Source organism: Parabacteroides faecalis, from assembly GCF_022809355.1.
GTDB classification, from domain to species: Bacteria; Bacteroidota; Bacteroidia; order Bacteroidales; family Tannerellaceae; genus Parabacteroides; species Parabacteroides faecalis.
The window spans coordinates 1-57295 of record NZ_JAKZMM010000027.1 but is presented as its reverse complement, the minus strand read 5'-3'; the positions used below and the strand labels follow the sequence as shown (position 1 = coordinate 57295).

The window sequence follows — 57295 nt, the reverse complement described above, 5'->3', positions numbered from 1 at the left end:
GAATTATAGGGAAGATTAGCGCACTTACAATCCTACAATACATCAACTATAAAAACAACAAACCCATTGGCAAAGTTAAATATGCGCTAATTTAATTCCGCCAACGGGTTATTATTGTATTTTCCGCCGTTTTTTCCTGCCGCGCTGGGATGGAGGCGCAGCACGCTGCGCCTCTACTCACATTTCCCAAACTCAACGGAGAATTATATTTTCCGTGTAATCCGTGAAATCTGTGCCAAATAAATTGTCAATTCTCAATTCTCAACGGTTTCCTTTTATCCATGGAACTTGCCCCGCGACAGTAGAGGCGCAGCGTGCTTCGCCTCATAACGACATTTCACACAACCCAATAAAATTCAACAATATACCGAACATATTTATTGTATTTCCCGCCGTTTTATCCTGTCGCGGTAGGATGGAGGCGCAGCACGCTGCGCCTCTACTCACATGGGATGTCCAACAAATAAATTCCATGAAATCCGGACTGAATGAATTTTCAATTCTCAACGGTTTCCTTTTATCCATGGAACTTACCTTGCTACTGTAGAGGCGCAGCGTGCTGCGCCTCATAACGACATTCCACACAATCCGATAATAATCAATAATATACCGAACATATTTATTGTGTTATTTGTCGTTTTTTCCTGTTGCGGTGGGATGGAGGCGCAGCACGCTGCGCCTCTACTCGCTTTTCTCAAACTCAACGGGGAATTATTTTTTCCGTGTAATCCATGAAATCCGTGCCAATTGAATTCTCAATTCTCAACGACGTTTCACACAATCCAATAATAATCAACAATATAACGAATATATTTATTGTGTTTTCCGCCGTTTTTTCCTGCCGCGCTGGGATGGAGGCGCAGCACGCTGCGCCTCTACTCGCTTTTCTCAAACTCAACGGGGAATTATATTTTCCGTGTAATCCGTGAAATCTGCGCCAAATAAATTGTCAATTGTCAATTCTCAATTTTCAATTGATGAAGTTGTCAATTGACAAAAAACTGTTCATACAAAAAACTGGCGCCTCCGGTGAGGATGAGAGCTAACCCGGAGATACCGAGCCAGGGCGTTTCGGCAGATCGCCCCCGTCGGGCGGGGGCTCTTGCAACAACGAGAGGATCCCGCCCAGGGCTGCCATAGCCAGTTGAGTCTCGTTCTTCCACAGGGCCAGGAGGATGATTAGATACAGGCTGAGCAACAGCCACGTCTTCCTGACTGGGTTCAGACGTGGGTTCGTCTTTTTTCTTCTTCGGAAAGATGGTGCGAAGGATGACACACAGGACTTTAAGGATGATTTCAACGTATTTCATTTTTTAGGATTTAAGAGGATTCGACGATGATGACTCCCGAAAGAGCTCGGGACCCTTTTTCAGGAACTTATTGATCTTGTCGCTGATCACGACAATCAGATTCCGGTATTCTTCGCGGTTGTCTCCGTTCACCTCACTGATGTAACGGCTGTAGGAGATGGCCAGGGCGAAGGCTGCCGGGTCGTAGCTGACTTCGGCCGCTCCGGGATATACCTCGCGGATCAGTCGGGCGTAGTCGAGGAATGAATCGTCGGGCGAGGCATAGACCCGGAACTTCAGGGAGTGTTTCCCCAGTTCGATCGACGCTCCGTTCCACAAGGTATTACGCGCTCCGTAGGCAGTCAGGCCGAAGAAGTTATGATAGTCGGTTGCCAGGGTGCTTTCTCCCCATCCGCTCTCAATGGCGGCCTGAGCCAGAATAATCACCGGATTGAGTTTGTAGAGTGCCCCCGCCTTGTCGGCCAGGGGCTTGTATTGTCTGATAAAGTCGGTGTAGTACATAATTTTTTTTTGTTTTAATTGTTCTTTGTCTCAAACTAGGTACGTTCTTTTGGCTTGACCCAAACTGGGTACGTTCTTTTGCCTTGATGCAAAAGAACCAAAAGATCAAGATCGTATTCGTTCTTTTGGCTTGACCCAAAAGAACCAAAAAGTCAAGGCTGCGTCTGCTGAGCTACTCCGTCTCTCCGTTTCGCTGTGCGCGCCGCAAACTCGCTGCGCTCAGACAGCGACGCTCCGGCCGCTCCACTCCGTTCCTCCGCTTAACGCTCACCAGAACGAGGCCGGTCCTTCAATTGACAATTGATAATTGACAATGGACAATTTTCTTTTTCTCCTTCATTTATCCATGGAACTTACCTGGCGACGGTAGAGGCGCAGCGTGCTGCGCCTCATAACGACATTTCACACAATCCAATAACAATCAATAATATAACGAATATATTTATTGTGTTTCCCGCTGTTTTTCCCTGTCGCGGTAGGATGGAGGCGCAGCACGCTGCGCCTCTACTCACATGGGATGTCCAACAAATAAAGTCCATGAAATCCGGACTGAATGAATTGTCAATTCGCAACGGTTTCCTTTTATCCATGAAACCTGCCTGGCGACGGTAGAGGCAAAGCGTGCTGCGCCTCATAACAACGTTCCACACAACCAAATAAAAATCAATAATATAGCGAATATATTTATTGTGTTTCCCGCCGTTTTTTCCTGTCGCGGTGGGATGGAGGCGCAGCACGCTGCGCCTCTACTCACATGGGATGTCCAACAAATAAATTCCATGAAATCCGGACTGAATGAATTGTCAATTCGCAACGGTTTCCTTTTATCCATGAAACCTGCCTGGCGACTGTAGAGGCGCAGCGCTGCTGCGCCTCATAACGACAGCTCACACAATCCAATAATAACCAATAATATAACGAATATATTTATTGTGTTTCCCGCCGTTTTTTCCTGTCGCGGTGGGATGGAGGCGCAGCACGCTGCGCCTCTACTCACATGGGATGTCCAACAAATAAAGTCCATGAAATCCGGACTGAATGAATTTTCAAGTCTCAACGGTTTCCTTTTATCCATGAAACCTGCCCCGCGACTGTAGAGGCGCAGCGTGCTGCGCCTCATAACGGCAGCTCACACAATCCAATAATAACCAATAATATAACGAATATATTTATTGCGTTTCCTGCCGTTTTTTCCTGTCGCATTGGGATGGAGGCGCAGCACGCTACGCCTCTACTCACATGGGATGTCCAACAAATAAATTCCATGAAATCCGGACTGAATGAATTGTCAATCGTCAATTGTCAATTTTCCATTGATGAAGTCTGTGCCAAATGAATTGTCAATTCTCAACGACGTTCCACACAATCCAATAATAATCAATAATATAACGAATATATTTATTGTGTTATTTGTCGTTTTTTCCTGTCGCGATAGGATGGAGGCGCAGCACGCTGCGCCTCTACTCACATTTCCCGTGTAATCCGTGAAATCCGTGCCTAATTAATTTTCAATTGTCAATTGTCAATTTTCAATTTAGGAAGCTTCCGCATCCTTCTTCGGCACATAACGCTCGAACTTGGCGTTTTGGGTGGTGCCGATCAACATCGTACCGGGGTAGAAGACGATGCAGGGCTTCTTGATCATCGAAACTTCGAACTCCTCGGGAGTAGCGGCCCCCTTACTGCCGGCCACCATGCGGAAACTGCCGAACTCGCCTAAGTGGATGGATTCGCCTTCGGCCAGGGCCTCGTTCATTACCTTGATCAAGCCGTCGAGTACGAGGATAATCTCACCCCGGCTGGCGGTACAGTACATCTCGATGCGCGAACAGATCGTGTTCAAATCCAGGCGCTTCGTAACGCTGGTCTGCGCGTAATACAACTGGGCTCCTTCCAATGCGCCCTTGCTCATGTCTCGTCTTTTGACGAGGGTGTAAATCAATGCCATATTAATAAATTTTTTTAGTGAAACATGTGTTATCTGATAACACTACAAAGGTACATCCACCCTCCTGTTCCTCACGCAGATAAGGTCGTTTAGCATTCGGTATTCCAAGATATTAGCCTTTATATTTTGCCGGAAATTCCGGTGAGAATTGAAAAGGATTCTCGGGAGAATCCAATTGGATTCCTACGGGTTCTTCCAGGAGATTGCGGGAGGGAAATTTGAAAAAAGTGAATAAAAAAGTCAGATTATTTTATGAGATGCCGTTTTTTTTATTAAATTTATCACAAAATCTAAGATACTATATTCATGAGACACAAATTAACGGAGCTGTTAGACAGCGAAGCATTTAAGGAAGTGCGAAAAAAGATCTCAGATATTGTAGGGAGCAATTTCAATCTGAGTAAATTAAACGTCGCCATCAGAGAAAGTGAGCAACCGGAAGAAGTGATTATGGCCCTGGCGGCCGTCCTCTCGCTGGTGAGGCAGAACAACCGGAAGTGTTGGAACGATTTGTTCCGGCGCTACGTCAAGACGTATTCATCCGTCCTGGTCAAACACTTCTTCCTCGAGGAGAGCGACGAAAAAGAAGAGAAGCTGGTCGTCAAAGACACCCTCCTCTTCCTGCAACTCATCAGTGTGCTGATCCATACGAATATCTTCCCGGAGATGACGTATGCCCAGATCACCCACCTGCTCAACCAGCAGTTCGTCTTGCAGTACTCGCCCCACACCGTGATGCGCCTGCTGAAAGAAAATCCGGTAGAAATGGAAGAACTGGAAACGTACCTCAGAAAGGTCCGGGCAGATTTTCGGAAGAGGGATTTGAGCTGAACAGGACTTCCAACTCATTTATTCACAAACCTATACTTCCTGTTTACACGACTATTTCAGTCCCGAAAAATCGGGCTGAAATAGTTTTTTTTTCGCCCGCAAACCTCTCTACCTTTGCCGTACCCAAAAGAAGAAACGGGAACGACAGATGAGGTTACGATTTGTTATTAAAATGATTGAAAAAGTCAAACTCTTCTATCTATCTTTCTTTATCTTTTCTTCTAATATAAAGGGTGGCTGGTTCGCTGGCACGAGTGTGGTTGAAAGCTGTTCGCAAACGATTGATTTGCTGCCGTTTATTTGGTTGAAATGTGGCTGGTTGGTTGGCTCTAAAAATGTGTTAATAATCTAAATGCTTATCAAACAAACAATTAAAGAAAAACAAAGCAGTATGCAACCCAAGAAAACAAAAAGTCTAAGAGTGCTTCAAAAGGGATTCCTGCGAATCCCGCGTTACATCATCGCGTTAATCTTAAATCCGGACCCGCAGATGGCCGGATTGGGGAAGGTGTATCTCTATCTCCTGTCCAAAGCGTTCTTCCGCAATCGCACCATCACGCACAACAAGAAGGTGTTCACCTGTCAGCGGGGCGAGTTTGTCGACAGTCAGCACCGGGTATCCCGTGAGCTGGGCATGAGCCGCCCGGTCTTCGAGCGGTACCTCCGCCTCCTCCTGCAGCAGGAACTGATCGACATCGAGGTAGAGAAACGCGGCACCCTCTTCCGCATCCGCGACTACCAGCGACTGTGTGGTGACTTGCCGTCGGATAAGATGGAGGAGGAGCTGGATCAGTCTTTTTTCGAGGCCGAGCGTTCCTTCGGAGGAAGGTGCCTATTTCAATAAATTGAGAATTGACAATTGACTGTAGAGGCGCAGCGTGCTGCGCCTCATAACAACCATTACAGGATAAACGACAAACAACAATGAAACAAGCAATTATTCCGAATCTTTGTTTACCGAGCATTTTTACGTAAAACCGAGGAAGGAGGTAGGTAGAGGCGCAGCGTGCTGCGCCTCATAACAACCATTATAGGATGAAACGACAAACAACAATGAAACAAGCAATTATTCCGAATCTTTGTTTACCGAGCATTTTTACGTAAAACCGAGGAAGGAGGCGCAGCACGCTACGCCTCTACTCTCAACAATAACATATTTAGTATTTTAACAACATACATCACTTATCATGAAAACATGACAATCTCTAATAATATAAATCAGATTCCCAACGAGCAACATTGGTCTCTATGTAATCGGAAATAGCATTCAAATCACGGATATTTCGGATAATACGTTCATGAAATCTTTTCTGCCACCGGAACTCAATCTGTTTGTCTCGGGCATATTTGGTAATCGCCATTTTTAATCCTCTGACAACAACAGATAACCATCCGGTTTGTCGGGAGACCTGTTTCATGGGAGGAGAAAGAGTGTCTGGAGTTTCAACCCTTCTCTTTTCAAAAGGGATACGTTGGCTATCAATGGATATCAAAAGATGTATGTGATTGGGCATAACAACATACAGGGGAACTTCCGCATACGGGTAATGGGATGTTATCATTTCTATCTGTCTGACAGCATAATCCCCCATTTCAGAATAATACATGATGTTATCTTCGATATGACCGAAAACATGGACATGATTGTGGGTACAGATTGTAACAAAATACACTCCGGCATCATACGTATGCCATTGGGCACGCCAAGAATCAACCCGATAGGTGTTTTGGAATAATTTTTTCTCCATAGTTATGATTTTGGGTAAAAGTACGGAATTGATTTGAAATATCATACACGTATTTGTACAAATATTTCATGAAGAACATTATTCACCCCCATGTAGGCAAACAACGATAAAACAATCAATCATACAAAAATTCATTATAACAACATTCAACCGGAGAACAAAAAGGTAGAGGCGCAAGGTAAGTTCTATGGATAAATGGAAAGCGTTGAGAATTGAAAATTCATTTGGCACGGACTTCATCAATGGACAATGCGTGTAGAGGCGCAGCGTGCTGCGCCTCCCTCCCAACGCGACAGGATAAAACGACAAATAACACAATAAATATGTTCGGTATATTATTGATTATTACCGGATTGTGTGAAACGTCGTTATGAGGCGCAGCACGCTGCGCCTCTACTGTCGCTAGGTAAGCTCCATGGATAAATGGAAAGTGTTGAGAATTGAAAATTCATTTGGCACGGACTTCATCAATGGACAATGGACAATGTGTGTAGAGGCGCAGCGTGCTGCGCCTCCATCCCAAAGCGACAGGAAAAAACGACAAATAACACAATAAATATGTTCGGTATATTATTGATTATTACCAGATTGTGTGAAACGTCGTTATGAGGCGCAGCACGCTGCGCCTCTACAGTCGCCAGGTAAGCTCCATAGATAAATGGAAACCGTTGAGAATTGAAAATTCATTTGGCACGGACTTCATCAATGGACAATGGACAATGCGTGTAGAGGCGCAGCGTGCTGCGCCTCCATCCCAAAGCAACAGGAAAAAACGACAAATAACACAATAAATATATTCGGTATATTATTGATTATTACCGGATTGTGTGAAACGTCGTTATGAGGCGCAGCACGCTGCGCCTCTACACTCAATTATACCCAAATACGACCAAACATAATCAATTACAATGAATCATTATTAATCATGAAATAACAACCCATCAAACGTTAAATACAATGGCTATAGAAATTGAAAAAGTATTGATTTGCAGCCTGCTGGTATCCAGAAAAGCGATGGATACCGGCGTAGCTGAACTCCGTCCGGAAATGTTTGAGAATCCGGACCTGGGATTTGTCTTTCAGTGTATCCGGGAAGTCTATAACCGGGGAATACAGCCCGATTTCATGATGATCGAGCTGGAGATGCGAAAGACGGACGAGGAACGTTTTACCCGCCTGAACGGCCTTTCGTTCCTGCTCGACTACGTGCGTAACATCCGCTACGAAGCGAACACGGAGACGTATATCGCCGAGGTCAGGCGGAGGTTTCAACTGCGGTCACTGAAGAGTCTCTTCGAACAGATGAGCCTGAAGGTGGCCGAGGCTTCGGCTCAGCCGGAGCAGATTACGGATGCTCTCGAACAGCATCTGGCACGTTTTTATGAACAGTCGCTGACGGACGAACCGCTGCAACCGTTGGAGGTACTGGCGGTAGAGGCTGTCGAGTGGCAGCGCTTACGGCGGTCGGGCGACGGAAGGGTGATCCAGATCGCCAGCGGACTGGAGGAATTCGACTATGTGACGGGCGGGTTCCATAAGGGTGAGCTGACCATCCTGGGCGGACGACCGAGCGACGGTAAGACGGCGGTGGCCTTGCAGATGGCTCTGAACATTGCCCGCCAGGGACATCCGGTCTGTTTCTTCAGCCTCGAGATGTCGAGCCTCCAGATCCTGAACCGTGTGCTGACGGGGATGACGGGCATCAATCCGGATTGTCTGCGGGTGGAACTGCCTACCGACCGGGAGATGGCTGAGCTGGAAAGGGCGGTCGGCCTGCTGAAAGGCTTGCCTTTCTACCTCGACTATACGGCGGGATCGAGTCTGGATGCGATCCGGACGAAGGCGATGATGCAGCGGCGGAAAGGGAAGTGTGCCATGATCGTGATCGACTACCTCCATCTGCTGGGCGGAGCTGTCGGGAAAGGGGAAACGACCGAACAGGTGGTGTCTCGCCATGTGCAGGGACTGAAGCGGCTGGCTCTCCAGCTGGACTGCCCCATCCTGGCTCTCTCGCAGATGAACCGCGCCTGCGAGACCCGCACCGAACGGGGCGGCATCCCGGTGATGAGCGACCTGCGCGACTCGGGAACGATCGAGCAGATAGCCGACTGTGTGACCTTCGTCCACCGTCCGGAGCGGCACGGCATCCTGGAAGACGAGAAAGGAAACAGCCTCAAGGGTGTGGGACGGCTGTATGTGCTCAAGAACCGCAACGGTGCCACCGGACTGGCGCGTTTCCGCTACAATGAATCATTTACTATTATCACTAACTACCGGCAAAAGGACCGGCAAACACGCTTAGATTTATGAATGCAAATGAACTGAAACAACGAATTCCCATTGAGGAAGTAATCGGGCAGTATGTGCCCCTCATCCGACAAGGACATTATTACACCGGACTCTGCCCGTTTCACGACGACCATCATCCTTCGCTGGCTGTCTATCCCGAGCGGGGCACCTTCTGCTGCTTCGCCTGTGGAGAACGGGGCGACGTGATCCGTTTCCGGATGCTGATCGAACGGATCAGTTTCCGGGAGGCCGTGAGACGGCTGGAAGACGAATGGATCAAGGGGAAGGAGAAGCGGCGGCTGATCCTTCCGCCCCCACCCTCGTCGTCGGTTCCTCCGGCACCTCAAGCCCGTCCCCTGCCCGACCTGCAGGTTTTCGAACGGCTCCTCATGCCTTATCTGCCCGACGATCCCCGTCTGACGGATACCTGGCTCCGCTTCGGGGTATCTCTGGCTCCTCACCTGCTGCCCTATCCCTGGAAGGCATACAGCAACCGGATCATCTTCCCCCTTCACGACGAAGACGGGCACCTGATCGGGTTCGCCGGACGACGGCAGGGCGACGATACCGACCAGCCGAAGTATATCAACCCGCCCAGCAGCACCCGCTTCCAGAAGAACGAATGGCTCTACGGGTTATACCAGGCCAAAGAGGCAATCCGCCAGAAAGGATTTGTCTATGTGGTAGAAGGATACAAGGATCTCCTGGCGATGCATGCATCAGGGGCGATCAACAGTGTGGCCATCGGAGGAACGAGCCTGTGCGACGGACAGCTCCGCCTCCTGCAGGCCCACACCCGCGAGGTCTGTCTGATGCTCGACGGAGACGAGGCAGGTCGGAAAGGGATGGAGCGGGCAGCCGCCATGATCCGGCGCGCCGGTATGCTATGCCACCTCTTCCGTCTCCCCAAGGGTGAAGATCCGGATTCGATGTTCCGCCTCATGGGCCCCACCGACTGGATCACCTGGCTGCATTATCAGTGGGAAGAGCTATACCCCGACCCGGGGGAACGCCTCGCCTACCGTATCCAGAAAGGGATTCTCCTGCTCGCCAACGAGCATGACCCCGAACGCCGCCAATATCTGTTAGGGCTCCTGCAACAACGGTGGAGATCATCAATGGAAAATTGACAATGGACAATGGACAATTGACAATTTATTTGCCACGAGTTTCACATAATTAGGCACGGATTTCACGGATTACACGGGAATTATAATTCCCCGTTAAGTTTGGGAAATGCAAGTAGAGGCGCAGCGTGCTGCGCCTCCATCCCAAAACAACAGGATAAAACGACAAATAACACAATAAATATATTCGGTATATTATTGATTGTTATTGGATTGTGTGAAACGTCGTTATGAGGCGCAGCACGCTGCGCCTCTACAGTCGCAAGGTAAGTTCTATGGATAAATGGAAACCGTTGAGAATTGAAAATTTATAAGGTCGGATTAAACGGGGATTTAATTCACCGTTGAGTTGGGGAAATGCGAGTAGAGGCGCAGCGTGCTGCGCCTCCATCCCAACGCGACAGGAAAAAACGACAAATAACACAATAAATATATTCGGTATATTATTGATTGTTATCGGATTGTGTGAAACGTCGTTGAGAATTGTAAATTAATTAGGCACAGACTTCATCAATTGAAAATTGAAAATTGAGAATTGAAAATTTATAAGGTCGGATTAAACGGGGGATTTAATTCACCGTTGAGTTGGGGAAATGCGAGTAGAGGCGCAGCGTGCTGCGCCTCCATCCCAAAGCGACAGGATAAAACGACAAATAACACAATAAATATATTCGGTATATTATTGATTATTATCGGATTGTGTGAAACGTCGTTATGAGGCGCAGCGTGCTGCGCCTCCATCCAAAGCGACAGGAAAAAACGACAAATAACACAATAAATATATTCGGTATATCATTGATTATTATCGGATTGTGTGAAACGTCGTTATGAGGCGCAGCACGCTGCGCCTCTACAGTCGCAAGGTAAGTTCTATGGATAAATGGAAACCGTTGAGAATTGAAAATTTATAAGGCCGAATTACATGGGGATTTAATTCCCCGTTGAGTTGGGGAAATGCGAGTAGAGGCGCAGCACGCTGCGCCTCCATCCAAAGCGACAGGATAAAACGACAAATAACACAATAAATATATTCGGTATATTATTGATTATTATCGGATTGTGTAAAACATCGTTATGAGGCGCAGCACGCTGCGCCTCTACAGTCGCAAGGTAAGTTCCATGGATAAATGAGGGAAAAAAGATAATTTTCAATTCTCCATTTTCAATTTTCAATTTAAGAAGTTGTCAATTGAAGGACCGGCCTCGTTCTGGTGAGCGTTAAGCGGAGGAACGAAGTGAAGCGGCCGGAGCGTCGCTGTCTGAGCGAAGCGAGTTTGCGGCGCGCACAGCGAAACGAAGAGACGGAGTAGCTCAGCAGACGCAGCCTTGAACTTTTGGTTCTTTTCTTTCAAGAGAAAAGAACGAATACGATCATAAACAACTAAACATTAAAAACTATGACATACAACAATGAAAATGGGACCATACGGCCCCGCACCTTTTCCAATTTGGAATTAGGATGCCTGTACTGCCCGCACCTGACGCCGGCGATGGCATCCCGTCGGTTAAAAGAGTGGATTATCTATAATCCCACCCTGGTAGAGATGCTGAAAGAATCGGGCTGGAACCCGCGGAACCGGATTTATACCCCGCATCAGGTAGCCTGTATCTTCAAGGTGTTGGGTGAGCCGTAAATGATGGGGCAGCAAGCCCCGTCGTCCCTCGGATACTTCCCCTATAACAGGGGAAGTTTTCTAATGAGGAAGAGGTATACATTCACATCATCTGTTTTTCTCAACAAAACATCATCATCCTTTTCCGGAATCATAAAAGTAACAAAGTCCTCTAACATTCCATTCAAATTATTGTCCGGCATTATCCAAAGCCCGAAAATTATATAAGCCGGATCATCCGGATGCACCACCAGACCTTCTTTCGGCAGCTCTTCCGGGACAGAAGAATACAACTGGCTGTCAAGTAAAATATGCCGTATAGCCTCCCAATGTCCTTTCAGATTCTCATCAGCATCCACCACAATACCCAGCCGTTGCAGATTATTCGTACTTTTCAATAGCACGGGTAAGACTTTCAAAATCTGCTGATAGGAACCTATATCCTCCACCTCGAATGTTTCCAACAAACTTAAGCGATTAGCCAAGTTACATACGACATGTAAGTCATTTATCCCTTCGACCAATAATCGGAATGGCTTATTCTTTTTCATATTAACGTAATTCTATATCATTTTCTAAGGCTATTTGTAACTCTCCCGATTTATAGTTCACTGCAGCGAACTCTGATTTTCTCTTTTCCAGACGAATCAACTGAGCATCTACTTCATGAGCAACCGAGGAAAAGCTCCTGATGCAATCCAGACTATGCGTCGTGGCGAAAAGCTGCACATCCAATTCTTTTACCAGCAGGCATATTATTCTCCACAATTCCGGCTGACGCCGATAGTAAATACCATTTTCTATTTCATCAATCAGGCAAATGCCTCCTTTTGAATTGACAATACCTAATATAATAGACAGGATACGGTTCATACCATCCCCCATAATACTCAGCGGATATCTGTCCGGTCTATTTTTTAAGGTAATATAAGGAACTCTGTCTGAAGCTCCTCTTCCCCCTTTCAGAACAGACTCTTCCAAAAACGCCAGGTTTTCAACAAGGGGATCAATAACCCTCAGGGCTTCTATAACATGTCTTTCCAGTCCGGTCAAAGCGATATTGTCCCATAATCGCAAATTATAACTTTTAGAAGACAAAGACGTATGAATAAAGTTAACCTGCTTCGGATAAACAAATTCATCCCCCATACCCGAACCCGTACTGAAAGCAGAAAAGAATGTATTATTATTTGAAGTAAACAGGATACCTCTTTCCAACGTATCACCTCCTTGGGCATTCTCTAAAGGCTGATCCAGAATTTCCATTTTATTAACGACGGCATTACCTGCTTTTTCTTTTGATTCCAGCACATATACCAATTTCATTTGTAATGCCTGATCTGTTCCTGCCTTAATGATCAAATCTTTACCCAACTTAAATTGCCAGTCTTTGAAAAAAGTCAAAAGCAACTTCTCCTTGTCCACGACAAAAGATTCACCCATCGGATTCTGAATATTCATCCGATTACATCCCATTTGGAGCAAAGCGCCCATCTCTCCTCCGGTTGCAAGTGCATATAACGCTTCCAGAACCGTCGATTTACCCACATTGTTATCACCGGCAATCAAATTAATAGAGGAAAGAGAATCTATATACAGATGATCGATCGACTTAAAGCCTTCTATTGTCAGATCAGGAAAGTAGATACGCTTTTTATCCATAATTTCTTTTTTTACAAAAATAAAAGATATATTTCAGAAAACCACTCTTTCTTCCAGAAAATCATCCCCCCTCATCCGACAAAAAAGGCGCAATCCCCAAGCGGGATTACGCCTCATTACACAAAACCAAAAACCTCAACTATTATGTTGATTATCCTTTATACGCCCCATCTTTGGCTTCAAAGATGACGGACGGCTCGATCACATGGACCGTATGCCAGACACCCGCGGGAATCTGCATCCCGTACTTCCCTTCGGCAGGCGACAACAGCTGGCGGGATACTTCGCGGAAGGTCGGCTGACCGTTCTCCTCCCCGACTTCCTCGTAGATCACTTCTTCGAGTTTCCCCATCAGGCAGACCACCGTCTCGGCTGTCTCTTCATGCCGGTGAATGGCTACTTCCGTACCCGGCAAGAGGGCATTCAGCATCCGCTGCGAGGTATCGGCAGCCGAATTACGCAGATCATAGTGCTGACGGAGACGCGGTGATTCCTTCGCCCGGTCTAATAAGGAGTTGATAAATTCATTATTGATGAGCATAATGAATGTATTTCAATAAATAATTGTCTGCACAAAACTAGAGAAAGAATGACATTTTCCAGAATTTATCAATGCTTCGAAATCCGCTTTCGATAATGAAGCCATAATGGTCTCCAGTTCTTTATCATGTTTATCATAGTCACTATTAATCAAGTGACAGATATTTTTTAAGACAACTGTTGGATGATAAATTGTTTTTTCCAAATCCTGAGAAAGATCTATACCCAAATGCTTTTGGATAAAATCGTATGTCAATTTAGAATCCATCTGTTGCCAACAAGCAGGCATCGACAATAGCCATGTCTCAAATTCCATAATAGCGAAATGTAAAGAACAATTACTGTTCGCTCCTTTTCTATTAAGGATTGTTTTTAAAGCACCATTTATAAAGTTCTGGTTAATATCTTCATTTATCATCCTATTTTTACAAACCTGATGATATTGCTTACTAAACATATCACGCAAGCCAACAATCTTATGATATCCCTGAGCCGTCAAACGATCCGATTCATCTAACATCTTACTTAGTACCGTCTGATCATTACCTACATTGACAATCTGGAAAAAATTTTCACTTTGTTCATCTCCTATAGGGTAAGGTACCGGATTAAATCGTTGAGCCTGCAAAGAATAACAAGTAACCCCCACCCTATTCGTATCAAACTGATACCAGCGGAATAAAAACTCACGAAGGAATATAAGTTCACCTTGTCCTTCCACAAATAAGGCTATTTTCCTTTTATTCATGATTTGACAGATATCGGTCTATATAATCAGATGAGAACAAATCGAAATTACTTAATCCCGTATATACGAACTCATCAAACAATTGAGGATGCGTTAAATAATTGATGCTAAAGACCTCACTTCCCCGGCGGAAAAGAATATTCCAATACCGTGTATCGACGGCATTCATCAGAAAACTATCATTGGAACTGGCTATTAACTGAATATCTTGTTCCTCACATCGTTGAAACAAGTATTTGCCTAATTGGGTCGATCTATTATAATCCAATCCTTCACAAACATCATCAATCAGCAATAAGGAAGGACAATCCTGCTGTATCAGATATTCCAAATAAATAATCAAATGCAAAGTACGGAACATACCTTTCGATAAATCCGAATCAAACAACACCCGATTCACTCCTTTTTCATAAAATAATATTTTATGAATATCCTTTGTTTCAAACGGCTCAATATCCGTTAATGGATAATCCAACTGATTGGCCAGTTCCTTTATGTACTCAATACGATCATCAGGCAAAGTCTTGATCATGGTATATAAATTTTTACCATGAGCTTGAATATAAGAATCCGTATGCGAATCACCCCAGATATCCGTTTCATTAAAACGCTGTCCGCATACATGTTCGGCCCATTGCATAATCGCTTCAATATAGGGATAGGAAACCGTATCTCTACGGACATGAGGTGTCAATTTATTCTTCGGTGGATTGATCTCCATCCCATGCAAGGTCGTAATCTCTTTATTCCTTTGTAATAAGATCTCATCTTGTCCTTCTTTTTGCACTTTAATTTCCTCAAAAAGAATGACACCAGCCGCACATTTTACCCGATATGAAATAAACTCTTCGTCTTTTTCAAAATACAAGAAGAAATCAAATCTATCACTTGCCGATATTTCTTTTTGCTGTAACAAATAAGCAACCACGACATTCAAACTTTGAATTGTCTTAGACTTACCTGAAGCATTCTTTCCAACTAATAAATTGACTGACTGGAAATTGACTTCTTTCAATTCCCAATCTTTCTCCTTATATACAAATCTTAAAAGCTTCATACTATCTTATTTGTTACAAAAGAAATATATTTTTCCCATTATTCCAATAATTCAAGCCCTTAATACCACTGTTTCCGTCTCTTCATGCCGGTGAATAGCTACTTCCGTACCCGGCAAGAGGGCATTCAGCATCCGCTGCGAGGTATCGGCAGCCGAATTACGCAAATCGTAATGCTGACGGAGCCGCGGTGATTCCATGGCCCGGTCTAGTAAGGAGTTGATGAATGATGTATCGAAAAGCATAAGGCAAAGTTATTGCAATTAACGGACAATCGCTTCCTTGATTGTATCCACAATATACCGAACATCCTCATCTGTTACCCACGGACCGGCAGGCAAACAGAAACCTTTTTTGAAGATATCTTCTTCTACCCCATTCGTATAAACAGGTGAGCCCTGATAAACCGGCTGCTTGTGCATCGGCTTCCACACTGGTCTTGCCTCTATCTTCTTCGACAACATATAAACTCGGAGTGCTTCGATATTATCATTCGGCTGGCAATCGGTAATTGCTGAATCAACCGCATGGATCACACCGGCAGCACCACCCACCGCTGTCTTAATGACTTCCATATAAGCATTCTCCTGTCCGATGATCTTCACTTCCGGATCTAAGGTAGCGGCACAAAGCCAAAAATTGGCATCAAACTTTTTATCCTCTGGCTGATCATGCAGATGAACACCCGGAACCTCCTTTAGAAATTCCTTATACAGGGCCTGCACATGTTTGTGATGAGCGATATGATCATTCAAGACCGTCATCTGTCCACGACCGATACCGGCACAAATATTACTCATCCGATAGTTATACCCGATTGCCGAATGCTGATAATAAGGATAAGCATCACGCGCCTGGGTAGCATACCACATCATGTCGTTGGCTTCCTTGGTATCCCGGCAGATCAAAGCACCACCGCCCGAAGTCGTAATCATCTTGTTTCCGTTAAAGCTCAATACACCAAACTTTCCAAACGTGCCCAAGACTTGACCCTTAAACCGGCTACCCATACCCTCGGCAGCATCCTCAACAACCGGAATACCATATTTATCGGCGATGGTACAGATCTCATCAATCCGATAGGGCATGCCATACAAGGCCACCGGGACAATCGCCTTCGGATAACGACCCGTTTTCTCCTTCCGATCCAAGATAGCCTGTTCCAAAAGCACCGGGTCCATATTCCAGGTTTCCTTTTCTGAACCCACAAATACCGGTTTCGCTCCTAAATACGTGATTGGATGCGAAGAAGCACAGAACGTAAAACTCTGCACAAGCACTTCATCACCAGCTTTCACGCCACAACCAATCAGGGCCAGATGAACAGCCGCTGTACCGGCAGACAAACAAACCACTTTCCGATCCAGCTCACTTCCATCCGTATTATGGTTGACGAAATTCTGCAAATCCTGTTCGAAAGCATTCACATTCGGTCCCATGGGTACCACCCAATTGGTATCAAATGCTTCCTTTACATATTTCTGTTCCCAACCCTCTTCGCTCATGTGGGCGAGACAGAGGTAAATTGTTTTTCTTTCTTCTGACATGATTCTATTATTTTATCCTATTCATTCAAATAACTTATACTTCCTCTCCGGCAAATTTAACCTTAAAGCCAAGAACCGTAGCTAATATCATCTCTATATCTTTTAAGAAACTATAATGACGATAATAGTAGCAATTCAATCTTACCTTATCCGGATATATCACTGTATCATTATACTCTGTGGCTATCTCTTGCATAGGACGAGTATCCCCTGCTGCCTGTTTTTGTCGGACATAGTCAGAAATCATTTCATCTTCTAACCGGTACTTCAAAGTAGCAGGTCCTGTAATCCCCGGACGAAGTTTCAGTACATCCCTATCATCTCCTTCCAACTTATCCGCATATCCCGGGACATCCGGACGAGGACCGACAAAACTCATGTTACCAATTAAAACATCCCATAACCCTGGGAGCTCATCCAATTTATAATGACGAAGTTTTGCCCCCAAAGGTGTAATGCGAGAATCGCCGGCAACAGAAACCGTTGAACCATTATGATTTACTGTCATTGTCCGAAATTTATGGCAATTAAAAAGTTTTCCTCCTTTACCTACTCGTTTCTGCACAAAGAAAACTGGTCCTCCAGGCATTTTGATCTTTACCATTATGGCAACAATCAGCAATACTGGCCACAAGATTAAAAGCCCGAGTAATGCAGTAATACGGTCAAAAATCCATTTAAATATCATACAAAATGCAATTTTCTCTATCTTACTTTCTAGCAAACTTTCTAAACACCCAACCTCTGAGTTTATTAGGCATTGCGACCTGTACTATCCAGCGAATGAGCACATTATAAATATATCTCGGATAAGTTATCAGTTTATGGTCAAACATATATTTCTGTAATCTGGCTTCACTTAGAAAATATTTTTTACCCCCTCTACGCTGGTACATTTTCTCACCTACACGGACATTTACCAAGTTCTCTTGAATATTATAAAATTTATATCCTGCAAGTGCCAAACGAATCCATAAATAATAATCTTCTTCACAGTACCAATCCTGATAGCCCCCAACATTCATTATATCCTTTTTCTTGAACATTACAGTAACGAGGTTCATAGGGCAACGAGATTTCATATAGTTTTTAATATCTATATCACATTCTGGAACGATACGAGAGCCTACAACATTATCAACAGTACGGATAAACTCATTAATAAAACCTCCTATCACACTCACATCAGGATAATTCTCAAATGCCTGTAATTGCTTTTCAAAACGATCTGGCAAAGAAATATCATCTGCATCCATTACTGCACATAAGTCATTCTTTGCAATTTCTATAGCTGTCTGACGAGCAATGGCATGACCCATATTCTGCTCAAGAGGTATTATCTTCATAATTCCTGTCTTTTCCTTCAAAACCTCTATTGCATCATACATGGTCATAGAAACTGGACCATCAATAACCAAAATAATTTCGTCTGGAGGACAAGTCTGATTATAAATACTTAATACCGCATCAGTAAAGTCTGCAGTATTGTCATTTTTATAAACAGACATACAGACAGAAAATTTTTGCGTTTCTCCTTCCATAGCTTAATCCCCTATTATTTATTTAACTTCTCTCGCAAAATAGTTGAACTGATGCCATCTGTATGATCCAAATAAATTACTACACATCCCACTTCTGCAAATTCTTTCTCATACTGATTCCAAGCATCTGTACCCTTCCAGTCTGAACCAACGAATACAGCATCTATCCCAAATTCTTTCACGGGTCGTATTTTATCCATATCCGTCTGGGGAACCACTTTATCCACATAACGTATAGCCTTTACAATTGCCATACGCTCTTGTTCATTGATGATAGGATATTTGTGTTTACGCTTGAAGCATAGCTCATCTGTTGTCACACCAACAATAAGCGTTTCACACTGTTCCTTAGCCCGACGAAGAATATTCAAATGACCAATATGAAACATATCAAATACACCCGTCGTGTAACCTACCTTATATTTCTTTTCCATAATGAGATCTATTTATTTTCAATTTTGCTTCTATCATTTCAACAATCTCTTTATCTACACCCTCATCAAACTTTCTCGCAAAACAAATATCTACAGGCTGTTTTAAAAGATAATTTAGCTCTTCTTTTCGCCATACATGAGGAGAATTTTTGCCATCAGGTCTTGTTCTATCAATCAACCTAGCATTGCTAGAATTCTGTTTATCTATATCTCGGATTGAATCCTTAAAAGGAGAACACATCACCATCGACTGTATAAAACATTCATCGGCAGCAAGCGAATAACGAAATCTCTTTTCAATTTCCTCTTTCTTTGAAAGTAAATAAACAGCAAATTTTCTAGTAATAGAAAAAAGAGCGGATCCTTGATATAATTCAATATCGACGTTGTGCTTAATATGCAAAATTTTTTGAATATAAACAAAGAAGAAGTTTAAAGCCTTCATCAGTTTATTCTTTCTATAGAATCTATTATGACAAAATAAGTGATAATACCAGCATTTGTTTTGTGCCATTTTACATCGCCCTTTATCAATGTTAATGAACTCTTGTCCTGAAACATTTTTGAAAAATGAATGTATCTCATCTTGTGTTTTTATTGGAAGATCTGAACCTTGAAAAAAATGAAAATATTCATACATCTCACCTGAGCTAATTGCCATTTCTAACAACTTCAATGTTGCTTCGATCTGTGAATACCCCCCCCCAATTGACTGTAAAACAGTTAGTTATAAATAAATTAGACATTCGAACATCACTTGAAATCAATTTTAAAGTATCCTCTGTAAATCTTGATTTTTTATCAATTAACAGATAAATATCATTACGAATATCGTCTATCAGTCTTAATGCAGTTCTTACTACAGATAAATTTGAATTTGCAACAATTAAATATGCATGTTTACTCATTTTTCTTCTTTATTTATATACTCTGTATAGTTTTTCTTAGTATCAAAGATCATGGCATGTACTGCAGCTTGTTGCTGTTCTTTTGAAGGTAATTTCATATAGTTACCATAACGATACTCCAAATATTCCTTAATGTGCTTTGAACCATAGAGCACGGTGTCTTCAAACGGTATGTCCACAGGCTGCTCAAAAAAACTTTTGTCGAACAATCCTGAGTGGAACTTCGCAGGTGTAATCCAATAGCAGTATTTGAAGTTATCCTTGCGGTCATCATACTTGTAGATGCGATGATAACACAACTTTGCAATCAAGTGACAAGGAAGTACCTTCAACATATTTAGTACTATAGCTTGCCCTTTGTTCTTCGGCTTCCAATTGCGTTGACTGAGGGCATAAAGAGTCACAAATTTACTCTCATAATAAACAAGCTTCTGTATAAAATTTGACTCTGGAACCTTATGCAGTATCATAATATCCACATAGATACCCTGGTGCAAGTCTTTCCTGTCCTTAAAATTTGCCTCTATAAAGGTTGTACCGTTCATACGTACCTTCGCATATTCCAAATATCTTTCTACAGTACGCCATTCTTGCAGTATGAATTTCGGATTAGACTCCTTCTTCATAGCTACCTTAAACTTTGTATACTCAGCAGGAGTCATAAAAATATCCAAATCATCATCCCAAGGAATAAAACCACCATGGCGAATTGCACCCAAAGCAGTACCTCCCATAATATAATATACAATGCCATTCTTACGACAAACGGCATCAATAAACTTCATTACCTCCAAGATCTTATCCTGAACTTCACGAACAGATTTCTTCTGATCCATATTGCTTATATTTTTTTTGCTAAAAAGTAAAACTTATTCAGTAACCATTCTATTCCTGGTATATGACGAATTATCATTACAAACTCTCGAATGATTCGGAATATGATTATTTTAAGATTTATTTTCCAAGCTACAGACATCCAACGATGAGGATGTGTACTAACCACATAGCTATACTCACTGTTAATCAATAAATTCAGCAGATTTTTAAAACCTCCTATTTTCACATTCTTTACTTCTGGATGTAAATCATTAGTCTCAGGTTCAGTTATAATATTCCACTGGTAACCAGCATCACTAATATAACGATATTTACGTCCACCAATATGTTTACTATAGTCCACTACCATATCTACTAGATCAGGATAATGACTACGAATCTCCGGATTACGAAAAAAATCACGATTACTGGTATATCCTATTCGCTTTTTTATTGGATTCCCATGTTGACATATCGTACTATAATGAAAACCATTCTCTAAGAATATATTTGAATATTTAATGAAATCTTCTTCCGCAGCCTTATAGTCCCCCCCATGTGCATCTAAAACATCATAGTGGTATGAAATTTCATGTCCCCACGACTGCATTTCTTTTAGAAGAGAGATATTTTTACAATCTAACATCAAATAAGCCTGTACATAATATGAACCACAAATACCATATTTATGTTCTATTGCAGCCAATTTGTAAGCATTAATAACTGATGTTTCAACATCATGCTTTAATACAATAAAGCGTTTTTTTTCAGGCAATTGAAGTGACCTTTCAGCTGTACACAATGTAATTTCACTTTGAGAGAGAATTTCACAAAATATCTCCCAATTCTTATAACAAAACATAATCAACCTATAGTGTTTCGTGTTGTATTTATACTTAATTTATAGTATTTTGTATGAGCTCATCTATAATTAATATTACCAGCTTCTATGTAATGGTTGCTTTTTATTCATACATTTATAACCTGATCAATATATCATAGATATGCCATTCTTATAAACGAATCTTAAAAGAAGAATATTGGCTCTTATATTTTAATCTTATTTTGTAAGAATTCTTATTACTGATAGATTAACCAACAACATAATTATTTCTTCACTAGAATTTTAAAATCACATTTATCAGAACACCTTAAAATGCTTTCACAATCAAATGTATTGCTCCCAGTAAGCGAGTAAAATAAAAAAGGAAACTATATTTTAAAGGTGACGACATATATATTTGAGTATAGCATGTTATTAATAACAATGAGTTATTTATCACAGAACTTAGACTACGTTTAGCAACAACAGCACTATTTTCTCTATATCGCCTAAAATAAACAGCCTCTTTAGAAGTAAAAGCAATATTCTCTATTTTATCAGAAATCAAGAACATGAAAAGGGAATCCTCTCCATTTCTGAAACGTACATCAAATCGCCTATTTTGTATAAAAGTTCTTGGTATAAGTTTCATACAAGGCCCAGAAAAAAATTTTCGCGCACTAGATAAAAGTCTATGTTTTCCTTTCTTTTTAATACAAGAATCATATGCATCACTAATATAATAGTCTAATTGTTTTTCTGGTTTTCCCTCTTTAAATGCAAAAGCGTAAGAAAGTGATATGGTATTAGGAGATGCTTTAGCATACAACTCTTCCAAATACCTCGAACTCACATAATCATCGTCATCAATAAATGCTACATACTCTCCGTTAGCCATATTAAGAGCAATATTCCGTGCATTTGATACTCCTGCTTGATCTGTTTGAATAAAAATAACCTGTAAGTCGGAATGTCTATTAAGATATGCACGAATTAACTTCTCATAAGGATCTTTGCAACCATTCAATATTAACAAAACTTCAAAATCACTCTTAGCAAAAGTTTGATTTGCTAATGAATCTAAGCATTCCCATAAATATGCTTGAGGCTTATATGTAGGGATAATTACTGATATTTTCATTATTATAACTGCAATTTACGATTTGTAAATTTTGCCACATAAGTCATTAAAACAGAAGAACGAACGCAAAAAGACAATAAAAGATATATAGTCATACCTATTAAAACTTGTATAAACAAACTAAACAACCCATTAATATCAGATTGACTCAATAATTTTTGCGATAATAAAATACATATACACATACCTATGCTACATATTATAGATTTTGCTAAATTATTCATTATATTTTTGATGTATATATTACCATGAAACTTATAAAAAGCCACAATCAACACAATACTATTAAACATAGCAGAAATGCTAGTTGCAATAGCAAGACCATTAATGCCAAACAGCTTCCCTAATATAATATTTAAACCAATGTTAATTAAGATTGCACATATCGATACAAGTGTTGTAATTCGAGTTTCCTTATACGCATAAAAGACTTTAACTAAAGTATCTCTTAGAGCAAGAAATAATAACCCACATGAATAACATCGCAAAGCACCGACCGTCATTTGAAGTGATTTTTGATTAAATTCACCTCGACATAATATCAATTTAACTATAGGGTCAGCTAAAAGTATGACTCCTATAATAGCAGGTATCAATATAAAAATCAACGAGTCTATAGTGTTTGATAGTTTTATCTTAACTCTATCATGTTCTCCTTTTGCAACTAACTCTGCACAATTCGCAAACAAAATTGTAATAATACCAGTAACTAATATTTCTTGAACAGCATTATTGATTATTGACGCATAATTTAAAGCAGAAATACCCCCTACAATAATTGTAGAAGCCATTGAGCGGTCAACAATCTTATTTACTTGACCGACACACATTCCTAATAGAATAGGAGCTACAACATACAGTGTTTTTTTTATGTATTCATCTTTTAAGTTTAAAAAAGGTCGATATTGATAGTGCTTTCTAAGAACAAAAGGTAAAAGGAATACAAATTCAAATATATATGAAACAAGTAATCCCCAACCTAAAATATCGTATCCAAATGACGCAGCTAACATGACTGAAATAACAACCACAATATTACGTGGAAGAGAAATAGCTGCCGGAGCCAAAAAGTTTCTATTGGCTTGCAAAAAGCCACCATAAATATTAATAATTGTCATTAAATAGATAGAGGGAGCACATAGCCTAATAAGGTTTGCTGAAATTTGCGCTGTTTCAGAATCAAAACCTGCAGCAAATAATTTAACAACTACAGATGGGAAAAGCAATAGAGTAACAACTATTACAGAACTTAACAACAATGAAATTGTCAATAAATTATCAGTAAATCTCAGTGATGATAGACTTCCTTTCTCGTGTTTTACTTTATTAAACATTGGTATATAAGCAGTAGAAAGAGAATGACCAATAAAGTAAAATAACAATACAGGAACAGATGATGCAATCAAGTAGGCATCACTAATATTTGATGTACCAAAGTAATTTGCAAGAACAACATCTCTTAACATGCCAATAAGTTTTGATATCACAATCACGACCATTAGCATAGCACTACTTTGCGTTAAACTCTTAAAATTCATTTTTCTATCTCTAAATATGATGCAAATTATTTAAAATTTCAATCATCTTCCTACTATTTACTTCTTTATTATGATTCCTCAATGCAGTCAATTTTGCATTTTCAGAATACTTAAAACGGAACTTCTTATCTTTAATACACTTTTTCAGAATTTCCTTTAGTTCTTCCGGTGTAGACGCAATATGTGCACAATTATTTTTTTGTAAATATTGAATAAAAGGATACTCACGAGATGCATAGACTAAAAAAGGGCGTGTACTTGCTATTGAATCTGCAATTTTGGTAGAAAAAGCATATTTTAGATTTTCCAAACGATCGTTATTTTCACAATGCACAAGCATTGATGCCTTCTCCATTAGATTAGGAATTTCTTTATAATCAACAAAACCATGAAAGTGAACATTAGGATTACTGCAAACTAATTCTTCCGATTCTTTATTTGTAAATCTACCATAAATATCAAAAACTGCTGTTTTATCTACTTCATATAAAATTTTAGCTAATTCTGCCAAAGGTTTATCTCTCCCAACACCCAAATTACCACAATATAAAAGACTAAATACTTCACCTCCTTTATCAGAAACAGGCAAAAATTCACTAACAGTATAGAGTGAACAACTCTTATTTTTATGAGGAAATTTTTGTTGATAAACCTCTTCTAATGCTTCCATACTATAAATACAGTAATCCACACGTTTCATAAATTTTCTATACTGTCTTTGAAGACTATTCATCAGCAAAAAATGCCAAAAATCATTTTTTCTTGTCGATGCGTACATATACTTTTTTAGGACGTAGGATTCTGAATTATACATTACCAATTTAGCTTTGCAAAAATTAGCAACTTGAATAGCTATGCTATACATAAAAGGAGAGTCGCCAGCCTGCAACAAAACAATATCAGGACTGAATGATAAAAGGAATGCATCAAAATCCTTTGTCCACCATCGTCTACTTTGCCATACAATATTCCTTAAAACAAGATTACGGTAACTTCTTTTAGGTTTTAAACAATTTTTAGCATCTATTTTCTGACTATCACTAGTAGAAATTTGTCTTGATCTTTTCCCCAAAAAGGCTCTCAACGCATCATTATCTGACACTCTAAAGTAATGTTCACAAAATCCCGTATCAGGAATACCATGTATATAGAACTGAGCTATACATAACTTGGGTATATGTAGCAACATATTTTTTATAGTCCGCCCATTCGAATTTGAATCCGAAAAAGCCTCACAAGATATTACTAAAACTTTCTGATTTATCATCTAATTCTTTCTTCTATAAAAACACATTCATTTTTCGAACTCACAAACATCACATAAAGTACGATTAAAAGCTTCATTTATAATCTTCTTGACCTTTTCAAAGAGATCCCCGCTACATACCTCATTAATACATATCTCAGGATACTTTCGATCAATAATAGCTGCAGCAACTGATCTTGCTGTTTTTTCTCCATCCACCGAAAAATACTTACCTTTTGATTTTTTTGGAACGTAACATCCTTCACACATACGCCAATTTCGGATGAGAAGATGCGTAACATCATCCTCGTTTCGAAATCTATGCCGTTGAGTCTCACTTAGTATCTGAGATTCTATATTCCAAACCTTATCAAAATCACTTTTCAAATAAGGAGTAGAAAGGTGAGGAATAACAAATCCTGGGAAACCTTTAGAAAAAAAATGATATAGAGTACGTAAAAAGGTTTTTCCCATTTTAGGATTTAACCATTCGTGAATTCGACTTTTAAGTAGTTGTTCTTTAGAAAAATGTTTTTGTAGAATATTGGAATTATTTAAAAGCAAAGAAGAAAAAACATTTCCTACAACTTTTTTAGGTGGAGATAAAAAACCTGGCATATCATATGGATTCCCATTTTTGAAAAAATATTCTGGAGTAATTGGCGCTGTCAAAAAAATATCATCATTAAAAAACACAAAATGCTCAGCCAAATTAGGAATATGATTAATTCCTATTTCAATAGCACTTGAATTGAACGTAGGCAAAGCATCTGCCGGCATATAATCAGAATGCTTGACCCAATTAATTTTAGGATGCTTAATATTAAGCCATTCAGGCAGTTGACCACACGTTACAAAATGAATTTGTCTAACCCATGGTGCATATTTGGCTACTGCACGAAACCAATATTTAATATTATCCCAATTTTGATACCTAATAAGACTTACATCTTCTGATTTTTTAGGAGAAAATTTTGCTTTTTCTATCTGCCAATCAGAGTCGTTTGAATCTACCCATAACACAACAAAATCTATATCAAAAGTTGAATTATTACCATGGGAATTAGGTTGAGTATTTCCTAGTTTATCTTTATTAAAATTCAATGAATCCATATTGTCTGCTATAATTACTTTTGCTATATTATTCAAACACTCCATACCGAATTGCATTTCGTACATATTTTGGAACAATAAACATGAATATTGTAAGAAAATATGAGTCGATAGATGAATTAAAAATAATTGATGTATTTGCAAACATCATTGCAGATGCCGATAACACAAGTCCTAAAAATAGGGCTCCTAATAATCGATTCCTTTTTATTAATCGCATGCACGCAACTATTTGTGACCATATAAATATAATCAAACAAACCAAACCAAATATACCATAATAAAGCAATATTTGAGCATAACCATTATGAACACTTCCATGCTCATATACATCACCAAAAAAAGCCCTTGTTGTAGTAATCCCGAAACCAAATATTTTTTCTATTATAGAACCGTTAGAAAAATACTGAAAAGCCCCTTGAAGTAACACATCTCTACCTCCTGTATTATTCTCTTTAAGTATAATACTATAAAAGAAATTAGATAAATCAGCAGAGAACACGAGTATTAATACACTTGCTATAAGAAATATTCTAATCCATTTTCTAAGTTTTCCTTTTCCCACAATAGAAAATATTATCATAAATATCAAAAGAGCAAAAATAGAGGTCCTAGAGAAAGTTAACAACAAATTGATTACAAATAACGCCATACAAATGATATAAATCTTTTTTTTAAACCCCGAAGCTAATGGCTGAAATATAAGACAAATAAAGCAAGAAACAATTGCAGAAACCAAATATAAACCATATTCGTGACTGCTGTAAAAAAAAGAACGTAACTCATTCCCATAAGCTTGGCTCACTGAAGAAGCTCTTTGAAACTGATCCCAACAGAAAATAATTGCATAAATTACCGCATAAAGAGTAATTACAATGACACAGTTACAGAAAGAAATAAGTTGCGGTTTTGATATAACAAACCTATCACCAATTCCATATACCATACTCATAAATAATACAGGATAAATATAAGCAATAACAATACTTAATGAGAATGTTTCAGTACGAAAAGCAGTCAACAATAAAACAACTGATAATAAAAATATACTTCCTATCTTTGAACTAAACCCGTTCATTCGTAAAATATAGAATCTAACAAAATAAAACAACAACCCCATTTTGATTATAGAATCAATACCAGTTCTAGCTTCTGTACCACTAATATTTTGCCACGCAACTAGTATAGCCCAATAAACTATAAACATAAAAGCGACGCTATTACGAAACTTCGGCTGCTTAGTTTGTCTTAAATTCACAATATAATCCATAAAAAATAATTGATATTCATTTAACATTCTCTTCCTTTAGGATCTACTGATATAATGAATACCCTAATAAATCAATTATATTATTTACACTTTTTTACTTCAAGTATATACATAAAATAGTAAATACTCCACTTAAAGAAAGAACTCTTTAAATTTTCCTAAAACAAAGCTGATTAAAAATATGTTTTAAAATTTACATTGAGTATTTTTTAGTAACTCTATCTAAAAAGACCACTCTGAAAAACCTATTTATAGCAGCCAAAAGAGTTTTAATCCTTCCTCCAAACCATCTTATTCACAACTCCCGTATAAGACTGGATAATCTTAACCACTTTGGTAGAGACATTCTCTTCCACATAATCCGGAACCGGAATACCGTAATCACCATTCTGATTCATGGTGATGGCTGTATCAACAGCTTGTAATAACGAGGTGGTATCAATACCCGCCAAGATGAAACAGGCTTTATCCAAGGCTTCCGGACGTTCGGTAGAAGTACGGATACAGATTGCCGGGAAAGGATGTCCTACGGAGGTAAAGAAGGAGCTTTCTTCCGGCAGGGTTCCTGAATCGGAAACCACAGCAAAGGCATTCATCTGTAAACAATTGTAATCATGGAAGCCTAAGGGTTCATGCTGGATCACACGGGGATCTAACTGAAAGCCTGAGGCAGCCAAACGGTTACGTGAACGGGGATGACAACTGTAAAGAATCGGCATATCGTATTTCTCTGCCATCCGGTTGATCGCCGTAAACAGGGAAGTAAAGTTCTTCTCGGTATCGATGTTTTCTTCCCGATGGGCACTCAACAAAATGTATTTGCCTTTCTCCAATCCCAACCGCTGGTGAACATCGGATGCTTCGATCTCAGCCAAGTTCTCATGCAGTACTTCTGCCATTGGTGAACCGGTCACATAGGTACGTTCTTTCGGCAGTCCACAGTCTGCCAGATAACGGCGTGCATGTTCGGAATACGCCATATTCACATCCGAGATAATATCGACTATCCGACGGTTCGTTTCTTCCGGCAGGCATTCGTCCTTACAACGGTTTCCGGCTTCCATGTGGAAGATCGGAATATGCAGACGTTTGGCCGCAATCACACTCAGACAGGAATTGGTATCGCCCAACACCAACACGGCATCCGGCTTCGTAGCCACCATCAGCTTGTAGCTGGCATTGATGATATTACCACAAGTAGCACCCAGGTCATCCCCTACGGCATTCATATAGACTTCCGGATCTTTCAACTTCAAATCCCGGAAGAAGATACCGTTCAGGTTATAATCGTAATTCTGTCCGGTATGTGCCAGAATCACATCAAAGTACTTACGTGTCTTATTAATAACGGCAGCCAGACGGATAATCTCCGGCCGTGTGCCCACAATGATCAACAGTTTTAACTTCCCATTGTTGGCGAAATGAATATCGGAATAGTCTGTTTTCATATTTTTCTGTTTATTATGCGGTGATATGGTTAGATGGTTATGTGGTGATGCGGTTATGTGGTTATGTGGTTATGTGGTTAGATGGTGATATGGTTATGTGGTGATGTGGTTATGTGGTGATATGGTGATGTGGTTAGATGGTTATGTGGTTAATGCTTATAACCAAGTAACCTTATAACCCTATAACCTAATAGTAACCTTATAACCCAATAACCAAGTAGTAACCTAATAACCTCGTAACCCTATAACCTAATAGTAACCTTATAACCCAATAACCAAGTAGTAACCTAATAACCTCGTAACCCTATAACCTAATAACCTCAATAACTACACTTTATCAAAATAAGTATCCGGCCTGTTCTTGTCGAAAATTTCGTTGCAATACATCACTGTAACCAGATTTTCGGTTTCAGACAGGTTAATAATATTATGAGTATAACCCGGAAGCATGATGACACTTTGGATCTTGTCGCCACTAACTTCATAATTCAGGATTTCATCGGTTCCTTCCTTACGGAGCTGAATGAGTCCGTGACCGGAAACGACGACGAACTGTTCCCATTTGGTGTGATGCCAGTGTTGCCCTTTGGTGATACCCGGTTTGGAAATGTTGATGGATACCTGACCACAATTCAGGGTATGTACCAATTCGGTGAAGCTACCCCGGTCGTCTACATTCATATTCAAGTCGAAGATGGCCTTTTCTTGAGGCAGATAACTCAAATAGGTACTGAACAACCTTTTGGCAAAGCTATCGGCTGGAATTTCCGGGATCATCAATGTCTTGGGCAGGTCGGCAAACTGATAGAGCAGATCAACGATCGCCCCTAACTTCACATGATGGGTAACCGGAGCAGCACAATAACGACCATCGGCCTGCATGACGGCATTCACCCCGTCAAACTCGCAATGATGTTCTTTTCCCTGCAAGGCATCGATCATCTCTTCTACCAGATCATCGATATACAGCAGTTCCAGTTCCACATTCGGATCGTTTACCTGAATGGGCAGGTCGTGGGCGATGTTATGGCAGAAAGTAGCTACCGCCGAGTTGTAATTGGGGCGACACCATTTCCCGTACAGATTCGGGAAGCGGTACACCAATACCTTGGCTCCTGTCTCCTGGCCATAAGCGAAGAACAGTTCTTCCCCAGCCTTCTTGCTCTTTCCATATTCGGAAGTACCGAAACGGCCTGCCAAGGTAGCCTGAATGGATGAAGAAAGCATCACCGGGCAGGTATTCCCGTGTTTCTTCAACGTATCCAGCAAGGTAGAAGCAAAGCCGAAGTTTCCTTCCATAAACTCACTCTGCTCTTTCGGCCGATTCACCCCTGCCAGATTGAATACGAAGTCGCAATCACGACAGTAGGTATCCAGTTCTTCGGCAGTAGAATCGATATCGTATTCATAGACCGCCTCTATGGTTAAATCGCCATAGCAACGGGCTTTTCCGTCTTTTATATTTTTCAACTGAGCGCATAGGTTTTTTCCAACAAAGCCTTTAGCGCCGGTGACGAGAACTTTCATTTTCTTAAGTTTATTGTATGTGAAGTGGTTATGTGGTGATTTGGTTATGTGGTTAGATGGTTATGTGGTGATGTGGTTATGTGGTGATTTGGTGATATGGTTATGTGGTGATATGGTTAGATGGTTATGTGGTTAATGCTTATAACCTTATAACCTTATAACCGGATAACCTAGTAACCTACTCCATACCTTGTTTACTAAAACTAAACTTCAATCCGTTTAACATTTTGGCTATTAAATGAACATCTCTTTTTATGGTAATCATATCATTAGAAGAAATATAACCTAAATCTAAAGCCAATAATAATTGACAATAAACTTCCATTAAAGAAGCATAGGCAATCTCAATAAACCGAATCTTTTCTTTTAAAGACAAACGCCCACTGCCTTCAGCAATATTAGAAGGAACTGAAATAACAGCTCTTCTTAATTGATCACATAATGCAAATTTCTCATACGGAGGAAATTGATCTAACAATCTGTATGTTGAAAGCACAAATTTTCGAGATTCTTTCCAAACATTCAAATTTTCAAAAGAGAAGCATTCATTTTTCATAGCCATAAAGTTTTGGAGCAAAAGTAATGATTTTTTGGTTACGTGGTGTATGTTTTGTTGGTGATATGGTTACGTGGTTAGATGGTTATATGGTTAAATGTTTTTTGGTTATGTGGTGATACGGTTAGATGGTTATAACCTCATAATCTAATAACCTTATAACCCAATAACCTTATAACCCAATAACCTTATAACCCAGTAACCTCATAACCAGATACCCCAATAACCTCATAACCTAGCATCCAGCTTCCCCTAACATTACTCCGATCTAATCTCCTTCCCTTTCGCTCTTTCCTGTAAACCTAAGTCTTCACGAATAAAATTCAACTTAAGTAACAGTTTTTTCATGCCTTCCACATCCAGGCGGGCGGTGTTGTGAGAATGATAATCTTCGATATGAGAGACTTCCTCACTACCTTCGATAAAATATTTGTCGTAATTCAGGTCGCGGTTATCACAGGGGATACGGTAATAATCACCCATATCGATGGCTTTTGCCATTTCCTCACGGGTAACCAATGTCTCGTACAGCTTTTCACCGTGACGGGTACCGATAATCTTCACTTCGGTTTCACCGTATTTCGGATCAATCTGGGCATAGGTTTCTTTCAAGGCCTGAGCCAATACTTCCAGAGTAGCAGCCGGAGCTTTTTGGACGAACAGATCGCCGTTTTCGCCATGGGTGAAGGCATAGACCACCAAATCAACTGCATCATCCAACGTCATCATGAAACGGGTCATGTTTGGATCGGTGATGGTGATGGGTTTCCCTTCCATCATCTGTTCTACCCACAAAGGAATGACTGAACCACGGCTAGCCATTACGTTTCCATAACGGGTACAGCAAATGGTTGTCTTCGCGTCTTTTCCTAAGGAACGGCCCTGAGCTATCGCCACTTTCTCCATCATCGCCTTGGAAATACCCATGGCATTGATGGGGTAAGCTGCCTTATCCGTTGAAAGAACCACTACATTGGTTACGCCGTGGGCAATGGCAGACAACAGGACATTGTTGGTTCCTTCCACATTCGTCCGGACAGCTTCCATCGGGAAGAACTCACAAGACGGTACTTGTTTCAGCGCAGCGGCAGAGAACACATAATCGACACCATTCATGGCAAAATCGACAGCTTCACGCTGACGGACGTTTCCGATATAGAATTTTACCTTGTGTGCTACATCCGGACGATGAGCCTGCAAATGATGACGCATATCGTCCTGTTTCTTTTCATCACGTGATAAAATACGGATTTCCTTGATATCGGAATCCAGGAATCTTCTCAAAACGGCATTTCCAAATGAGCCGGTACCTCCTGTGATCAGAAGGGTTTTGTCTTTGAATACGGACATATTTCTATTTTTATAATTAATATTTCGTTTGATGGGGAATGGTCGAAAGACAACGGACAATAGACAACTGTCGAAAGACAACAGACAACAGACTACCGTTAAAAGACAATGGATAACGGTCGAAAGATGCTGTCAACGGACCGGTTGATTGTTTGTTTCTTTATTTTTTATCTTTATTCCTTATCGTTGGAGAGCAGCACGCTGCGTCTCTACAGTTTGTTTTATTCATTTTGTATATCCCCGCCATACCACCATCTTATGATCGCTGTAGGGGGTATCGGGGGAATCATACGATATTCCTTTCAGTTCGTCGGAATAGAAGATATAATCGATCCGCCAGATGCGTTTGAGCTGACGGAAGGTGTATTGATAGCCCTTGCCGGCATCGCGGAATCCATCGGTCAGCGCGCCTTTCATCCGGTGATAGGTATAGGAGGCGGGGGTATCGTTGAAGTCGCCACATACCACGACAGGGTAGGGGGAACGACGGATCTCTTCGGCGATATAGTCTGCCTGCGCTGCCCGTTTCCGGAAGTTTTCTTTCATCTGCAGGATCAGCTTGGCTCCGGCTTTCAGGCGGAACAGCCAGGGTTTGGAAGCTGCCTGTATCTGTCCGCGGTACTGGTTCACACTGGTTGTCTCCAGGTGGTTACAGAATACCCGGACGGTATCGTGGGGCATACACACATCGGCAACCATCGCCAGGTTGACGGAGTTCTTGAAAAAGAGGGTCCGTACAGCCCGCAACGGATAGCGGCTGGAGATCATCATGGGCAAATGGTCGGTACGACCGCTGATATACCGATAGGCCACATAATCGAATGCCATGCGAATGCTGTCCATCTGATAATAACTGGCATCGGGAGCTTCCTGCATGCAGACCACATCGGGTTGCAACCGGCGGATATAAGCCGCCGCTTCCTGCATCGTCTGCTGTCTGTCCCAAAAGAAATGGGTCGTATTGTAGGTCACCACCGTCAAGGGCTGAGCACCTTCGGGCAGGGTATTCCTTCCGGGGAAGGATGGCTGCCAGACAGCCAGCAGGTAGTCGGTATGCAGCAGGATTGCCAACAGGGGCAACCACGCTTTCCGACGGTGACGGGTAAAGAGTTGTACAATCATCTGCAGGGCATTGAGTGCCAGTATTCCCCAAATCCCCAAGGTCAGGAAGGAGAGCCAGATCATAATGCCATCGGCATAGCGGCCGCCGATCCAGGCGAGAAGAGAAAGGAGAGGAAAAAAATAACACATATATTGTACGTTCTTTTGGCTTGACCCAAAAGAACCAAAAGGTCAAGGCTACACTCGGGAAGCTACTCCTTCGCGTTCTCCGCTAAAATCTCGGAAACTCGCTTCGCTCAAACAGCCGAGCTTTCTTAACGCTCCGAATCACGAATGAGCTTTACGCTTCCCTCCTTAGGCCGATAATAGCTATCTATTTAAAATTGTCAATTCTCAATTTTCAATTTTAATGGTCGAGCTGTTCGTAGATGGAATTCTTGCTTTTGAATTCGGGTACGATCTGCTTCATCATGCGGACGGTATCCATCTTCTGAACATGGATAGCCAGTTCGGTCAGCTCGTCGATGGCATGATCGACGTGCTGATAGTCGTATTCGCGCACCTGAGCCCGGTAGATCTGGGTATTGTCGGTCGGAAGGGTATTTTCCTTCGTCGCCAACAATTCTTCGTAGAGCTTTTCGCCCGGACGCAGACCGGTGTAGATGATGTCGATGTCTTCACCCACTTTCAAGCCGGAGAGCTCGATCATGCGACGTGCCAGGTCGGCAATCTTGACCGGACTACCCATATCGAAGACAAAGATCTCGTTGCCTTTGCCCATGAAAGCGGCTTCGAGCACGAGGCGACAGGCTTCGGGGATGGTCATGAAGTAACGGATGATGTCGGGGTGTGTAACCGTGAGCGGACCACCCTTCGCCAGCTGTTCGCGGAAGCGGGGGATGACCGAACCGTTACTGCCCAATACATTGCCGAAGCGGGTGGTGATGAAGCGGGTCTTACCCGGCATCTCGCCCTTGCTGATGGCAATACTCAGGCTCTGTACATAGATCTCTGCCAGGCGTTTGGATGCCCCCATCACATTGGTGGGGTTCACCGCCTTGTCGGTCGATATCATGATGAATTTCTCTACTTCGTATTTCACTGCCATATTGGCTACCAGACGGGTACCATAGACGTTGGTATGCACCGCTTCGCAGGGATTCTCTTCCATCAGGGGCACATGCTTGTAGGCAGCCGCATGGAAGACATACTGCGGACGAAAACGCGAGAAGACACTCTCTACACGGTCCGCCATACGGATATCGCCCATGATCGGCTCGAAATGTACCTGCGGGAACTTCTCTTCCAACTCGAGGCGGATGTTGTGCATCGGGGTCTCGGCACTGTCGAAGAGGATCAGCTCCTTCAGTCCGAAGGTACAGAGCTGACGGCAGAGTTCGCTACCGATCGAACCGGCAGCCCCCGTTACCATCACTACCTTGCCTTTGAGGGATTCGCGTATCTCGTCAAGGTTGATCTTGATCTCATCACGGCCCAGCAAGTCTTCGATCCGGATTTCCGGCAAGGCTTTCAGGCGGTTCTTTTCCTTTCCCAATACATCCATGGGCGGGAGAACCAGCATCTTCACCCGGGTATGGGCTCCGTAAACAATCAAACGGTCTTTTTCTTTCTGCACGCCCTTCTGGCTGGGGAATACCAGGGATTTGAAAGGCATGTGCTCATACAAGTCCCGGAAATCTTCTTCCGTAGCGATGGAATAGACGGTCAGTCCGTTCAGACGGAACGTACCTTTGGTTCCGATCTGGATGAACCCCCTGATCTTATATTTGTTCTGTTGTTGCAATAAAGAAGCCAGACTACTGTCTTCGGCCTGTGGATCATAATAGATTAATACCGGTTCGCTTTTGGGATTGACATTATTGACCAGATACCGGTAGGTTGTGATCATCAAAACACGGGAAAAGGAGAGGAGGAAGAATGTGGCTCCAAAATCAAAGATTCCTCCCAACAGGATGACATCGGCGGGGAAAAAGTGCCAGACACCCAGGAAAAGACATAATAGTACAGACTTCAGGAAAGAGGCCACTGCCAAACGTCCTACCTCTGTAAATGCCGAGTGACGAATGATGTTCTTGTAGGTTTTCAGAAGGGCAAAGCCTATAGCTGCCGCGCCGATAGACGCTATAGAAAGCGTACACAACAACTGAGGCGTCACTGTCAGCCCTTCATAGACGAACTTCACCAACAGCAGGGTGAGTAAGCTCGCTACCCAAGCAATAAATAAATCCAAACAAAAGATGACCCAACGGTTTACATACTTTAGTTGGCGTAATCGAAATAAATTAACCAAAAATTGATTCATTAGGATAATCGTTTTTTTAGTATATGAATGTTTTTACTTAACTCCGGTTTGTGCTTTGAGTTTTTTGTTTGCCGTTTCGACGCATATACATTAACCTACTGAAACGTACCGATTTAACCATCGGCTTTTGTTAACGTCTTTCCACACCAAGGTTCGTCAGTCCCATCCGCTGGGGCGACGAACAAATCATTTTCCACGCTTTTCCATACGCAGCCAAACGTATGAAACTCAAAATCCAGCCATGCCGGTACACGATTAACAGCCCAACCGCCCCAAAGGTTTACACCCGGGCATCGGCAGGTTGTTTCTCCAGCTATCCGACGATGTCAACTCAATACTTGGCTACCCGACGAATGTCTTGATCCCATACCGGAAGCGTCTGCGCTAACCGGACAGCCTCTTCAGGCGTATCGGCGACCGCCCACAAGTCGGCATGCAACGGACGCATAAAACGCTCATCAACTGCCTGACGGAACAGTTGCAGCAGCGGATCATAATATCCGTTGGTATTTAAAATGACAATGGGATTAAGATAAAGGCCAAGTTGTTTCCAAGTAATGATCTCGAGCAACTCTTCGAGGGTTCCATAGCCACCCGGCAAGGCGATAACCGCATCCGAAAGACGGGCCATGGTCTGTTTCCGCTCGTGCATATCGTTGACAACGATCGTTTCCGTCAATCCTGTATGGTTCCAACCCTGCTCTACCATGAAACGCGGAATCACACCGGTGACTTCGCCTCCTGCTTCGAGAGCGGCATCCGAGACAGCGCCCATCAGGCCGATGTTGCCTGCGCCGTTCACGATCCGGATATGTGCCTCCGCCAATTGTCTCCCCAAGAGGCGGGCGTGGTCAAAGTAGACCGGATCAATCTGTGTGCTGGATGCACAGTAGATACAAATTGTTTGAATCATTAGGATTTCATTTTACAAGAGGCAAATTCCTCCACGGTATAAGTGGAGAAACGCCTTTTTATTTCTTTCTTATACAACGGCAAAGGTAACAATATATTTCCATAAGGGTCATCACAAAGTTTTTAAACTTGATTTGTTTTGATTTTTTAACATAGGAGAAAAGGAAAAGAACAATTTTCAATGGACGATGGACAATGCGTGTAGAGGCGCAGCGTGCTGCGCCTCCATCCCAATGCGACAGGATAAAACGACGGGGAAGGAATTGAATATATTCGTTATATTGTTGATTATTATTTAGTTGCGTGGAATATCGTTGAGAATTGACAATTCAATTGGCACAGGTTTCACATAATTAGGCACGGATTTCACGGAAAATATAATTTCCCAATGCGACAGGATAAAACGACAAATAACACAATAAATATATTCGTTATATTGTTGATTATTATCTGGTTGTGTGAAACGTCGTTATGAGGCGCAGCACGCTGCGCCTCTACTGTCGCAAGGTAGGTTTCATGGATAAATGGAAACCCTTGAGAATTAACCATTCAATTGGCACGGACTTCATCAATGGACGATGGACAATGGATAATACGTGTAGAGGCGCAGCGTGCTGCGCCTCCATCCTAATGCGACGGGATAAAACGACAAATAATACAATAAATATATTCGTTATATTGTTGATTGTTATCTGGTTGTGTGGAATGTCGTTATGAGGCGCAGCACGCTGCGCCTCTACTGTCGCAAGGCAAGTGCCATGGATAAATGGAAAGCGTTGAGAATTGACAATTCAATTGGCACAGACTTCATCAATGGACGATGGACGATGGATAATGCGTGTAGAGGCGCAGCGTGCTGCGCCTCCATCCCAATGCGACAGGATAAAACGACAAATAACACAACAAATATATTCGTTATTTTATTGATTGTTATTTGGTTGTGTGAAACGTCGTTATGAGGCGCAGCACGCTGCGCCTCTACTGTCGCAAGGCAAGTGCCATGAATAAATGAGGGAGAAAAGATAATTGTCAATTCTCCATTTTCAATTTTCAATTGAAGAAGTTGTCAATTGTCAATTGTCAATTGCCCAGCCAAGGTTCCGGGTTCTGCTTGGACTTTTCCTTCCAGAGCTGGAAATGGAGGATGGTGGTGTTGTCGGAAGGATCGAGGAAGATCTTTCCGATGACCTGACGGGTAGAAACCTTGTCTCCCGCCTTGACATAAACCCGGTTCAGGTTACTATAGACGGTGAGGTAATTACCATGACGGATGATCACCGAATTGTTGAAGCCGGGGATGGTGAAGACACGGGTAACGACACCGTTGAAGACGGCACGGGCCTCGGCACCCGTATCCGCCAGGATATCGATTCCGTTGTTGTTGGTACGAACATGTTCGAGGGCGGCATGCTGATGCTCTCCGAACTGCCCCACGATGCGATGCGTGTTACCGGTGACAGGGTAGGGCAGACGTCCGCGATTCTCGGAGAAATAATTCGACAGGGCCTTTTCCTCCTTCGTCATGGCATATCCTCCCTTCACATCCGCCTTCCGTTCTTCCAGCGGTGTGGTAGTCGTTCCTTCTTTCTTGTTCTTCCGGACAGCCGCCTCACGGGCTTTCCGTTCACGCTCTGCCTGGGCGATCTCTTCGGCGATCTGCTTTTCGATCATCCGGTTCAGCTGGTTGGCCTGTTTCTGCTTCTCCTTCAGCTGAGCCTGGAGCAGCGACTTCTTCTTGCCCAGCTGGGCGATCTCATCCTTCTGGCTCTTTTCTTCGACCTGCAGTTTCTGCTGTTCCTCTTCACGGCTTGCCAGCAGACGCGTTTTCTCTTCGCGGGTCTTCTTCAGCTCCAGCTGCTGACGGTTGATCTCCGACTGACGGGAGATGATATCGGTAGCTTGCCGTTTCTGCCACTGGGCATATTCGCGGAGGTAACGCATCCGGCGGAGCGACTGCCCGAAGCTTTCGGCCGAAAGGATAAACAGCAGCTTGTCTTGCGAGGCATGCCGGCGATACATACTGCGTACCGACTTGCCATAGCTCTCCTTCTTCTGCTGCAACTGGTTCTCGAGGACACGGATCTGTTTCCCCATGTCGGTAATCTGGATATTGATCGCCTCCATCTCCTGGTTCAACAGACTGATCACCTTCTTACGCGACAGGATCTGCTGGGAAATCAGCTTCAAGCGGCGGGTTACGTCTTTCTCCGTCGCCTGTGTCTGTTTCAGCAGCTCTCCGGTCTTACGGATCTCTTCCAGCGTCTCTTTCCGCTGCTTCTCCAGTTCACGCACCCGCGCCGACTGCTGGCCCCATACCGAACCGGCAAGCAACAAACATATCAATAGATGAATCAGTCTCATGTCACTCTTTCCTTGCGTATTCACGCCCTTATTGATTACCTCCGATCATTTTCAAAACATCCGCAAAGGTAATGCGTTTGTATTTGGCAGGAATCGAAAAATCCATATTTAACGCCTTATTCCACTGAAGACGGGAGAAACGGATATCCATGCCGCCCTTCCGGATCCCCTCATCCCGAAACGCTACCTGCATCTGCAACGGGAACAGCCACGATACCGACGGCTGGGACTCCAGGCTGAGATACTTCCACAACAGCGAATACCGGCCGTTCCCCTCGGTGATCAGCGTCGAGAGCAGCTGTTCGTCGCTATTCGCCTCAAAGCAATAACGCAGGTCCATCCGGTCGCGGGCATGCAAGCGGGTTATGGCCCCTTCCCGTTCGAGGTGGAACTGATCGTAATGCACCCCTTCGACCTCCTGCTCACCCGGCAGGAACAACTGATGCACGAACAGGGCCTGGAGGTTATAGAAGTTGAAATCGATCGGCCACTCTTCCTTCAGGGCCGCATACCGTTCTGCCATATACCGTTTGTTCATCCGGTCCATGACCTTCACACTGTCGGGAGTCAGCTCCATCCGGAAGACTTCAATCCCCAGGAAAGGCTGGACCGACAACTGGAGGGCACTGTCTTTGACCAGCTTGAATTCCACCCGCGAGCCGACCGTTTTATCCCCCATCTGGAGATCGACGTTCAGACGCGCCGAGAACGTCCGGAAAGCCGGTTCGTGCTCCTGCATCGACGCCACAAACGCTTTCAGCTCCTTGGTATTGACTTTCTCCTGGTCGCCCGATACCTTCGCCGACTTACACCCGTAGAAACCCAAGAGGGTAACCAGCAGGAGGCAGGCCAGGACCATTCCGTTTATTCTTCTCATTTGCTTTCTGTATCTTCAATATAAATACCTTTGGCGATCTTCTGTTTGAGGACATCGGTATCCTTTCCCATCTCCTTCGCCTTCTTCCACTGTTCGAGCGCCTTGTCTTTCTCACCGCTCATATACAGGATATCCCCATAGTGATCCACCAGCTCGGCACTGTTTGTCTTGTCTTTCGACAAGGCATTCTCAATATAAATCTTGGCCAGCGTATAATTACCCTGCACGAAGAACACCCAGGCATAGGTATCCAGATAGGTAGCATTGTCGGGCTCCAGCTTGATACACTGGGCAGCCATACGCTCCGCCTTCTTCAGATCCTTCTTGTCGAGAGTCAGGAAATAACTGTAGTTGTTCAATACCGGAGCATTGTTCTCGTTGTATTTCAGGGCCTCATCGTAGGCCTTATAAGCTTCGTCCATCTTCTCCATCTGGTAATAGAGATCCCCGATCTGTCCGTAGAAGTTAGACTTCACCACGCCGTTCCCCTCGGGGATGATCTTCAGTCCGGCATAATACGTATCCAGCGATTCCTGGTATTTCTCCTGCATATAATACCCGATACCCAGGTAGAAATAATATTCGGGAGCCTCCGGGAACAACTCTTTGCAACGGGTACAGATACGGATCACCTCCGGAATATCCTCCCCCTTGAGGGAGATATTCAGCAACTGCTGCCATGCCCCTTCGTTGGAAGGTTCCATCTCCGTCACCAGCTGGAACTGGAACTTCGCCTCTTCCTCCTTTTGCTGAGCCATCAGCAGGCTGCCATACATCAGTTTCAGCTCGGTATCCTCCGGATGCTGGTCCAGCAACGTCTGGAACAGAGAATTGGCATTCTCGATTCCCTGCTGGGTCTGCTGCAGACGCTGTACGTAGCGGGAAAGAATCCCCACCTTGGTCTCCACATCCAGTTTCTCATTCACCAGGGCATCCCGTATTTCCTGTTCGGCTGCTTCCTTATCACCCGTCTGATCGTAATAATTCGCCATGGAGACGATATAACGCGGATCATCCGGATCAATCTCATGCGCTTGCTGATAGCAGGCCAGGGCCTTCTCCGTCTCCTCGTTCTCCAGATGGAGGTCACCCATCAGCAAACGGTAACGGGCATTCATCGGATACTTGTTGGCCAGCTTCTCAATCTCCTCGAAAGCTTTGTCGGGCTGTTTCAGGGTCTGGTACAACTTGAACTTCTGCAGGGAAAGGGTTTCATTCATTCCCATGGTCGACTCGAGCACGTTGTACGCATCGATCGCTGCTCCGATCTCACCTTCCTGCGTCAGGGCATCCGCCAGGTAATAATTCAGTTCGCTTTTATCGGGATACCGTTTCACCAGCTCTTCGTAGGAATCAGAGGCTTCGCCATACATGCCTAAATTCCGGTATAAGCCCGCCAGTGTCATCCGGTAGGTGAAGTTATCATCGCTATGGGCAACGGCGCTCTTGAGCATCTCGACCGCCTTCTCGGGACGATTCCGCTGGAGCTGAAACATCGCCAGCTCATACAAGACCGGAGAAGAAGCCGTATCCAAAGACAGGCAATAGGAGAAGAGGTCGTAGGCCGCATCATACTTGCCCGCATTCTTCAGGTTGGCTGCTTCGTAATAGAAATAATCAAACTTACGCTGCTGCTCCGGAGAAAGCTGATTCAACGATGCCTGAACCGGTGTCTTGACATCCGAAGCCCAAAGTCCGGCAGGCAACAGGAGCCACAACGATAACCAATAAGATAATTGTCTAAACATAATACCTATATATGTAGAGACGTAGCGTGCCGCGTCTCCAAAATTTTCAATTTTCCATTTTCAATTGATCAGATTTTCCCTGTGTGACCGAAACCACCGGCACCCCGTTCGGTATCGTCAAGCACTTCGACCGCTTCCCATTCCACCTGTTTATAGGCAGCAATGACCATCTGGCAGATCCGTTCTCCGTCGTTCACGACAAAAGGTTCGTTGGAGAGATTGACCAGAATCACCCCGATTTCTCCCCGGTAATCGGCATCAATGGTTCCCGGTGTATTTAATAAGGTAATACCATGCTTGATGGCCAGGCCACTCCGCGGACGCATCTGTGCTTCGTATCCGTCGGGCAAGGCAATGTAAAGTCCTGTCGGGATCAGCTTCCGTTCAAGCGGTTTGATCTCTACCGGTTCAGAGAGGTTGGCACGGATATCCATGCCGGCCGACTGCGTTGTGGCATAAGCCGGCAGTGGGTGATGCGATTTATTGATAATCTGTACTTTCATTCGATCTTTCTTTTATGAAGTGCAAAAATAGTTTTTTTGAAGGAAAATGAAAACGGCACGAATTAATAATTAACAATTCCCCCTTGCTGTATTAACGAAAATGAAATATCTGAAACAGGATTCACACACGAATGTAAAGCAATCATAAACTGATTGACACGCTGAAGAAACAGGGGGCCTCTACTTTTGCAGTGTGAAAAATGAAAACGAGAATAATTGATTAACGATGCATAAATTAGCTTCTTTACTACTGACGCTTTCAGCAACAACGGCTTTTGTACAAGCCGAAAACATCAAGGGAACCGTGGTCGACAAAGTCACCAAAGAACCTTTGATCGGAGCTACTATCCAGGTAGCCGGAACGACAATGGGAACCATTACCGACTTCGACGGTAAGTTTGAATTGCCCGAACTGGAAAATAAGTCCTATACCCTGATCATTTCGTATGTATCCTATCAGACACAGGAAATACCGGTGGATGCAACCAAGGCACAGGACCTGGAGATCACCCTGAGCTCGGACGACAAACAGCTGAACGAGGTAACAGTCGTAGCCCGTAAAAACCTGGAAGGAGAGAAGGCACTGCTGCTGGAACGTAAAAAAGCATCGGTAGCTGTAGAAAACATCGGATCAAAAGAAATGTCTATCAAAGGTATTTCAAACGTAGAGGAAGGTGTCAAGAAGATTACCGGTATTTCGATCGCCTCGGCCGGACAACTGATTGTACGTGGCTTGGGAGACCGCTATAGCACAACGACATTGAACGGGCTTCCGATAGCCTCGCCCAACCCCGACAACAAGCTGATTCCATTGGACCTGTTTCCAACATCGACCGTAAAAAACATCACCGTGAGCAAAGTGTATGAAGCCAATACCTTTGCCGATTATTCAGGGGCTCATATTGACATCAGTACCAAAGAAAGTACCGGAGGGGACTTCTTCAACATCGGTTTCAATATGGGAGGCCAGTTCAATACCCTCTTGCAGGATTTCTATTCAATGGACCGGGCACAGTCGCTGTTCAAGAATCCCGGAATCGACTCTCGTTTCATCAACATGGAGAAAACCGAGTTTGAAACGGCTGTCAAAAATGAAAATCCGTTCAACACCACCTTCGATGTCAAGAAAAAAATCAGTCTGCCTAATTTCAGCGGTAACATCGCCGGAGGAAAAGACTGGGCGGTAGGAGACCAGACCCTGAGCCTGCTGGCTTCTTTTTCTGCCAGCAACGGACAGCAGACCATGCGGGATGCTTTCTTCCGTACGCTGGAGGCAGGAGGTAGTACACTAGACCTATTCAATTATAACAGTTATGCAGAAGAGCTGAAGCTGGGTGCTCTGGCCAATCTGTCATATACCTTACGTACCGCCGACCGGATCGGATATACGTTCTTCTACTCCCGCAACATTGTAGATACGTATATGCGCCGGGAAGGTACCGACTACGAAGATCATAACCTGATCGGCAACAACAATACAACCCACATCTACTCCTTGCAGAACCACCAGATCAACGGACACCATGAGTTCGGAAGCCAGTGGGAACTGAACTGGAGCGGATCGTACAGCAAGACCGGAAGTAACGAACCGGACCGCCGTCAGCTGATGTTCGAGAAAGACGGAGACGAGCTGAAGCTCTTCAAGCTGAACCGACAGGAAACCATGCGCTACTTCGGAGCCCTGAATGAGGATGAGTGGGTAGGAGACATCCGTTCCATCTATCGCTTCAGCGACAAGAACTTCCTTCGCTTCGGTGCTGTCTATAAAGACAAACAGCGCGATTTCAACTCAACCCGTTTCTATTACAACCTGAGCAAACTCAATCCGGAAATTACGGATACCTATATCACCAGCAACTTCATGGGATATGACAATGTGCAGAACGGTACGATCGTCATCAACCGTGACCAGCAACCCAAAGACCAGTACGAGGCAGGACATACGATCTACGCCGCCTTTGCTGAAACGGAATTCTATCCGATGGAGAACTTCATGATGAACGTAGGATTACGTTACGAACGGAGCGAACAATGGGTAAACTATGCTACCGACGGCGGACAAGCCAAACGGAACGAGTTGAACTCGGATGACCTGTTCCCGGCCGTGAACATGAAATATACCCTCGACCCGTCCAACAGCCTGCGTCTGTCGGTATCACGTACCGTAACCCGTCCGTCGTTCATCGAAATGGCCCCGTTCCTTTATCAGGAATCCTACGGTTCTTCTCAAATCCGTGGTAACGCCGATCTGAAGAACGGATACAACTACAACCTGGATTTGCGGTATGAGTTCTTTGATTCGAACAACGTAAACAACATGATTGCCGTAACCGGCTATGGCAAGGTACTGCAAGACCCGATCGAACGGACACAGACCCTCTCGGGAGGAGCAGCCGTTCACTCATTCCAGAATGCCAGCACAGGTATCGCAGCCGGTGTGGAAATCGAATTCAGACGTGAATTGATCCGGGATGTCCGGGTAGGCATGAACGGTTCGTTTATGTACACCAACGTGAAACTGCCGGAAGACGGAGGCGCCTATACCAACGACCAACGTGCCCTCCAGGGAGCTTCACCCTACCTGCTGAACGCCGATATCACCTATTCACCGACGATCAAGAACGAAAATCCGCTGACAGCTACCTTGCTTTACAACCTGCAGGGTCCGCGTATCCACGCAGTCGGTATCTCCGGACTGGGAGATGAGAAACAGCTGCCGGTACATACCCTCGACTTCGTAGCCAGCTACAAACTGAACGATCACTTCAGTCTGAAACTGGAAGTAAGCGATCTGCTGAACCAGGACATCGTATTCAAGCAGGAGACAAAGAACGGCGATAACCTGGAAGTGGAACGGTTCAAACGCGGTACCGGATTCGAAATCGGATTCAGCTACGCTTTATAAAGACAAATCAGCTAACTAGTAAGATATTAATAACATATTCAAAAAAAATTCAGGTATGAAAACATCTAATTTGAAATTCTTATCCATGGCAGCTATTTCAGCCATGATTGCTTTCACATCATGTGACGAAGACGATCCAACAGACAATCCCAATACAGATGGTACAGAAAACCCGGACGGTGAAGCAACCGGTTATTCTTCTGAATTATTTCAGGCTGAAGCAAATCACAATACCATCAACTTCGATTTCAGCAATACTTTCAGCAACCTGTTCGTAGGAACCATCGATGGTGGAGCGGATATGCCAAGCGTAAACAGCTTCTTTACAGCAGCCGCTTATCAGGGAGCTGTCTCAGCCGACAACAACTGGACAGCCGGATGGACACTGACAACCGAAGAAGGCGGTGACAACAAAGCTGATCAGGAAGCCGTAGAAACCCTGACCGGTACCCTGTCGGAAGACAAGACTTTGGAAGCCAACAAAAAATACATGTTAAGCGGTGACTATATCGTAGAGACAGGCGCTACCCTGACTATTCCGGAAGGCGTTACCATCGTAGCAGAAGCCGACGATGACAAAGTGGATTATATCCTGATCCAGCAAGGAGCCAAGATCGTAGCTGAAGGTACAGCCGAAAACCCGATCGTCATGACAGCTACCAAGAAAGAAGCCGGAGCCTGGGGTGGTATCCACATCTGCGGTAAGGCACATTCGAATGTAGAAGGTGGTACAGGTAAATCTGAAATCGGTGACGCAACTTATGGTGGCAACGATGATGCAGACAACTCAGGTGTATTGAAATACCTGCGTATCGAATACAGCGGTTATGCATTCGACTCAGAACACGAAGCCAACGGATTCACATTCTACGGCGTGGGTAATGGTACGACCATCGAATACTGCCAGGCATACAAAGGATCTGATGATGGTTTTGAATTCTTCGGTGGTAGCGTAAACGTGAAGAATGTAATCGCCGTAAGCTGCAGCGATGACTCATTCGACTGGACAGAAGGATGGAACGGTAACGGTCAGTTCATGGTCGCTTATCAGGAAGCAGAAGAATCACTGGGTTATGACTGTGACTGCTTGATGGAATGTGACAACAACGGTGATAACTTCGCCGCTACTCCGGTTGCTCATCCGACATTGGCTAACCTGACATTGATCGGTAACGGTGGCAGCAAACAAGGTATCCGTTTACGTGCCGGTACACAAGCTTCTATCTACAACGCCCTGGTAGCCGGAAAAGGCATGTGTCTGACAACTGAAACAGCTGAAACAGAAGATGCATTGGTAGAAGGTACTTCTGTTCTGAACTATATCACCTTGGCAACAGACATCACTTGCAAAGGAGCCGAATAAAAAGACACACACAAACTCATAATAAAACTTGTATCATGTAAAAGGGGTAGTTCCGGGAGGAACCGCCCCTTTCTTCATTATCTTTACATCTTCCATTCATCCTGCCAATGAATGACGAAACGTTCGCCGTCAAATTCCAGCGGGAGCCAGATATAACGACCGTCAATCGCATTCTCGGGAGTCCACCGGTCGCCCATATAAATGAACTTGTCCGGATGTCCGGGCATCGGGAGGATATACGTACTCTGCGAATGATAGGTCGTAGCAGAATCGGCATCCATACACGGATTCCCCAGTTCCTTCCATTCACCCAGGATAGAATCGGCTACCGCCGAACGGGCTGCATTAGGAGCCCAGCCTGTACAGCCAGACATCATCAGGTAATATTTCCCGTTATGCTTGAACATGGCAGGAGCTTCCATGAAACGGCCGGCAAAACAACGGACATACACCCCATTGTGATCGGTATAGTCATCATTCAGCTGGGCAATCTGCAAGGTACTGTTCTCTTCCGACGCATAAATGTGATAGGCTTTACCGTCGCCATCGACAAACAGATTCATATCACGGGCCATCTGTCCCCTTTCCAGGTCACGCTTGTGGATATTCAACGAATCAGGATGTCCGGGCAGACTTCCTCCGGAATAGGCATCTTCCAACGCAGGCACAGGTGCGTTTTTCAGCTCGTCTGAAGCATTTTCAGCCCATTTCCCGGCATTGATACGCCCGGCATGCAAGAAGCGATACGGACCCGTTACCCGGTCGCTGACAGCCACTCCGCTTTGTGCACCCCGGTATCCCATCCCTTTCGGTTCGAGATGGAACCACATCACATATTTCCCGGTCTTGGCATTATGGATAACTTTCGGACGCTCCAGGATACAGCCTTTTTCAATCGGACTACCCGAACCTTCGGGTTCTACCGTCAAAGCGATGCCCTCATCTATCCAGTTGTACAAATCGTCTGATGAATAGCAATGAACCCCCACATTGGCCCGGTTGCCTGCCTCACCTTCCGTCTTATGTTCACCAAACCAATAATAACGGCCTCCATCGTACAGGATGCCTCCTCCATGGGCATTGATATGCACCTCCGTGTTGTCGAGCCAGATTTCACCGGGCTTAAACGACTGGTAGCGTTTCCCCTCCTGGCATGAAAATAGTCCTGCTACTAACAGGGACAAGCAAAATGTTTTCCACATATATGTTAGTTTTTAAGATTATGAACCGCAACGCATATTGCAAACTTACAGATTGAATCCTGGCTATACAAGAAATTTCAAGAAAAAGACGAAAGGATTTGTCTATAAAAAACTATATTTGCATAATCATTCAGGCTAACGATAATTTGATATGTTAAAACAACAGTTACGTCAACAGCTTCAACAGAAGCTTTCTCCCCAGCAGATTCAATTGATCCGCTTGCTGGAACTTCCTGCTATTGAGTTGGAAGAGAAAGTCAAACATGAGCTGGAAGAAAACCCTGCCTTGGAAGAAGGCAAGGACGTGCCGGAAGATGATTTTGATACCGCAGAACATACCGATCCGGATGACAGGGACAATACGGAAGGCGGAGAATCAGACGCCGACTTAGATCTGTCATTGGGTGATTATATGTCGGAAGATGATATCCCGGAATATAAATTGCAGGAAATACGTGAACGGAGTGAAAAGAAAGAAGATATCCCGTTTTCGGTCAGTGAGTCGTTGAACGAATTCCTGATCCAGCAATTACGTTTACGCAATCTTCCTGAAAAAGAAATGAAGACAGCTGAATACATCATCGGGAATATTGACGACGACGGGTATCTGCGCCGTGATCTGGGGGCCATAGCAGACGACCTGGTTTTCCAGGCAGGTCTGGATGTGGAGGAAAAAGATATTTATCCCATCCTGCAGATCATCCAGGATTTCGAGCCTTATGGTGTAGGAGCACGTAATCTGCAGGAATGTCTGCTGATTCAATTACAGAAGAAAGAACAGACACCGGAGACACGGATTGCCATCCGGATCCTGACTGATTATTTCGAGGAATTTACCCGGAAGCATTATGATAAAATACTGCGCGGACTGAACATCTCGGAAGAGACCCTGAAAAAGAGTATCCGTGAGATTACGCTCTTAGATCCCAAGCCCGGTATTGCCTGGGGAGGAACGATGGAAACAGCCATGAGCCAGATCATACCGGATTTTATCGTCGATTCGAACAATGGTGAGATCACGTTGTCGATGAACAACCGGGGTATTCCGGATTTACGCATCAATCAGGAATATGTTGATATGTTTCACGACTATACGAGCAACAAGGCCAATCAGACCAGCGACCGGAAGAATGCCGTACAATTTGTAAAGCAGAAACTCGATTCGGCCCAATGCTTCATCGACGCGGTCAAACAGCGTCAGGAGACCTTACAACGCACGATGGAAGCCATTATCTACTTACAGAAAGACTTCTTCCTGACGGGGGATGAATCGTCACTCCATCCGATGATCCTGAAAGATGTGGCAGAACGGAGCGGATACGATATCTCTACGATTTCGAGAGTCAGCAACAGTAAATACGTACAGACCAACTTCGGTATTTATCCGCTGAAATACTTCTTCTCTGAATCCATGCAGACCGATAGCGGAGAAGAAATCTCAACCCGCGAAGTCAAGAAGATCGTAAAGGAGCATGTGGATAACGAAGACAAACGGAAACCATTGACCGATGAGGAACTGGCTGCTATCCTGAAAGAGAAGGGATATGTCATTGCCCGCCGTACGGTAGCCAAATACCGCGAGCAACTGGGTATTCCGGTAGCCCGTCTTCGGAAAGAAATCTAAAGGAGCAATTTATGAGATTAATAGCAAATATATTGTCGATCGCCTTTCATCCGTTGCTGATGGTCACTTACGGAGTCGCGTTGGCATTTGCCAGCACGTATCTGGCTGTTTATCCGCTTCAGATGAAGTTGCTGATCCTGTCGGGGGTCTTTCTGATGACAGCAGTCGTCCCGGCTATTTTTATTTTCCTGCTGGTCAAATATGGCAATGCAGGTGATTATGCCCTGACCAATCGTCGTGTACGCACGTTGCCTTATTTGCTCTACGTCGCTTCGATCGTGGCCTGTGCCTTTTTCCTGTTACGGATGCTATTGCCATTCTGGCTGGTTGTCATCCTGTTCGGTACTGCAGCAGTCATGCTGATCGCCATGGGAATTAATTTTAGATGGAAGATCAGTGCCCACATGATCGGTATCGGCGGACTGATAGGAGGTATCATGGGAATTGCCCAAATCTATGCACTCAACCCGTGGAGAGGTTTTATCATCGGGTTTCTGATAGCCGGCTGTTTGGGAACGTCTCGCCTGATTCTGCAAAGGCATACGCCGGCACAGGTCTATGCAGGTTTCGGATTAGGATTTACAGGTATTTATATATCTTCATTATTAAGTTATTTCTATTTTTTCATTTAAAACACTTGAAATATGAATTTTCCTACAGATGTAAAGTACACAAAGGATCATGAATGGATCCGCGTTGATGGCGACGTAGCATACGTTGGCATTACTGATTATGCACAAAGCGAATTGGGTGAAATCGTTTATGTAGATATCACAACAGAAGGTGAAACAGTAAACAAGGAAGAAGTATTCGGTACGATCGAAGCCGTTAAGACGGTATCTGACCTGTTCATGCCGGTTACGGGTGAAGTATTGGAAGTAAATCCGGAATTGGAAGATGCACCTCAGCTGGTAAACGAAGATGCTTATGGCAAAGGATGGATCATTAAAGTAAATGTATCGGATGCAGCAGAACTGGATGAATTATTGTCGGCTGCTGAATATGAACAATTAATCGCGAAATAAGATGACGCCGGTTGTTAGTATCATCATGGGCAGTACTTCGGATCTGCCCGTTATGGAAAAGGCAGCCAAGTTTCTCGATGAGATGGAAATCCCGTTCGAGATGCATGCATTGTCTGCCCACCGTACACCGGAAGAAGTAGAAAAATTCGCCAAGGGAGCCAAAGACAGAGGTATTCGTGTCATCATCGCAGCTGCCGGTATGGCTGCTCACCTGTGTGGTGTCATTGCTTCCATGACGACTGTTCCCGTCATCGGTGTACCTATCAATTCGACGCTCGACGGTATGGATGCCCTGTTGGCTATCGTACAGATGCCTCCGGGAATTCCGGTTGCTACCGTAGGGATCAACGGAGCCTTGAATGCCGGTATCCTGGCCGTACAGATGCTGGCTGTAGGCGATGAAGCATTACAAACAAAATTGGCCCAATACAAGGAAGATTTGAAAAAGAAGATTGTAAAGGCCAACGAAGATTTGGCAAAAGTATCTTTCAAATACAAAACCAATTAATTTCAAGTAGAGACGCAACTCCTTGCGTCTCTACCTTATCAGGAACACATGGATTATTTCAATTACAACCGTCGTCAGTCGTCGGTAGTTCAGATCGGAAACACCCCAATGGGTGGTGATTATCCGATTCGTATCCAGTCAATGGCCAATGTTTCCACCATGGACACGGATGCTGCCGTACAACAAGCCATCCGGATGATCGAAGCCGGAGCAGAATATGTCCGTTTCACGGCTCAGGGCGAACGTGAAGCGCACAACCTGGGTGTCATTCGCCGTCTATTGAATGAGCAGGGATATACGACACCTTTGGTGGCCGATATCCATTTCAACCCGAAAGCAGCAGATGCAGCGGCTGTCGAGGTAGAGAAAGTACGTATCAATCCGGGAAACTATGTGGATAAAGTAAAAACCTTCAGCCACCAGGAATATACGGATGAGGAATATGCTGCCGAACTGCAGAAGATCCGCGACCGTTTCGTTCCTTTCCTCCAGATTTGTAAAGAACATCACACCGCGATCCGTATTGGCGTAAACCATGGTTCGTTGTCCGACCGGATCATGAGCCGTTATGGTGATACACCACACGGAATGGTAGAATCATGCATGGAGTTCCTGCGTATATGCCGCGATGAAGACTTCCCGAACGTGGTTATCTCGATCAAAGCCTCCAATCCGGTAGTCATGGTCAAGACAGTCCGCCTGCTGGTGAAGACCATGGAAGCGGAAGGCATGAGTTATCCACTCCATCTGGGAGTAACCGAAGCTGGTGACGGCGAAGACGGCCGTATCAAGAGTGCCGTAGGTATCGGAGCACTTCTGGCCGACGGTATCGGAGACACGGTACGGGTATCGCTCACGGAAGATCCGGAAGCAGAAATGCCCGTAGCACAAAAACTGGTCAACTACATTCAGGAACGCCAGGGACATCAGCCGATTGTCGGAGAACTGGCTCCCGGCTATGATCCGATAGCCTGTCTGAAACGGAAAACGCGCGGGGTAGAAAAGATTGGTTCTGATTTTCTGCCAGTCGTCATCTCCGACCGGGCACAAGGTGATTTTGAGTTCAATTATGAAGCCATGCCCGATTTCATTTACATCGGTCAGGAGAATCCCGAAAACTTACCGGACACATTCCGTCTGCTGGTAGATGCCCAGTTCTGGAAACCACGTCCCAATGCATTCCCTTACTTTATTGCTTCAGAAGCAGAAGAAATGAAAAACTACGAGTCTCCGCTGAAGTTTATCCGGCTGACTTATCCGGATCTGACGGATGATATCCTGGAGATTCTGAGAAAAGACAAAACGGTTGTAGTCGTATTGAGTACACACCGCTGTAACGGTCTGGGAGAACAACGGGCAGCCATGCACCGCCTGATGAAGGCTGGAGTAGATGTACCGGTTATCCTTCACCGCGAATACAACGAACCGGATATCGAGTCTGTCCAGCTGAAATCAGCAGCTGATTTAGGTGCTTTACTGCTTGATGGATTCGGAAACGGTATCATGCTGCATGATGACGCGGTTCCGGCCCAAATACTTGATCAGACCATGTTTGGAATTCTACAGGCAGCCAAAGTCCGTATCAGTAAAACAGAATACATTTCCTGTCCAAGTTGCGGACGTACGTTATACGACCTGCAAACAACCATTGCCCGTATCAAAGAAGCGACTTCGCACCTGAAAGGGTTGAAGATTGGCATCATGGGTTGTATTGTCAACGGACCAGGTGAAATGGCCGATGCCGATTATGGGTATGTAGGAGCCGGACGTAACCAGATAAGCCTGTACAAGGGGAAAGAATGTCTTGTCAAGAATATCCCCGAAGAAGAAGCCGTTGAACGGTTGGTTCAGTTAATCAAAGACAATGGCGATTGGAAATAAACGGGAATCGTCGGGTTCTGACACCCAAGCGCAAATTCGAACTTTATATGTGTCAAGTAGAACGCATGAAGAATAATTGTCTTTCATCAACAGGAAATCGGACGATAAGATGGAGGGCTTTATGGGCTGTATTCAGCCTGCTCGTTACAGTGAGTCCGACATGGGCTTCTACTTCCGACACCTTGGATATACAGGACAACCTGTCAAGAATTCAAAAACTACAGCGGACGTCGGCCTACCAGATAACCAAGCAAGGCGTTCCGCTGTTGTTTGCCAGTGCATTGGCTACTTCCATCGACAAGAGAATCCAAGAAACCCGACAGGTGAACATGTCATCCTTTTCCAATCACTTTGATGATTACCTGCAATATGCCCCGATGGCAGCCATGTTCGGAATGAAACTGGCAGGTGTCAAAGGAAGAAGTACCTGGGGAGAGATGATGACAGCCGATGTGATCTCTGCCGCTTTGATGGCAGGTGTTGTCAACGGATTGAAATATACAGTCAAACGGGAACGTCCCAACCAACGCAAGAACAACTCGTTTCCATCGGGTCATACGGCAACGGCTTTTATGGCCGCCACCATGTTATACAAAGAGTATAAGGATTTAAGTCCATGGGTTGGTATCGGTGCGTATTCGGCTGCTACCTTGGTTGCAACCGGACGGATGATGAACAACCGCCATTGGCTGTCGGATGTGTTGGCTGGAGCCGGTATCGGTATCATGTCAACGGAAGTAGGTTACCTTTTATCCGACCTGATTTTCCGTAAGAAGCCTTTATTCGACGTACTGGACGACGATGCCTCTTATACCCGTATTCCTTCCTTTATCGAATATTCCGTGGGCTACAGCTCCTTGTTTCCCCGACAAATAATCATGGACGGAAAAGAACTGACGTCGTATCAGGGATTGAATACAACCATCTCGGCAGCCTATTACCTGCAGAGCGGTTGGGGACTAAATCTTCAAGCGGCTATTTTATCGGCCAAGCTAACCCAAGGCCAAGGTATTGTAGGTGCTACGTCGTTCAGTATGGGACCCGGGTATTCCTACCGGCTCATACCCCGTATTTTCCTCAACTCAAAGGTCGAAGTCGGTTACTGCCAATTGCTATATAATCACGATGTTCTCCATAAAGGAATTTCCGGAACGGCAGCAACCTCTATCCTGGCACAGATTTCACCGGCCATGGGCCTACGGCTTTATTTGGATTACGTGTATACCAGCCTGCCTTACTTTGACAGCGGGAAACGTCTGAATTATTTGAGTACAGGTCTTGCCATATCAGCGTTATTCTGATTCCTTCCCACCATCACGTACGCGGCAGAATAAATCCGTGGAAAAAGAAGCCGAATGCTGGGAGTTACAGAAAAAGATGTATTTTTGTATTTCAGTAGATCAAACAAGTGTAAAAAATCATGATGACAGACGAAATATCATCTATTTTAGAGAAAGAAGCGAATGCCGTACGCAACATTCCCGTGTCTTCCAATTATGCGGAGGCCGTCAATCTGATTGTAGAGTATGTGCACGCACGTGGAGGTAAACTGGTAACAAGCGGAATGGGCAAGGCCGGACAAATTGCCATGAACATCGCAACGACTTTCAGTTCGACAGGAACACCGGCATTTTTCCTGCATCCGAGCGAAGCCCAACATGGCGATCTGGGTATTGTCCAAGCCAACGATATCATGTTATTGATTTCCAACTCCGGCAAAACACGGGAACTGGTAGAGCTGGTCTCTCTGACCCGCGGACTGGTACCGGATATGAAGTTTATCGTTATCACAGGCAACCCGGAAAGTGAATTGGCACAAGAAGCTACAGTCTGTCTGCCTACCGGAGCTCCGGCCGAAGTATGTCCGTTAGGACTGACTCCGACAACCTCAACGACAGTCATGACCGTCATCGGTGATATCCTGGTAGTCAGCACCATGAAGCGAATCGGTTTCACCAACACCGACTATGCCAAACGTCATCATGGAGGTTACCTGGGATCGAAAAGCCGTGAGCAAAGCAAAAAGGAATAAAATCAAGTTCATACGTTTCTCGGCGGATTCGTTTGCAAAACAAACGAGGAGTAGATTCGATTTCCACGAGAAACAAATGCAAAACAAGTGAGGAAACATGAGAAAGGTAATAGGAATTGGAGAAACAATACTGGATATTATTTTCCGGGGAAATCAACCGCATGCAGCTGTACCGGGCGGATCGGTGTTCAACGGGTTGGTATCATTGGGACGATTAGGCGTAGATGTTCTTTTCATCAGTGAAATCGGGAATGACAGAGTAGGAGATATCATTCAGAATTTCATGCAGGAGAATCATATCTCTACCCGGTATGTAGATCGTTTCCCGGATGGAAAAAGTCCTTTGTCGCTGGCATTTCTGGATGAAAACCAGGATGCTCAATATACCTTCTACAAAGACTATCCGAAGCAACGCCTGGAAGTGCCTCTACCTCCGATTGAGAAAAACGATATCTTCATCTTCGGCTCCTATTACTCTCTGAATCCCGTTTTACGGAAACGGGTCTATGAATTCCTCGAATATGCCAAAGAACGCGGAGCAATCTTGTATTACGACCCGAACTTCCGGCAGGCGCATGCCCATGAAGCCATTCATGTGATGCCTACGGTATTGGAGAACTTCGAGTTTGCCGACATCGTACGGGGATCGGATGAGGACTTTTACAACCTCTTCAAACTGACAGACCTGGATCGGGTTTATCAGGATCATGTTCAATTCTATTGTGATAACTTCCTGACAACCCGTGGAGCCAACGGAGTGGATCTGCGAACCTGCCGTTTCACGTCTCATATCGATGCCCAGTCCATTCAGCCCGTCAGCACCATCGGAGCCGGTGACAATTTCAATGCCGGTATCATTTACGGACTACTGAAATACGAGGTACGGAAACAGGATCTGCCTACATTGGACAAAGACAAATGGCAGAAAATCATCCAATGTGGCATTGATTTCTCGGCCGAAGTTTGTCAAAGTTACGACAACTATATTTCATCGGATTTTGCCAACAAATATGGAGGATCCCAAGTGAAACTTAAATAAACATAAGAAATTGGGGATATTGGGGGGATTTTCTATCTTTGTAAAGATAGATAGAAGTTGGGAGAATGGTGATGAAAGAACAGATTCTAGGTATACTGACATGTTTGCTGGCATTATTCGGATGCAAGTCCGAATCGTGTGACGTGAGGGCGTTGTGTGTCCGGGATGAAATTGGCAATTACATTATCAAATGGGAGACGAATCCGGTAATAAAAGGGATAGCGAAGTTGTATGTGTCGGATGTTCCTGATAAATTTGACATGAACCATCCTGCCGCATCTACTTCCATCGAAGACGGATTTATCCGTTATATCACCTCCGACAATATCCAGCGTAAATATTTCCGGATTACTTTCAACGATCATTCTCCTCAAGACGTAGCAGCCCGCTATACGTTTATGGATAACATCCAGAATTTCCGTGACGTCGGTGGTTATAAATCGAAGAAAGGAAGGCAAGTCAGATGGGGCAAGTTATACCGTTCGGGAAATATTCACAACTTCTCCGAACAAGATTCCATCCGGCTCATTGAGGCAGGTATAAAAACCATCATTGACTTACGGACGGCTCACGAAGTAAAAGAGCAACCCATTTATTTCCCCAACACACAGATTATCCATATCCCCATTCCTTGTGGAAACAAAGAGGAGATGAACCAACGTATCCTGGAGAACAAAGTACGCAAACGGGACGGAACACTCTTCATGGAAGATGCTTATATCCGTTTTATCGCCAATAATACAGAAGATCTAGGAGACGTTTTCCGCATCTTGCTTGACAAGAAGAATTATCCGATCCTGATATCCGGAGAGTTAGGCAAAGACCGGGTCGGCCTTTTCATCTCATTGCTTTTCTCTATGCTAGACATTCCGCAAGAATCGATCACGCAGGAATATATGAGTTCCAACCGGTATATTGATCCCAGCTTCATGGCAAAAACGGTTTCAGCGTTAAGTACGGATGCGCAAGAGACGATGACAGTCTTGCTTTCTGTCAACGAATCGTTCCTGAACATCGCCTACCGGGAAATCGAAAACCGTTACGGATCATTTGACAATTACCGGGAAACCGGACTGAAAATATCCGGTAAAAACAGAGACCGTCTGAAAGATCTCCTGCTGAAATAGATCAGAACTCATAATAATTATCTATCTTTGCAGGCTGAAAACGATCATATGTGAGCGACCATTGCGAAAGATTTCGCACTCAAAATCACAGGTGATCTACGACTAAAACGGAATTGTTTAACACAAAAAAGGAATGACTATGAATGTATTTCCTGCAATCGAAGGTAGTTCAT

The 57295-nt window shown here is 43.9% G+C and carries 51 protein-coding genes and 1 pseudogene; 17 read left to right on the top strand and 35 right to left on the bottom strand.

What is annotated here, in order from left to right:
- Positions 1-986: 986 nt before the first annotated feature.
- The 3 genes from MUN53_RS11230 to MUN53_RS11220 form a co-directional block, all read right to left on the bottom strand.
- Positions 987-1310: a hypothetical protein gene (locus MUN53_RS11230; protein ID WP_243325499.1), complete on the bottom strand. Its 324-nt coding sequence runs from the start codon at positions 1308-1310 to the stop codon at positions 987-989.
- 3 nt (positions 1311-1313) lie between these two features.
- On the bottom strand, positions 1314-1811 hold the full coding sequence (locus MUN53_RS11225; RefSeq protein WP_243325498.1) for a glucosaminidase domain-containing protein: 498 nt from the start codon (positions 1809-1811) through the stop codon (positions 1314-1316).
- A gap of 1534 nt (positions 1812-3345) precedes the next feature.
- Positions 3346-3759: an HU family DNA-binding protein gene (locus MUN53_RS11220; protein ID WP_243325497.1), complete on the bottom strand. Its 414-nt coding sequence runs from the start codon at positions 3757-3759 to the stop codon at positions 3346-3348.
- Between the two features lie 306 nt (positions 3760-4065).
- Here MUN53_RS11220 and MUN53_RS11215 point away from each other — a divergent pair, with 306 nt between their 5' ends.
- Positions 4066-4590, top strand: a complete 525-nt coding sequence (locus MUN53_RS11215) for a hypothetical protein (protein ID WP_243325496.1) — start codon at positions 4066-4068, stop codon at positions 4588-4590.
- A gap of 391 nt (positions 4591-4981) precedes the next feature.
- Complete coding sequence (locus MUN53_RS11210; RefSeq protein WP_243325495.1) at positions 4982-5434, top strand: hypothetical protein; 453 nt, start codon at positions 4982-4984, stop codon at positions 5432-5434.
- A gap of 361 nt (positions 5435-5795) precedes the next feature.
- Here MUN53_RS11210 and MUN53_RS11205 read toward each other — a convergent pair whose 3' ends face one another.
- A complete protein-coding gene (locus tag MUN53_RS11205; RefSeq protein WP_243325494.1) occupies positions 5796-6338 on the bottom strand; it encodes a transposase in 543 nt (180 codons plus the stop codon).
- A 957-nt stretch (positions 6339-7295) separates the two neighbouring features.
- Between MUN53_RS11205 and MUN53_RS11200 the strand changes: the two genes are divergently transcribed.
- From MUN53_RS11200 to MUN53_RS11190, 3 genes are all read left to right on the top strand, one after another.
- Entirely contained in the window at positions 7296-8648 is a 1353-nt protein-coding gene (locus MUN53_RS11200; RefSeq protein WP_243325493.1) for a replicative DNA helicase, read from the top strand.
- Positions 8645-9757: a CHC2 zinc finger domain-containing protein gene (locus tag MUN53_RS11195; RefSeq protein ID WP_243325492.1), complete on the top strand. Its 1113-nt coding sequence runs from the start codon at positions 8645-8647 to the stop codon at positions 9755-9757. Before MUN53_RS11200 ends, MUN53_RS11195 begins: the two co-directional genes overlap by 4 nt.
- Positions 9758-11151: 1394 nt before the next feature.
- Positions 11152-11388, top strand: a complete 237-nt coding sequence (locus MUN53_RS11190; RefSeq protein ID WP_243325491.1) for a DUF4248 domain-containing protein — start codon at positions 11152-11154, stop codon at positions 11386-11388.
- Positions 11389-11429: 41 nt separating this feature from the next.
- On the opposite strand, the gene MUN53_RS11185 is transcribed toward MUN53_RS11190, so the two are convergent.
- From MUN53_RS11185 to MUN53_RS11070, 24 genes and pseudogenes are all read right to left on the bottom strand, one after another.
- The gene (locus MUN53_RS11185; protein WP_243325490.1) at positions 11430-11918 is read right to left on the bottom strand and encodes a DUF3226 domain-containing protein; all 489 of its coding nucleotides are present in this window, start codon (positions 11916-11918) and stop codon (positions 11430-11432) included.
- A 1-nt stretch (position 11919) separates the two neighbouring features.
- On the bottom strand, positions 11920-13029 hold the full coding sequence (locus MUN53_RS11180) for an AAA family ATPase (protein WP_243325489.1): 1110 nt from the start codon (positions 13027-13029) through the stop codon (positions 11920-11922).
- A 151-nt stretch (positions 13030-13180) separates the two neighbouring features.
- Positions 13181-13570 carry a WbuC family cupin fold metalloprotein gene (locus MUN53_RS11175; protein ID WP_243325488.1) on the bottom strand — a complete coding sequence of 130 codons (390 nt, stop codon included), beginning with the start codon at positions 13568-13570 and terminating at the stop codon, positions 13181-13183.
- Positions 13571-13582: 12 nt separating this feature from the next.
- Complete coding sequence (locus tag MUN53_RS11170) at positions 13583-14317, bottom strand: hypothetical protein (protein WP_243325487.1); 735 nt, start codon at positions 14315-14317, stop codon at positions 13583-13585.
- On the bottom strand, positions 14310-15374 hold the full coding sequence (locus tag MUN53_RS11165; RefSeq protein ID WP_243325486.1) for an AAA family ATPase: 1065 nt from the start codon (positions 15372-15374) through the stop codon (positions 14310-14312). The genes MUN53_RS11170 and MUN53_RS11165 overlap by 8 nt, the downstream gene beginning before the upstream one ends.
- Before the next feature lie 63 nt (positions 15375-15437).
- A pseudogene (locus tag MUN53_RS11160) lies at positions 15438-15617 on the bottom strand (WbuC family cupin fold metalloprotein); the annotation flags it as partial.
- An 18-nt stretch (positions 15618-15635) separates the two neighbouring features.
- Positions 15636-16919 carry a DegT/DnrJ/EryC1/StrS family aminotransferase gene (locus tag MUN53_RS11155; protein ID WP_243325485.1) on the bottom strand — a complete coding sequence of 428 codons (1284 nt, stop codon included), beginning with the start codon at positions 16917-16919 and terminating at the stop codon, positions 15636-15638.
- Positions 16920-16953: 34 nt separating this feature from the next.
- Positions 16954-17607: a sugar transferase gene (locus tag MUN53_RS11150; RefSeq protein ID WP_243325502.1), complete on the bottom strand. Its 654-nt coding sequence runs from the start codon at positions 17605-17607 to the stop codon at positions 16954-16956.
- 22 nt (positions 17608-17629) lie between these two features.
- The gene (locus MUN53_RS11145; protein ID WP_243325484.1) at positions 17630-18460 is read right to left on the bottom strand and encodes a glycosyltransferase; all 831 of its coding nucleotides are present in this window, start codon (positions 18458-18460) and stop codon (positions 17630-17632) included.
- A gap of 14 nt (positions 18461-18474) precedes the next feature.
- Positions 18475-18894, bottom strand: a complete 420-nt coding sequence (locus MUN53_RS11140) for an adenylyltransferase/cytidyltransferase family protein (RefSeq protein WP_243325483.1) — start codon at positions 18892-18894, stop codon at positions 18475-18477.
- Entirely contained in the window at positions 18878-19555 is a 678-nt protein-coding gene (locus MUN53_RS11135) for a beta-1,6-N-acetylglucosaminyltransferase (protein WP_243325482.1), read from the bottom strand. Before MUN53_RS11135 ends, MUN53_RS11140 begins: the two co-directional genes overlap by 17 nt.
- Positions 19545-19802, bottom strand: coding sequence for a hypothetical protein (locus MUN53_RS11130; protein ID WP_243325481.1), 258 nt, complete (start codon positions 19800-19802; stop codon positions 19545-19547). Before MUN53_RS11130 ends, MUN53_RS11135 begins: the two co-directional genes overlap by 11 nt.
- Positions 19799-20638: a LicD family protein gene (locus MUN53_RS11125; RefSeq protein WP_243325480.1), complete on the bottom strand. Its 840-nt coding sequence runs from the start codon at positions 20636-20638 to the stop codon at positions 19799-19801. Before MUN53_RS11125 ends, MUN53_RS11130 begins: the two co-directional genes overlap by 4 nt.
- Positions 20639-20643: 5 nt before the next feature.
- Complete coding sequence (locus MUN53_RS11120; RefSeq protein ID WP_243325479.1) at positions 20644-21480, bottom strand: polysaccharide deacetylase family protein; 837 nt, start codon at positions 21478-21480, stop codon at positions 20644-20646.
- 289 nt (positions 21481-21769) lie between these two features.
- Entirely contained in the window at positions 21770-22582 is an 813-nt protein-coding gene (locus MUN53_RS11115) for a glycosyltransferase family 2 protein (RefSeq protein ID WP_243325478.1), read from the bottom strand.
- A 2-nt stretch (positions 22583-22584) separates the two neighbouring features.
- On the bottom strand, positions 22585-24120 hold the full coding sequence (gene murJ / locus MUN53_RS11110) for a murein biosynthesis integral membrane protein MurJ (protein ID WP_243325477.1): 1536 nt from the start codon (positions 24118-24120) through the stop codon (positions 22585-22587).
- A 10-nt stretch (positions 24121-24130) separates the two neighbouring features.
- Positions 24131-25387, bottom strand: coding sequence for a glycosyltransferase family protein (locus tag MUN53_RS11105; protein ID WP_243325476.1), 1257 nt, complete (start codon positions 25385-25387; stop codon positions 24131-24133).
- Between the two features lie 27 nt (positions 25388-25414).
- Positions 25415-26524 (bottom strand): stealth family protein, encoded by a 1110-nt coding sequence (locus MUN53_RS11100; RefSeq protein ID WP_243325475.1) that lies wholly within the window; start codon positions 26522-26524, stop codon positions 25415-25417.
- On the bottom strand, positions 26508-27776 hold the full coding sequence (locus tag MUN53_RS11095; protein WP_243325474.1) for an O-antigen ligase family protein: 1269 nt from the start codon (positions 27774-27776) through the stop codon (positions 26508-26510). Before MUN53_RS11095 ends, MUN53_RS11100 begins: the two co-directional genes overlap by 17 nt.
- 242 nt (positions 27777-28018) lie before the next feature.
- Complete coding sequence (gene wecB / locus MUN53_RS11090; protein WP_243325473.1) at positions 28019-29197, bottom strand: non-hydrolyzing UDP-N-acetylglucosamine 2-epimerase; 1179 nt, start codon at positions 29195-29197, stop codon at positions 28019-28021.
- Positions 29198-29524: 327 nt separating this feature from the next.
- Positions 29525-30724: a capsular polysaccharide biosynthesis protein CapF gene (locus tag MUN53_RS11085; protein ID WP_243325472.1), complete on the bottom strand. Its 1200-nt coding sequence runs from the start codon at positions 30722-30724 to the stop codon at positions 29525-29527.
- A gap of 178 nt (positions 30725-30902) precedes the next feature.
- Complete coding sequence (locus MUN53_RS11080; protein ID WP_243325471.1) at positions 30903-31280, bottom strand: four helix bundle protein; 378 nt, start codon at positions 31278-31280, stop codon at positions 30903-30905.
- A gap of 258 nt (positions 31281-31538) precedes the next feature.
- Complete coding sequence (locus MUN53_RS11075) at positions 31539-32630, bottom strand: polysaccharide biosynthesis protein (protein ID WP_243325470.1); 1092 nt, start codon at positions 32628-32630, stop codon at positions 31539-31541.
- 225 nt (positions 32631-32855) lie between these two features.
- Positions 32856-33602 (bottom strand): endonuclease/exonuclease/phosphatase family protein, encoded by a 747-nt coding sequence (locus MUN53_RS11070; RefSeq protein WP_394803074.1) that lies wholly within the window; start codon positions 33600-33602, stop codon positions 32856-32858.
- Here MUN53_RS11070 and MUN53_RS11065 point away from each other — a divergent pair.
- Entirely contained in the window at positions 33582-33905 is a 324-nt protein-coding gene (locus MUN53_RS11065) for a hypothetical protein (protein ID WP_243325503.1), read from the top strand. The genes MUN53_RS11070 and MUN53_RS11065 overlap by 21 nt on opposite strands.
- Positions 33906-34098: 193 nt before the next feature.
- On the opposite strand, the gene MUN53_RS11060 is transcribed toward MUN53_RS11065, so the two are convergent.
- The 6 genes from MUN53_RS11060 to dut all read right to left on the bottom strand — a co-directional run bounded on the left by MUN53_RS11060 (position 34099) and on the right by dut (position 42416).
- Positions 34099-36015: a UDP-N-acetylglucosamine 4,6-dehydratase family protein gene (locus MUN53_RS11060; RefSeq protein WP_243325469.1), complete on the bottom strand. Its 1917-nt coding sequence runs from the start codon at positions 36013-36015 to the stop codon at positions 34099-34101.
- A gap of 331 nt (positions 36016-36346) precedes the next feature.
- The gene (locus MUN53_RS11055; protein ID WP_245406164.1) at positions 36347-36928 is read right to left on the bottom strand and encodes an LOG family protein; all 582 of its coding nucleotides are present in this window, start codon (positions 36926-36928) and stop codon (positions 36347-36349) included.
- Between the two features lie 1079 nt (positions 36929-38007).
- On the bottom strand, positions 38008-39288 hold the full coding sequence (locus tag MUN53_RS11050) for a murein hydrolase activator EnvC family protein (RefSeq protein ID WP_243325468.1): 1281 nt from the start codon (positions 39286-39288) through the stop codon (positions 38008-38010).
- 28 nt (positions 39289-39316) lie between these two features.
- Positions 39317-40165 carry a DUF4292 domain-containing protein gene (locus tag MUN53_RS11045; RefSeq protein WP_243325467.1) on the bottom strand — a complete coding sequence of 283 codons (849 nt, stop codon included), beginning with the start codon at positions 40163-40165 and terminating at the stop codon, positions 39317-39319.
- Positions 40162-41913 (bottom strand): tetratricopeptide repeat protein, encoded by a 1752-nt coding sequence (locus MUN53_RS11040; RefSeq protein ID WP_243325466.1) that lies wholly within the window; start codon positions 41911-41913, stop codon positions 40162-40164. The genes MUN53_RS11045 and MUN53_RS11040 overlap by 4 nt, the downstream gene beginning before the upstream one ends.
- Positions 41914-41981: 68 nt before the next feature.
- Complete coding sequence (gene dut / locus MUN53_RS11035; RefSeq protein ID WP_022457038.1) at positions 41982-42416, bottom strand: dUTP diphosphatase; 435 nt, start codon at positions 42414-42416, stop codon at positions 41982-41984.
- Between the two features lie 226 nt (positions 42417-42642).
- Between dut and MUN53_RS11030 the strand changes: the two genes are divergently transcribed.
- Together MUN53_RS11030 and MUN53_RS11025 are read left to right on the top strand one after the other, a co-directional pair.
- On the top strand, positions 42643-45321 hold the full coding sequence (locus tag MUN53_RS11030; protein WP_243325465.1) for a TonB-dependent receptor: 2679 nt from the start codon (positions 42643-42645) through the stop codon (positions 45319-45321).
- 301 nt (positions 45322-45622) lie between these two features.
- Complete coding sequence (locus tag MUN53_RS11025; protein WP_394803073.1) at positions 45623-46684, top strand: hypothetical protein; 1062 nt, start codon at positions 45623-45625, stop codon at positions 46682-46684.
- A gap of 83 nt (positions 46685-46767) precedes the next feature.
- Here MUN53_RS11025 and MUN53_RS11020 read toward each other — a convergent pair whose 3' ends face one another.
- Complete coding sequence (locus MUN53_RS11020; protein ID WP_243325463.1) at positions 46768-47886, bottom strand: glycoside hydrolase family 43 protein; 1119 nt, start codon at positions 47884-47886, stop codon at positions 46768-46770.
- Positions 47887-48037: 151 nt separating this feature from the next.
- On the opposite strand from MUN53_RS11020, the gene rpoN reads away from it, so the two are divergent.
- From rpoN to MUN53_RS10975, 9 genes are all read left to right on the top strand, one after another.
- Positions 48038-49510: an RNA polymerase factor sigma-54 gene (gene rpoN / locus MUN53_RS11015; RefSeq protein WP_243325462.1), complete on the top strand. Its 1473-nt coding sequence runs from the start codon at positions 48038-48040 to the stop codon at positions 49508-49510.
- 11 nt (positions 49511-49521) lie between these two features.
- Positions 49522-50142 (top strand): hypothetical protein, encoded by a 621-nt coding sequence (locus MUN53_RS11010; RefSeq protein ID WP_022457044.1) that lies wholly within the window; start codon positions 49522-49524, stop codon positions 50140-50142.
- A gap of 12 nt (positions 50143-50154) precedes the next feature.
- Complete coding sequence (gene gcvH, locus MUN53_RS11005; RefSeq protein ID WP_022457045.1) at positions 50155-50535, top strand: glycine cleavage system protein GcvH; 381 nt, start codon at positions 50155-50157, stop codon at positions 50533-50535.
- Between the two features lies 1 nt (position 50536).
- Complete coding sequence (purE, locus tag MUN53_RS11000; protein ID WP_243325461.1) at positions 50537-51043, top strand: 5-(carboxyamino)imidazole ribonucleotide mutase; 507 nt, start codon at positions 50537-50539, stop codon at positions 51041-51043.
- A gap of 48 nt (positions 51044-51091) precedes the next feature.
- Positions 51092-52924 (top strand): 4-hydroxy-3-methylbut-2-en-1-yl diphosphate synthase, encoded by a 1833-nt coding sequence (locus MUN53_RS10995; protein WP_243325460.1) that lies wholly within the window; start codon positions 51092-51094, stop codon positions 52922-52924.
- A 65-nt stretch (positions 52925-52989) separates the two neighbouring features.
- Positions 52990-54225: a phosphatase PAP2 family protein gene (locus tag MUN53_RS10990; RefSeq protein WP_243325459.1), complete on the top strand. Its 1236-nt coding sequence runs from the start codon at positions 52990-52992 to the stop codon at positions 54223-54225.
- A gap of 119 nt (positions 54226-54344) precedes the next feature.
- Positions 54345-54956 (top strand): SIS domain-containing protein, encoded by a 612-nt coding sequence (locus MUN53_RS10985; RefSeq protein ID WP_243325458.1) that lies wholly within the window; start codon positions 54345-54347, stop codon positions 54954-54956.
- Positions 54957-55053: 97 nt separating this feature from the next.
- Positions 55054-55995 (top strand): carbohydrate kinase family protein, encoded by a 942-nt coding sequence (locus MUN53_RS10980; protein WP_243325457.1) that lies wholly within the window; start codon positions 55054-55056, stop codon positions 55993-55995.
- 71 nt (positions 55996-56066) lie between these two features.
- Positions 56067-57122, top strand: a complete 1056-nt coding sequence (locus tag MUN53_RS10975; protein ID WP_243325456.1) for a tyrosine-protein phosphatase — start codon at positions 56067-56069, stop codon at positions 57120-57122.
- The last annotated feature ends 173 nt before the right edge of the window (positions 57123-57295 follow it).

Excerpts from the sequence above, each read along its gene's own strand:
- MUN53_RS11020 (WP_243325463.1), bottom strand. The coding sequence starts at position 47,886 with ATGTGGAAAACATTTTGCTTGTCCCTGTTAGTAGCAGGACTATTTTCA.
- MUN53_RS11085 (WP_243325472.1), bottom strand. The coding sequence starts at position 30,724 with ATGAAAGTTCTCGTCACCGGCGCTAAAGGCTTTGTTGGAAAAAACCTA.
- MUN53_RS11210 (WP_243325495.1), top strand. The coding sequence starts at position 4,982 with ATGCAACCCAAGAAAACAAAAAGTCTAAGAGTGCTTCAAAAGGGATTC.
- MUN53_RS11215 (WP_243325496.1), top strand. The coding sequence starts at position 4,066 with ATGAGACACAAATTAACGGAGCTGTTAGACAGCGAAGCATTTAAGGAA.
- gcvH (WP_022457045.1), top strand. The coding sequence starts at position 50,155 with ATGAATTTTCCTACAGATGTAAAGTACACAAAGGATCATGAATGGATC.
- MUN53_RS11125 (WP_243325480.1), bottom strand. The coding sequence starts at position 20,638 with ATGGATCAGAAGAAATCTGTTCGTGAAGTTCAGGATAAGATCTTGGAG.
- murJ (WP_243325477.1), bottom strand. The coding sequence starts at position 24,120 with ATGAATTTTAAGAGTTTAACGCAAAGTAGTGCTATGCTAATGGTCGTG.
- dut (WP_022457038.1), bottom strand. The coding sequence starts at position 42,416 with ATGAAAGTACAGATTATCAATAAATCGCATCACCCACTGCCGGCTTAT.
- MUN53_RS10995 (WP_243325460.1), top strand. The coding sequence starts at position 51,092 with ATGGATTATTTCAATTACAACCGTCGTCAGTCGTCGGTAGTTCAGATC.
- MUN53_RS11165 (WP_243325486.1), bottom strand. The coding sequence starts at position 15,374 with ATGAAGCTTTTAAGATTTGTATATAAGGAGAAAGATTGGGAATTGAAA.
- MUN53_RS11200 (WP_243325493.1), top strand. The coding sequence starts at position 7,296 with ATGGCTATAGAAATTGAAAAAGTATTGATTTGCAGCCTGCTGGTATCC.
- MUN53_RS10985 (WP_243325458.1), top strand. The coding sequence starts at position 54,345 with ATGATGACAGACGAAATATCATCTATTTTAGAGAAAGAAGCGAATGCC.
- MUN53_RS11225 (WP_243325498.1), bottom strand. The coding sequence starts at position 1,811 with ATGTACTACACCGACTTTATCAGACAATACAAGCCCCTGGCCGACAAG.
- MUN53_RS11175 (WP_243325488.1), bottom strand. The coding sequence starts at position 13,570 with ATGCTCATCAATAATGAATTTATCAACTCCTTATTAGACCGGGCGAAG.
- MUN53_RS11135 (WP_243325482.1), bottom strand. The coding sequence starts at position 19,555 with ATGGCAATTAGCTCAGGTGAGATGTATGAATATTTTCATTTTTTTCAA.
- MUN53_RS11230 (WP_243325499.1), bottom strand. The coding sequence starts at position 1,310 with ATGAAATACGTTGAAATCATCCTTAAAGTCCTGTGTGTCATCCTTCGC.
- MUN53_RS11130 (WP_243325481.1), bottom strand. The coding sequence starts at position 19,802 with ATGAGTAAACATGCATATTTAATTGTTGCAAATTCAAATTTATCTGTA.
- MUN53_RS11190 (WP_243325491.1), top strand. The coding sequence starts at position 11,152 with ATGACATACAACAATGAAAATGGGACCATACGGCCCCGCACCTTTTCC.
- MUN53_RS11055 (WP_245406164.1), bottom strand. The coding sequence starts at position 36,928 with ATGATTCAAACAATTTGTATCTACTGTGCATCCAGCACACAGATTGAT.
- MUN53_RS10975 (WP_243325456.1), top strand. The coding sequence starts at position 56,067 with ATGAAAGAACAGATTCTAGGTATACTGACATGTTTGCTGGCATTATTC.
- MUN53_RS11120 (WP_243325479.1), bottom strand. The coding sequence starts at position 21,480 with ATGTTTTGTTATAAGAATTGGGAGATATTTTGTGAAATTCTCTCTCAA.
- MUN53_RS11145 (WP_243325484.1), bottom strand. The coding sequence starts at position 18,460 with ATGGAAGGAGAAACGCAAAAATTTTCTGTCTGTATGTCTGTTTATAAA.
- MUN53_RS11180 (WP_243325489.1), bottom strand. The coding sequence starts at position 13,029 with ATGGATAAAAAGCGTATCTACTTTCCTGATCTGACAATAGAAGGCTTT.
- rpoN (WP_243325462.1), top strand. The coding sequence starts at position 48,038 with ATGTTAAAACAACAGTTACGTCAACAGCTTCAACAGAAGCTTTCTCCC.
- MUN53_RS10990 (WP_243325459.1), top strand. The coding sequence starts at position 52,990 with ATGAAGAATAATTGTCTTTCATCAACAGGAAATCGGACGATAAGATGG.
- MUN53_RS11095 (WP_243325474.1), bottom strand. The coding sequence starts at position 27,776 with ATGTTAAATGAATATCAATTATTTTTTATGGATTATATTGTGAATTTA.
- MUN53_RS11025 (WP_394803073.1), top strand. The coding sequence starts at position 45,623 with ATGCCAAGCGTAAACAGCTTCTTTACAGCAGCCGCTTATCAGGGAGCT.
- MUN53_RS11040 (WP_243325466.1), bottom strand. The coding sequence starts at position 41,913 with ATGTTTAGACAATTATCTTATTGGTTATCGTTGTGGCTCCTGTTGCCT.
- MUN53_RS11205 (WP_243325494.1), bottom strand. The coding sequence starts at position 6,338 with ATGGAGAAAAAATTATTCCAAAACACCTATCGGGTTGATTCTTGGCGT.
- MUN53_RS11080 (WP_243325471.1), bottom strand. The coding sequence starts at position 31,280 with ATGAAAAATGAATGCTTCTCTTTTGAAAATTTGAATGTTTGGAAAGAA.
- MUN53_RS11185 (WP_243325490.1), bottom strand. The coding sequence starts at position 11,918 with ATGAAAAAGAATAAGCCATTCCGATTATTGGTCGAAGGGATAAATGAC.
- MUN53_RS11065 (WP_243325503.1), top strand. The coding sequence starts at position 33,582 with ATGGGTCGTATTGTAGGTCACCACCGTCAAGGGCTGAGCACCTTCGGG.
- MUN53_RS11075 (WP_243325470.1), bottom strand. The coding sequence starts at position 32,630 with ATGTCCGTATTCAAAGACAAAACCCTTCTGATCACAGGAGGTACCGGC.
- MUN53_RS10980 (WP_243325457.1), top strand. The coding sequence starts at position 55,054 with ATGAGAAAGGTAATAGGAATTGGAGAAACAATACTGGATATTATTTTC.
- MUN53_RS11170 (WP_243325487.1), bottom strand. The coding sequence starts at position 14,317 with ATGAATAAAAGGAAAATAGCCTTATTTGTGGAAGGACAAGGTGAACTT.
- MUN53_RS11050 (WP_243325468.1), bottom strand. The coding sequence starts at position 39,288 with ATGAGACTGATTCATCTATTGATATGTTTGTTGCTTGCCGGTTCGGTA.
- wecB (WP_243325473.1), bottom strand. The coding sequence starts at position 29,197 with ATGAAAACAGACTATTCCGATATTCATTTCGCCAACAATGGGAAGTTA.
- MUN53_RS11030 (WP_243325465.1), top strand. The coding sequence starts at position 42,643 with ATGCATAAATTAGCTTCTTTACTACTGACGCTTTCAGCAACAACGGCT.
- MUN53_RS11060 (WP_243325469.1), bottom strand. The coding sequence starts at position 36,015 with ATGAATCAATTTTTGGTTAATTTATTTCGATTACGCCAACTAAAGTAT.
- MUN53_RS11115 (WP_243325478.1), bottom strand. The coding sequence starts at position 22,582 with ATGAAAATATCAGTAATTATCCCTACATATAAGCCTCAAGCATATTTA.
- MUN53_RS11010 (WP_022457044.1), top strand. The coding sequence starts at position 49,522 with ATGAGATTAATAGCAAATATATTGTCGATCGCCTTTCATCCGTTGCTG.
- MUN53_RS11150 (WP_243325502.1), bottom strand. The coding sequence starts at position 17,607 with ATGATATTTAAATGGATTTTTGACCGTATTACTGCATTACTCGGGCTT.
- MUN53_RS11140 (WP_243325483.1), bottom strand. The coding sequence starts at position 18,894 with ATGGAAAAGAAATATAAGGTAGGTTACACGACGGGTGTATTTGATATG.
- MUN53_RS11105 (WP_243325476.1), bottom strand. The coding sequence starts at position 25,387 with ATGATAAATCAGAAAGTTTTAGTAATATCTTGTGAGGCTTTTTCGGAT.
- purE (WP_243325461.1), top strand. The coding sequence starts at position 50,537 with ATGACGCCGGTTGTTAGTATCATCATGGGCAGTACTTCGGATCTGCCC.
- MUN53_RS11220 (WP_243325497.1), bottom strand. The coding sequence starts at position 3,759 with ATGGCATTGATTTACACCCTCGTCAAAAGACGAGACATGAGCAAGGGC.
- MUN53_RS11195 (WP_243325492.1), top strand. The coding sequence starts at position 8,645 with ATGAATGCAAATGAACTGAAACAACGAATTCCCATTGAGGAAGTAATC.
- MUN53_RS11045 (WP_243325467.1), bottom strand. The coding sequence starts at position 40,165 with ATGAGAAGAATAAACGGAATGGTCCTGGCCTGCCTCCTGCTGGTTACC.
- MUN53_RS11100 (WP_243325475.1), bottom strand. The coding sequence starts at position 26,524 with ATGGAGTGTTTGAATAATATAGCAAAAGTAATTATAGCAGACAATATG.
- MUN53_RS11155 (WP_243325485.1), bottom strand. The coding sequence starts at position 16,919 with ATGTCAGAAGAAAGAAAAACAATTTACCTCTGTCTCGCCCACATGAGC.